Source organism: Pseudomonas sp. IT-P74 (assembly GCF_949768175.1).
GTDB lineage: Bacteria > Pseudomonadota > Gammaproteobacteria > Pseudomonadales > Pseudomonadaceae > Aquipseudomonas.
Map to the genome: position 1 here is coordinate 1 of NZ_CATKQD010000005.1, position 56,914 is coordinate 56,914.

Below are 56,914 nucleotides of genomic sequence, written 5' to 3' on the forward strand. Positions count from 1 at the left end.
GGACGTGAACGATGACGCGGGATGTCTGATTTAACGCGGCGTTCTCAAGTTTTTCGCGAGCAGGCTCGCTCCTACAGAGATCTACGATGGGTGCAGATCCACCGGAACAATCAGCCAGCTAACAAGGTCGAGATAGAGGTAAGCCCATCCATGGGTTTTACCAAGGAGGCACCAATGCAAAAGTGGAAAGTCACTTTCGTGGATGATCATGGCGAAACCATCAACGAAGTCTTTGAGTGCACCGAGCGCCCGGACTACGAGCGTGCCGCCAGGCTCATCAAGGCCCGGCTTCTTCCTGTCGCCGCCGAACTGGATCTGAACGATCTGGAAGGGCGGACCACTGATGCATGCGTCAAAGATCTCAAGTCCCAGAACAGCATACAAATCCTCGGCATTACTCCAATCTGAACGACACCTGTCGCATTCACATCCAGCCCTTGGCAGGGGCTCTATCTTGAGGCTACTCTGCAAGCGAGATCAGCGAATGAATCGCTAAGGTCTGGTCTTGTCAGCTCCATGCTTGTTTCCCGCCGGCACATCGGTTGCCGTCGCTCGCGCTGTTCGGTTGCGGGTGAGGGAGTACGGAAAGTCTATCCATCGGTTTGAGGAGGACGTTTCATGAGCACAGCCTATCAAGAAGACATCAGCAGCAGCGTGCTGCGCCGCATGAAAGAAGGCGGTTTTGACTTTTCACGGTTCCATCCCATCGAGTTCTACGCCATTTTCCCGGACGAGGAGCGGGCACGCAGGGCGGCAGGTCATTTTCACCGTGGTGAATCCCTGGATGCGCAAGTCAGTGTGCGCGACGATGGCGCCTGGGCGCTGGAGTTGTGCAAGGTCATGTATGCCACCTACGACGACATCGGCGACTTCGAACAGGGTTTCGAAGCAGTGGTCGAGCCTCTGGGCGGCGTCATCGAAGGCTGGGGTGTGAAACAGGAGGTACGAGGGCGACTCGCATAACCTTATGAACAGTGACAACCGGCAATGACGGCTGACCTTCGGGTTGGCCGTTTTCGTTTTCGCCGACAGGACATTGACCACGACCCCGTAGGAGCTGCGGTGCGGCGATCCGACTTGCCAGCGAAGGCGTCCCCGAAGAGCGACGCATGACTCATGGGCCCCTTCGCCAGCAAGCTGGCTCCTACAGACTATGCTGGTGATAGGCGATCACAGCGCCTTGCAATGAAGCGGGGGCGATCAGGTTGGGGCATTTGTCGCACAGGATTGGTGCGGTGCGTGCGTCTTGATTATCCAACTGATTGAAATCTAAGCGTTTATGCCGATGGCACGGGCCTTGCGAAGGTCTGGACGTCCGAGTGACAAGGAGTACGGCATGATCCGCACCTATTTTGACGAGATGTACGATGCCGGCGGCCAGGTCCGCCCGCATTATCGGGAGTTTGCCCGTTGGCTGGCCGAGACGCCTGACGAGCTTCTGGCACAACGGCGACGCGAGGCCGATCTGTTGTTTCATCGCGCCGGGATTACTTTCACGCTCTACGGGGACGAGCAGGGCACAGAGCGCCTGATTCCCTTCGACACCATTCCCCGCAGCATCCCCGCCAGCGAATGGCGGATTGTCGAGCGCGGCTGCATCCAGCGGGTCAAGGCGTTGAACATGTTCCTCGCCGACCTCTACCACGAGCAGCGCATCATCAAGGCCGGTATCATTCCGGCCGAGCAGGTGCTGGCCAACGAGCAGTACCAGTTGGCGATGCAAGGGCTGGATCTGCACCGCGATATCTATTCGCACATCTCCGGCGTCGACCTGGTGCGCGACGGCGACGGCACCTACTACGTGCTCGAAGACAATCTGCGAACTCCGAGTGGCGTCAGCTACATGCTCGAAGACCGCAAGATGATGATGCGCTTGTTCCCCGAGCTGTTCGCGGCGCAACGCATCGCCCCCATCGACCACTACCCGAACCTGCTGCTCGACACCCTGAAAAGCTCAAGCCCGATCGATAACCCGAGCGTGGTGGTGCTGACGCCGGGGCGCTTCAACAGTGCGTTCTTCGAGCATGCGTTCCTGGCGCGGGAAATGGGCGTGGAGCTGGTGGAGGGCGCGGACCTGTTCGTGCGTGACGACAAGGTCTACATGCGCACCACCGACGGGCCGAAAGCGGTCGACGTGATTTATCGTCGCCTCGACGACGCGTTCCTCGATCCCCTGGCCTTCAACCCGGAATCGATGCTCGGTGTGCCGGGGCTGCTGTCGTCCTACCGTTCCGGCAACGTGGTGCTGGCCAATGCCATCGGCACGGGGGTGGCGGACGACAAGTCGGTGTACCCGTTCGTTACCGACATGATCCGTTTCTACCTCGATGAAGAACCGATCCTGAAGAACGTTCCTACGTGGCAGTGCCGTAATCCGTCTGAGCTTTCCCACGTGCTGGCCAATCTGCCGGAACTGGTGGTCAAGGAAACCCAAGGCTCCGGCGGGTACGGAATGCTGGTGGGGCCGGCGGCGACGGCGGCGGAAATCGAAGCCTTCCGCGCGCGGATCATCGCCAAGCCCCATGCGTATATCGCGCAACCGACGTTGTCGCTGTCGACCTGTCCGACCTTTGTCGAAAACGGTATTGCACCACGCCACATCGACTTGCGGCCGTTTGTCCTGTCGGGTCGTGAAACCCGGGTCGTGCCCGGCGGCCTGACCCGTGTCGCCCTGCGCGAAGGCTCCCTGGTGGTGAATTCCTCCCAGGGTGGCGGAACCAAGGACACCTGGGTGGTTGAGGATTGAAGGAAGCGTGCCATGTTAAGTAGAACTGCCTCGGATTTGTATTGGATGTCGCGTTACCTGGAGCGGGCGGAAAACCTCGCCCGGATGCTCGACATCAGCTATTCGCTGTCGCTGATGCCGCAAGACGGTCGTGGCGACGGTTTGCACGAACTGGCCATGCCGCTGTTGATCACCGGCACCCTGGACGATTATCTGGAGCGCCATGGCGAGCTGCATGCCGAACGGCTGCTGCATTTCTTCGCCCTGGATGCAGCCAACCCGGCGAGCATCTACAGCTGCCTCGGTGCCGCACGGGCCAGCGCCCATGCGGTGCGTGGGCGCATCACTGCCGATATGTGGGAAAACATCAACGCCACCTGGCTGGAAATTCGCGGCATCGCCGAACAGGGCCTCAGTCGCTACGGCATGAGCCGTTTCTGCGAGTGGATCAAGGAACGTTCCCACCTGTTCCGGGGCGCTTCCTACGGCACCATCATGCGTAACGATGCGTTTCGCTTCATTCGACTGGGGACCTTTATCGAGCGGGCGGACAACACCTTGCGCCTGCTCGATGCCCGCTACGAAATGGCCGGCGACCAGGCCGAAGCGGTCAGCGATGGCACCGCCCATGCGTATTACCAATGGAGCGCGTTGTTGCGGGCGTTGTCGTCGTTCGAGGCCTACACGGAAATCTACCGTGACGCCCCCGGTGCCCGGCATGTCGCTGAATTGCTGTTGCTGCGGGCCGATGTACCGCGATCCCTGCGCGCCTGCACCGAAGAAATCGACCAGATCCTGGCGCAATTGCCGGGGGCCAACGGTCGTCCCGCACAACGCCTGGCGGCGGAAATGGACGCACGTCTGCGCTACACCGGCATCACCGAAATTCTCGACGAAGGTCTGCACGCCTGGCTGACCGAGTTCATCCCGCTGGTGCGCCAGTTGGGTAACGCGATTCACAGTTCTTATCTGGAGGCCGCATGAGACTTTCCATTAGCCACGAGACCACCTATCACTACGAAGACAAGGTGCGGGCGAGCATCCAGTATCTGCGCCTGACGCCCCACGACAGTGAGCGCCAGCACGTGCTCAGTTGGCAGCTCGACCTGCCGCGCCCGGTGCGGGCGCAACTCGATCCGTTCGGCAACATCCTGCATGTGTTGACCATGGACGAGCCCCACGAGGCGATCGTCATCGGCGCCCGTGGCCAGGTCGATATCGACGAATGGCGTGAGGCCGAACACGAGAGCCAGTCGGCACTGCCGTTTCTGCGCTTTACCCGTTTGACCGAAGCCGACGCCGCCCTGCGGGCGTTCGCCGAGAAGGAATGCAAGCAACGCCGCGACCGCACGGCGCTGATCGATCTGATGCACGGCCTCAACCAGCATATGACCTACACACCGGGCTCCACGGAAGTGGACACCAGCGCGGCCCAGGCCTTTGCCGGAGGCGCCGGCGTGTGTCAGGACCACACCCACGCGTTTCTCGCCTGCACCCGCAGCCTGGGCATTCCTGCGCGTTATGTGTCGGGCTATCTGTACAGCGAAAACAGCGAACACCTGGCCAGCCACGCCTGGGCCGAAGCCTGGCTGGACGACGCCTGGTACAGCTTCGACGTGACCAATGAACTGGCCCGGCCGGAACGCCACCTGAAGCTGGCGGTGGGCCTGGATTACCTGGATGCCTGCCCGGTGCGCGGGATGCGGCGGGGCGGCGGGTGTGAGCAGATGCACGCCAAGGTGCTGGTTTCACCGACGCCCGCGCCGGTGATCTCGGTGCAACAGCAATAACGGAAACACCGCCGAACCCTGTAGGAGCGAGCCTGCTCGCGATGGCGTCATGTCAGTCAATACTTCGCTGGCTGACACACCGCTATCGCGAGCAGGCTGGCTCCTACAGGTAAATGCATCACGGCTTCACCTTGCGCCCCACCATGTGCTTCAAATACCCCACCAGCATCCTCAGATCCCCATCCGGCAACACCTCGGCCGAGAACCCGGGCATCTTCGCCTGCGGCCACTGGCGCAAACTCTGTGGGTCGCGAATGTAGCGCTTGAGGAAGTCCGCGCCGAAGTACTCGGTCGGGTTGTACGGAATATTCAGGTCCGGTCCGAATTGCGCGTCCCCGTCGCCATTGAGTCGATGGCAGGCCAGGCAGTTCTTCTGGAACAACGCAAAGCCCTTGTTCACCGGATCATCCGCCTTCAACGCCGGATCGGGCAGCAGGGCAGGGAAGCGCTCGGCAACGGGCGCCAGGCGTTTGATGCTCGCCACCTGGAACGGCCATTGCTCGGGGCTGATGTTGCCGGCCTGCGGATTGCTCCAGACCAGATAGAACGGCCCGGCGCCTGGCTTGCCTTCGGAGAGCGGCGGCCAGGGTTTGGCCGGGTCTTCAATCGCCAGCCATGCCTGCGCACCCTGGGTATTGAGCAACGGCGCCGCTGTCATTTCGGCGGCAAAGCCATCCAGGGCCACGGCTTGCAGGTGGTCGTCAGGCTTGATGCCGGTCAGCAATGCCGACAGCGGCACGGCGCGGTAACTCATGTCACGCTTGTAGGAAACGTCGTTGCTGATGTTGATGGTTTGAACCTGAGGATGCTTGAGCAATTGCTCGGTCTGCCAGGTGCGACTGTTCGCGCCCAGCTCCAGATTCAGCTGTGCGGCATACAGGGGCGAACCGAACAGTGTGGCCCCGAGGAGAATGAGCATTTTCAAGTGATCGTCGTCCATGTCGTGTGCAAGTGCCGCAAAGATTGGCACAGCCACGCTGGCCCGGGTAGCGGGCCAGTCACATTTTGAGAGTGGCAATTCAAAAACTGTGACGCCGTAGCTTTTAGACGCGACTAGCCGATGACCTTGGTCAGGTTCGGCAATATCAATAACAGCGTGGTGGCGAAAAGGATGAGCCCGGCTTGACGTACTTTCGATTGTTTGAACATGGCTTGACCGCCTTTTTTGTTATTTCCTGATGCCTGCCCGCATAGCTCCATGATGGCAGCGCGTTGCACTTCCTGTAGTGACGAGTGCCTCGGCAAAACCCGACGACAACTTCGTACAAGTTCACCTTAGAGCCCGCGTTAAGCTTGGTTTAGATCCATTTCGTATGGTGTTCTTGCAATTCGCTTTAAAAAAGGCATGAGGCCTATTGCCAGCTTCTTTGGCGCCCGTTGGCTAGACAGCTTGGGGTCCTGAATGGTAGCTGACTACCGTTCGTCTGAGCGTGAGCGTCAACGTCTGTGAGCGCTGCGGTCATTGAATCAAACGCGGCTCGGGCCAAGAGTGGGCACTCGGTATTTACCCACCTGCACTGCGGTTCGAGGACGTCATGACCCAAGCATTGATTTTCGACGCGTTACGCACGCCCCGTGGCAAAGGTAAGGCCGATGGCGCCTTGCACAGCGTCAAACCGGTGAACCTGGTTGCCGGTTTGCTCAACGCACTGCAACAACGCACTGCGCTGGACACCAGCCAGGTCGATGACGTGGTGCTCGGCTGCGTGACACCGATCGGCGATCAAGGTTCCGACATCGCCAAGACCGCCGCTCAGGTGGCTGATTGGGATGTCAGCGTGGCGGGAGTCCAGATCAACCGGTTCTGTGCTTCGGGGCTGGAGGCCGTGAACCTCGGCGCGATGAAAGTGCGTTCCGGTTTCGAAGACCTGGTGGTGGTCGGTGGTGTCGAGTCGATGTCCCGGGTGCCGATGGGCAGCGATGGCGGGGCCTGGGCGCTGGACCCGGCGACCAACCTGCACAGTCAATTCACGCCACAGGGCGTGGGCGCCGACCTGATTGCCACACTTGAGGGCTTCAGCCGTCAGGACGTCGATGCCTACGCCCTGCATTCCCAGCAAAAGGCTGCGCGGGCGCGAGCTGATGGCTCGTTCAACAAGTCGCTGGTGCCGGTGCAGGACCAGAACGGCATCATCCTGCTCGATCACGATGAGTTCATCCGCGCCGAATCGACCCTGGAAGGCCTGGGCAAGCTCAAGCCGAGTTTCGAGATGATGGGGCAGATGGGCTTCGATGCCACCGCGCTGCGGGTCTACAGCCATGTCGAGCGGATCAACCATGTTCACACCCCCGGCAACAGTTCCGGGATTGTCGATGGCGCGGCGCTGATGCTCATCGGCTCCGAAGCCAAGGGCCGGGCGCTGGGCTTGCAGCCTCGGGCGCGGATTGTCGCCACGGCAGTCACCAGTACCGATCCGACCATCATGCTCACCGGCCCCGCGCCGGCGACCCGCAAGGCACTGGCCAAGGCCGGGCTGCGGGTCGAAGACATCGACTTGTTCGAGGTCAACGAGGCGTTCGCGTCGGTGGTGTTGAAGTTCATCAAGGACATGGCCGTCGATCCGGACAAGGTCAATGTCAACGGCGGTTCAATCGCCATGGGCCACCCGCTGGGCGCCACCGGTTGCGCCATCCTCGGCACGCTGCTCGATGAGCTGGAAGCCCGACGCCTGCGTTATGGCCTCGCGACCCTGTGTGTCGGCGGCGGCATGGGCATTGCCACCATCATCGAACGCCTCTGAGCCCGGACTTCAAGGAACCCCGTTATGAACGAAGCCATTCGTTACGAAAAAGACCAGGACCAGATCGTCGTCCTGACCATCGACATGCCCGGCCAGAGTGCCAACACCATGAACGCGGTGTACCGCGAGGCCATGGCTGACAGCGTTGCGCGCCTGGTGGCCGACAAGGACAGCATCGCCGGTGTGATCATCACCTCGGCCAAGAAGACTTTCTTCGCTGGCGGCGACCTCAATGAACTGATCAAGGTCGGCAAACCCCAGGCCAAGGCCTTCTACGACATGGTGCTGAGCCTCAAAGGCCAGTTACGCACCCTGGAAACCCTCGGCAAGCCAGTGGTTGCGGCGATCAACGGCGCGGCTCTCGGCGGCGGCTGGGAAATCTGCCTGGCCTGCCATCATCGCGTGGCGCTGGACAACCCGTCGGTGCAACTCGGCCTGCCGGAAGTCACCCTAGGCCTGCTGCCGGGCGGCGGAGGCGTGGTGCGCATGGTGCGTATGCTCGGCCTGGAAAAAGCCCTGCCTTATCTGCTTGAAGGCAAGAAGGTGCGGCCACAACAGGCGTTGCAGGCAGGCTTGATCGACGCGCTGGCGAGCGATCACGAAGACCTGTTGGCCAAGGCGCGAGCGTGGATTCTGGCCAATCCGGCGGCGGTGCAGCGCTGGGACGTGAAGGGCTACCAGATACCGGGTGGCACGCCGTCTAACCCGAAAGTCGCGCAGATGCTGGCGATTGCGCCGTCGATCCTGCGCAGCAAAACCCAGGGCACGATGCCCGCGCCGGAGAAAATCCTCTGCGCGGCGGTCGAGGGCGCCCAGGTGGATTTCGACACGGCGCACCTGATCGAAACCCGCTACTTCACCGAATTGACCACCGGTCAGGTCTCGAAAAACCTGATCGGCACGTTCTGGTTCCAGCTCAATGAAATCAACGCCGGCGGCTCGCGGCCCCAGGGTTTTGCGCCCTATGTCACCCGCAAGGTCGGCGTACTCGGCGCCGGGATGATGGGCGCCGGTATCGCGTTTGTCAGCGCGTTGGCGGGGGTCGAGGTGGTGCTCAAGGACATCAGCCTCGCGGCGGCGCAGAAGGGCAAGGCGCATTCGGCGGCGCTGCTGGACAAGAAAGTCGCTCGCGGACAAATGAGCCTCGAGCAACGCGACACCGTTCTGTCACGGATTCAAACCAGCGAAAGCGATGCCGACCTGGCCGGTTGCGACCTGATCATCGAGGCGGTGTTCGAGGATCGAGACTTGAAGGCCAGGGTCTCGTTGGCGGCGCAGAAGGTCGTCGGCCCGGACGCTGTGATCGCCTCCAACACCTCGACCCTGCCGATCAGCGGCCTGGCGTGCGCCGTGCCCGACCAGAGCAAATTCATCGGCCTGCATTTTTTCAGCCCCGTGGAAAAAATGCCGCTGGTGGAAATCATCAAGGGCGCCAACACCAGCGACGAAACCCTGGCCCGCGGCTTCGATTACGTCCTGCAAATCAAGAAAACCCCGATTGTGGTCAACGACAGCCGCGGCTTCTTCACCTCAAGGGTGTTCGGCACCTTCACCAACGAAGGCATCGCCATGCTGGGCGAGGGCGTGAGCGCGGCGATGATCGAGACTGAAGCGCGCAAGGCCGGCATGCCGATAGGACCGCTGGCGATCTCTGACGAAGTTTCCCTCAGCCTGATGAACCATATCCGTCTGCAAACGGCCAAGGACCTGCAAGCAGAAGGCAAACCGCTGACAGAACACCCGGCATTTTCCGTGATTGACTTACTGCTCAATGAGTTCAAGCGTCCCGGCAAGGCTGGCGGTGGAGGTTTCTACGAGTATCCGGCGGGCGGCCAGAAACACCTTTGGCCTGAGTTGAAAACCCGCTTCGAGAAAGCCGACGGGCAGATTTCTCCCAAGGACGTGCGTGATCGCCTGCTGTTCGTGCAAGCCATCGAAACCGTGCGCTGTGTGGAGGAGGGCGTGTTGACCTCGACGGCGGATGCCAACGTCGGCTCGATCTTCGGCATCGGGTTCGCCGCCTGGACCGGCGGTGCACTGCAGTTCATCAACCAGTACGGCGTGCAGGACTTTGTGGCCCGGGCGCAGTATCTGGCCAAGCAATATGGCGAGCGGTTCGCGCCACCTGCCTTGCTGCTGGAGAAGGCGGCCAAAGGGGAGGTGTTCTAAGGGGGGAGAGATGATGCATTTCGGGGCTTGCCTTGTCACAGCGTTTCAAGGCAGGCTCTGGGGTGTGCATTATTCCCATCACGTGTCAGGTATTTTTTATGTCGTTACGCATCTGCATTCTGGAAACCGACCACCTGCGTCCGGAATTGGTTGACCAATATCAGGGCTACGGGCAGATGTTCAAACACCTGTTTTCGCAGCAGCCGATTGCCGCCGAGTTCACCGTCTACAACGTGGTGCAGGGTGAATACCCAAGCGACGACCTGACGTTCGACGCCTATCTGGTGACGGGCAGCAAGGCCGACTCCTTTGGCACCGACCCGTGGATCGAAACCCTCAAGAAATATCTGCTGACCCGCTACGAGCGCGGCGACAAGTTGCTGGGCGTTTGTTTCGGTCATCAGTTGCTGGCGTTGCTGCTCGGCGGCAAGAGCGAGCGTGCGACCCAGGGCTGGGGCGTCGGCACCCACAACTACAAATTGGCCGCCAAGGCGCCATGGATGAACCCGGTGCGCGAAGAACTGACGCTGCTGATCAGCCACCAGGATCAGGTCACGTCGCTGCCGGAAAACGCCACGGTCATCGCTTCCAGCGATTTCTGCCCGTTTGCCGCCTACCACATCAACGATCAGGTGCTGTGCTTCCAGGGGCATCCGGAGTTCATCCACGACTACTCCCGCGCCTTGTTGGAGATTCGCCAACAGGCACTGGGCGAGCAGGTCTACTCCAAGGGTATTGCGAGCCTGGAACAGGAACACCACGGCACCACGGTGGCCGAGTGGATGATGCGGTTTGTGGCGCACAAGCCAGCAGCTGATTGAAATTAAAAACATCGCGAGCAGGCTCGCTCCTACATTGATCTCTGCAACACCGAAGATCGACTGTGGGAGCGAGCCTGCTCGCGATCGAGTGCGAAGCACTCGCCTTGGATTTAAAGCCACCCCGACTTCTTGAAACTTGCCCACAACCCCAGACAACCCACCGTAATAAACCCCAGCACCCCGAAATACCCGTAGTGCCAGGTCAACTCGGGCATGTTCTGGAAATTCATCCCATAGATCCCCGCCACCGCCGTCGGGAAGGCCAGGATCGCCGCCCAGGCCGCAAACTTGCGTTGTACCACGCTCTGGCGTGAGGCCTCCAACAGCACCCCGACCTCAATCGTCTGGCTGGCAATATCCGCCAGCGTCGTCAGGTCTTCCATCTGCCGCGTTACATGGATCTGCACATCGCGAAAGTACGGGCGCATGTTCTTGTCGATGAACGGGAAGCTCAGCCTCTGCAGTTCCTCTCCTATCTCGATCATCGGCGCCACATAACGACGCAAGCGTAAAACATCACGACGCAGGCCATGTAGCTTCTGGATGTCGTAATCATTCAGCGAGCCACATAACACATTGCCCTCCAGCACATCGATTTCCGCGTGAATGGCTTCGCCCATCGGCTGGTAGTTTTCGATCACGAAATCGAGGATGGCATAGAGTACGAAATCTTCCCCGTGCTCAAGCAATAGCGGACGCGCCTCACAGCGCTGTCGGACATGGGCGTAGGACGCCGAGTGACCGTTGCGCGCAGTAATGATGTAGCCATTGCCGGCAAAGATATGCGTCTCGATGAACTCGAGTTTGCCTTCGTGGCGGATGGGGGAGTAGGTCACGATGAACAGTGCATCGCCGAAGGTTTCCAGCTTCGGCCGGCTGTGCTTTTCCAGGGCGTCTTCGATGGCCAGTTCGTGCAGGTTGAACTGGCGTTGCAGATTATAGAGTTCCTCGGCGTTCGGCTCTTCGAGGCCGATCCAGACAAAGTGCCCGGGCTTTGCCGCCCAGGCTGCGCCTTCGTCAAGGGTAATATTGGTGACTCTCTTACCGGCGCTATAAACCGCAGCAGCAACAACTCTACCCATGATGGTGGTTCACTTCTTTTGGCAGCTTTCAATTGGCAACGAATGCATTGGCAGTGTGGATCAGCTTAGCCTCGCAGTGTTTGAGAGTCAGTTAAATCTGCCGAGTTCTGGGCAAAGACGCACAGGCAAAAGAAAACCCGCACCAGGCGGGTCTTCTTTTTCAGGCGGCTTGCAGTTGCCGGTCCATCGATTCGATGCATTCACGCATCTGCTCGCGGCACTGGGCGATCAGCATGGGCATGTCGTCCAGGCTCAATCCGGCGGTGGGAATCGCCGGCAACGAGCGAATCAGGATTTTCCCGCTGCGCCAGCGGTTCAATCGCATGTGTTTGACGTAACTGCTGACACACACCGGGACGATCGGCACCCCGGCGGCAATAGCCATCTGAAACGCGCCTTTCTTGAAGGGCAGCAAGTCCTCACCCAGATTGCGCGTGCCTTCCGGGAAAACCCAGATCGAAGTGTCTTTGTTTTGCAGGGTGTGGGTGGTGGTCAACATCGACTGGCGTGCCTTTTGCGCATTGCCACGGTCGATCAGCACGTTGCCGGCCAGCCAGAACAACTGCCCGAACAGCGGCACCCACTTCAGGCTCTTTTTGCCGATGCACACGGTGCGGCGGGGCACCACGTTGCCAAACACAAACAGGTCGTAATTGGACTGGTGATTGGCGATGATCACGCAGCTGTCGGGTTTATCCATCAACGGCCCGACTTCGGCTTTCACCCGCAAACGCAAAATACACATGGCCGGCCATGCGTACAGGCGTGCGCACAGGCGGCTGTTGTCCGGATTGAATGGCCGACACAGGCCGAGAATCACTCCCAGCACCCCCGCCACAATAAAGTGCAGGCTCATCAATGACATACGGAACAAAAACAGCATTTACAGGCCCCACCGGGACAAAAGGTGGCGCAGTGTACGGATGTGCACTGTTTTCGGCAATTGCTCCCAGGGAAGTGGGAGATGGCCGATGTTTGAGCTGATGTTGCCGACTATTTGGTCAGACGCGGTCTAGAGCGTTTGCAGACGTTTAACCAAGACACCTATGAAAAAGCCCGACACGACGGTCGGGCTTTTCGTTGCAGCAGTTCCGGGCTTAGCCCAAATGTTCCTGGTCCTGGATGATCGCGTTGTCCAGGGCCTCCAGCAACGCCTTGCGCACTTTCAGTTTGGTGTTCTTGTGCGCGGTCATGTTGATCTTCTTCAACTGACGAGCCGCCGCCAGCGCCGCGCCTTGCAGTTCTTCAGGCGAGACCACCACATCAAGGAAGCCGGCTGCCACGGCGCCTTGTGGATTGAACATCTCGCCGTTGACCACCGAACGCTGCAACGCCACTTTGTTCAGGCGGTCACGGGCGATCTCGATGCCTGCGTGGTGCATGGTCATGCCGATCTGCACTTCGTTCAGGCCGATACTGAATGGACCGTCTACACCGATGCGATAGTCGGCCGACAACAGCAGGAACGCACCCTTGGCCACCGCATGCCCCGAGCACGCCACGATCACCGGGAAGGGGTGCGACAGCAGGCGGCGGGCCAGGGTCGAGCCGGCGGTCACCAATGCCACGGCTTCCCTGGGGCCGGCCGTCATCACCTTCAGGTCATAACCGCCAGAGAGAATGCCCGGCTGGCCGGTAATGATCACCACCGCACGATCCGTCACGGCCCGATCCAGCGCAGCGTTGAACTCGGCAATCACATCCGGAGAGATGGCATTGACCTTGCCATTGTTCAAGGTCAGGGTCGCGATACCGTCTTCGAGATGGTAAGAAATCAACTCACTCATGACGCTATTCCTTTCAATAAAGTTGGGCAGACGTTACCCACCGCCGCAGGCCAGGTAAAGCGCCGTGGCTGACCCACCAGTCACCCTTTTCCCGCTCGCCAAGCGTAGCCCGCCGCGCCTGCCGCGCATTCCCCTCTATATAGAAGAGGGCACGAAGCCGGAGATTGGCCGGTTTGCCATGGCCCGGAACGACCGCAAACGCTGAATCGCGTTAACCGCATGAAAATTCTGAAAAAAATATTTGCCATCGGAAAAGCTTTCGACTACATTAGCGCGCCTCGACAGACAGAACTTGTTTGAAGAGATACGGTGAAGTGTCCGAGTGGCTTAAGGAGCACGCCTGGAAAGTGTGTATACAGGAAACTGTATCGAGAGTTCGAATCTCTCCTTCACCGCCACATTCAGTAAGCACAAACCCCTGACTTTCCTAGAGGAAGTCGGGGGTTTGTGGTTTTTGGTGTCTGAAAAGAAGACGCATCCCGCCCAAGCTAGGCCAGCAAGGTAGTGACCCGCTAAAAGCGCAGCAAGCGTAACGCTTTACGCAACTCTCGGAAATTGCCTACAACCCCGGCGAGAGTCACCCCGATATCCTGCCTGCCGTGAAAAACAAACGCTTCCACACGAAAACGCCGCTTTCCTGTTCTGGATAAGCGGCGTTTTTTTAAGCGCGCGTTAGAGGCCTCTCCCACGCATCAGCGATGTCATTCGCGGTTGCTAAACCCTATTCGGTATCATGATATAATACCATGAATAATAAACAGCTCAGCACTCTCAAAGCCTTATTTTCAAGACCAGCCTCGGCAACCATGGAGTGGTCCCGCATCGAATCCTTGTTCGGCGCTGCAGGGGCCAGAACCGTCGAAGGCCATGGTTCGCGAGTACGTTTTGAACTGAATGGCGTGGTGGCCACTTTTCACCGGCCCCACCCCGACAAAGAAGCCAAACCCTACCAGGTGCGTGACGCCAGGGCTTTCCTTGAACAAGCAGGAGTTATCCCGTGAACGTAATGAACTACAACGGCTACTCAGCCCGGATCGAGTACAGCGACGAAGACGGCCTGTTCGTCGGCCACATTGCGGGCATCAAGGATGTTGTCGGGTTTCACGGCGAGTCAGTCAAAGAACTTCGCACCGCATTCGAAGAGGCCGTCACCGATTATCTGGAGACTTGCGCCAAGCTTGGTCGCAACCCACAGAAACCCTATTCAGGCCATCTCAGTCTGCGCCTGGCCCCAGCCCTTCACGCGACGGTTGCTGTGAAAGCTCAGTTAGCCCACAAAAGTATCAATCAGTGGGTCGCTGATGTTCTTCAACGCGAGGCCCATGTTTAGGCAGTGAATATCCGGCAGTGGACTGCTCAAACTCTTCGAACGGCCAGCAACTCGGCCAACGATCCCGTCACGTTGCCGGCGTTTGATGCGTTGGCTGAATATCTGAACAGGAAGGAACCCCCATGATCATCACCACGACCCACGCCATCGAAGGCCGGCAAATTACCGCCTACCTGGACATCGTCAGCGCCGAGTCGGTGCAAGGGATCAATGTTGTCCGCGACGTGTTTGCCGGGATGCGCGACTTTTTCGGCGGGCGTTCCCAGACACTGGAACGAGCGTTGAAGGAAGCGCGCATTCAGGCCACCGATGAGATCAGGGAGCGGGCGCTGGCGCTTGGGGCGGACGCGGTGGTCGGGCTTGATTATGAGATCAGCATGCCGGCCGGCAAGGGCGGGATGGTCGTGGTGTTTGTGGCCGGGACGGCGGTCAAGTTGAGGTGAAAGGTGAGAAGCCATTCGTCGGTCACGGGAAAATCCGAACAGCGGGTCTGTTGGTGACCGGCTAGTCTGAAAAACCTTGGCGATCGATATTCTTTCAGGCAAAGGGTTTGCCGGTGTCGATCGCGCGTTTTGAAAGGGGTGAAGAGATGGCTGATCCATATATCGAGGACGATGGCGCAGAATTTCCGATCAACAACGCCGTGCGGTGTGGTCAGACCCAGTATGTGGCGAGTTTCGGCGAGGACCAGACTGAGGTCGGCAAGATCAAGACCAGGGCGTGCCGGGTACTGAAGGGCAAATTCTTACCCAGGGTGACAGCACCGGTCAGGAAGTAACCGAACGTTAGACAGACCCCGTCATAGAACGGGGTTTTTTGTGTCTGAAAAATTTCATGACAATTTTTTTGAAGGGAGTGATTTTTCACAAACTTTTCACAGGTCCCTTCGTAATCTCGACTCATCCGTTAGAAAGCAACACCTGGCCCGTTTCCCCAGCGGGCTTTTTTTTGTCCGCGATAAAACCTTTTCGGTAAACGCTGTCCAACCGTCGCCAATCGCGAAGTTGGATCGGTGTGCTGGACTTTATCCGCGCAAAAGCATTCAATCTCGCCCCCTTTTTGTGTACCCCTATTTTTTGAGGTTTTTGTCATGCGTTTAACACTGCCCGCTCTGGTTCTGGGGCTTCTGGTTGCTCAAGGTGCAATGGCTGGTGACGGCACTGCCGCGCTGGGCGGTGGCTTGGGCGGCGCATTGGGTAACGTGGTCGGCCAGAAGATGGGCGGCAGCACTGGCGCAGCGATTGGCGCGGGCGTCGCTGGCGCGGCGGGCAGTGCAGTTGCCGCCAAAAAAGGTCATCGCACCAGCGCTGCTATCGGTGGCGGTGTTGGCGCGGCCGGTGGTTCGGTGATCGGCAATAGCCTTGGCGGCAAGTCCGGCGCCACCATCGGTGCTGGCCTGGGCGGTGCATTGGGCGGTGGCGTAGGCAGCAACCTGGCCAAGGGTCACAAGGGTCACTGATCCTGATTGTGCATCTAAAAAGAGCCCGGCTTGATGCCGGGCTTTTTCATTTATGAACGTTTTACGGTGCCGCGGCTCAAATCTTCCATACCCCTGAAAAATGTGAGGCACGCCATGGACCCGAAAACCAACGGCAAGAAAACCGCAAGCCTGAGTGCTCGACGATTGATGTTGCCTGCGATTGTTTTTGGATGGCTGATCTCTCAGGCGGCACTGGCGGGAGGTAATGGAGATGCCGCGGTGGGCGGTGGTCTTGGTGGGGTGTTGGGCAACGTTGTCGGTGGTCAGGTGGGCGGTAGTACGGGAGCAGCGATTGGTGCAGGTGTCGGCGGAGCGGCCGGCAGTGCCATTGCCGCACCCAAGCGCAGTCGCACCGAGGCGGCGGTAGGTGGTGGTTTGGGCGCGGCGGGTGGATCGGTGGTCGGCAACAGTCTTGGCGGTTCGACCGGATCGGCCATCGGCGCAGGCCTGGGCGGTGCAGCCGGCGGTGCGGTCGGCAATGATCTGGGGAGTGACAGCGGTCATTCCCATTCCGGTAACGGTTATAAACATTCGAACAAACACCACAAAAAGCATCGCTAGTTGAGTGAGGCATCCCATGACAGTGAAAAGCAAAGGCAAGGAAGAAAAAGACCCGAGCGGACTGCCATCTATCAACGATCCCGGCAATGAAGATCCGGGATCGCTGATGGATGATGCGACGGTGCCGCTTAATGATGCTGATGATTTGGGCGATGTGGGGAATATCGAGTTTGACGATGAGGAGGAGGACGAAGATTGATCGAGCCGAGTTGGTGGATTGACTGGTTGTCCAGCTGAGCGAACGCGTCCATCGCCCGGTCCTCGTCAGGTCGTGACCTGCACTTCAGGTCACACGAGAGGTGCGATATGAAGACTGATCGGAAAGTCCCCGACGCTGATGAAACACCGGAGTATCCGCTGCCGTCGCCTACCGATTCCTTGAGCCGCGATCAACGACCGCCGGACGATGATGATGCAGGTGTGGAGCAGGTTCCGAGCGAGGACGATATTGAGGCCGATTCCGATGATCGGGACGATGGCGCGGGTGCGGGTGAGCCAGCTATTACGAAACGACAGTGAGCAAGCCCGGGACTCCCGTGAGTCTGCGTGATACGCGTATTTATTCGAAGGTTGGAGAGGGCACACCAGGCTCCCCCACATCAACCTTTGCCCCTCCTTCCCCAAATGGAGCCGAGCATTCCGGCTTGTTCGCCTGCGGGCAATTCCCGTCCAACCCCAATGGATTCACCCACCCTGTCGGGTTCCGGGTGTACCGATACGGGTTCAACCCACCGGCCAGCTTGACCGGATCCGGTGTCAGATAGCGACCGATGTCGGGATGGTAGTAGCGATGGCGGTTGTAGTGCAGGCCGCTCTCGGCGTCGAAGTATTGCCCCTGGAACCGTAGCGGCTGTTCGAATCGTTCGCCGGCGCCCTGGCTCAGTTCGCGGAGTTTGCCGTAGGCGGAGTATTTCGCCGACCAGACGATGGCACCACTGTAGCTGGTCAGTTCCTGCGGGGTGCCGAGATGGTCGAGTTGGTAGTAGAACGGGCGGACGTCTGCCCGGCCCTTGCCGTCGAGCAGCGCCAGCGGGCGGAAGCTGCCGGGTTCGTAAATGTAACTGCGGTAGTGTCGGGGAGCGCTTTCCGCGATGAGCCGGTCGCCTTGCCAGAAGAATTGCGTGGTCTGGCCGTCGACGGTTTTGCGGATGCGCCGGCCGAAGGCGTCGTAGCGGTAGCTGACACCTTTACCGTCCGGGGTGCTGATACTGATCAGGCGGTGCTGGCTGTCGTAAGTGTATTGGGTGACCTGAGGCGGCATACCGCGGTGTTCTCGGATCAGGTTGCCGAAGACGTCGTAGACGTAGTGGCTGTTGCAATGGCGGCGCAGGCGGTTGCCCTGGTGCACGAACGGGCTCGGACGGCCGTGGATCTGCAGGTTGCCGGCCGGGTCATGGGTGAAGCTCTCCGCGAACGGGTCGCGGGCGTGGTGTGCGCCGGTCAGGCGATCGAGTGCATCGTATTGATAGTGGCGTTGGCCCCGACGGCTGTCGGCAATCTGCAGGAGATTGCCCTTGGCGCTGTAGGCATACTCGCGGCTGTACAGCGGTCGTTGCTTTTGGCTGACGGCATGGGCCTGCAAACGGCCTTGCTCGTCGTAGGCGTAATCGCTGAGCAGCAGGCCCTGTTGGCGTTGCTGTTCGCGCCCGCCGACAAAACGGTGGCTGGTCAGGCGCGTGCCATTGAGATCGATGGCAGTGAGGACGCCGCCCTTGGCATGGTGGTAGACAAGGACACAGTCGTCCGGCAGGCGCAGTCGCTTGAGCCGACCGCAGGCATCGTAGACGTAACGCAGGGTGACCCGGCCCTGATGCTCGGTGATCAGCCGGCCCTGGCAGTCGTATTCGAACGCCAGCGGATGGTCCTGACCGTCATCGACGCGGACCAGTCGCCCGAAGTTGTCGTAGTGGTACTCGACCTTGATCCCGTCGGGCAGGGTCTTGAGCAATAGGCGCCCGGCACTGTCGCGTTGGTACTGCGTGACGAGTTGCGAACCGTCGTCGCCGAACTCGGTTTTCTCCAGCAACTGACCATTACCGTCATACGCATAAGTGGTACGACGGCCATCGAAGCCGGTTTCCTGTCGGATCAATCCGCCTGGCGTGTAGTCCAGCCGATAGGTGTCGCCGACCTCGTTTTCGATCTCGGTGAGCAATAGCTGCGCATGATCGTAGCCGTACTTCAGTGCGCTGCCGTCGGGGTTGATCCGACGGCTGACCAAGTGCAGGTCGTCGGCGTATTCGTAACGGGTTACCCGTCCCAGTTCGTCGGTTTCGGCGGTGACCTGGCCGTAGGCGTTGTAGCGACAGGCACGGCAGGCACCGGTGGGCAGTGTGGTCCGTGTCAGTCGACCCACGGCGTCCCACTCATAGCTGGTGACCGCACCGTGTTCGTCCTGCCCGGTAATCCGCCGGCCCAGCACATCGTAGGAAAAAGTGCGCTGGGTACCGTCCGGCAAAGTCTCCTCCAACAGTTGCCCCAAGGCGTTCGAGACAAACCGGTGACTGCTCTGGTCGGGGAATCGGATTGTCAGCAAGCGCCCCTGCGGGTCGTAGACATAGCGGGTGATCTGTCCGTCCGAATCAGTAACGGCAGTGATATCGCCCTGGAGATTGCGCTGACAGGTCCACGTCTCCTGACCCCGCGTGTGGGTGTGCAGGACGCCGTGACGATACTCGCAGGACGTGGGCGCCTCATTCTGCGCAAGCAGCGTAACCAGCCGACCGACTTTGTCATATTGGTATCCGGTGACGGCGCCGAGGGCGTCCTGCTCAGCGATCAGGCGGCCTTGATCGTCGTAGGCGTAACGCGCCTCCATTTGGGTAAACGAGGCCCAATGATGGATGCAGCGGGCTGCCTTGCCGGAGCGTTCCCACGCCCAGAAAAAACTCGCGCCACCAGCCAGTTGCCGTTGCAGGATGACGTGCTGCTCGTCGTAGTCATAGCGCTCGCTTTCACCCGCGGCGTTGGTTGCCTCGATCAAGCGCTGGCGGGCGTCGTAGCGGTAGCTGACCAGTGTCTGTTCGGTGCGCCAGGTGTTCGTCTCGGGATCGCCGCGCTGAAACACCTGATAGTCGACGGCCACCAGGTGCTTGAGGTCGTAACGCAGCAATAAGGCGCGGTCGGCGCCGTTGTCCAGGCGTTGGATCCGGTCACAGCGGTCCCGCTCTACTGTCAGGCGGTTGCCGTAGGCGTCGCTGATCGCGCTGAGCCGGCCGTCATGAAAGTGGTAGAACCGCGCGCGGTCGCCGGCCGGGGAAAGGATCAGTTCGTCCGGCTTCTCGCCGAGGTAAATCGCCGCCCGCGACAGGCTGTTGTGGAGCACCGGCCGCGTCGCCGTCGGGCGGGGAAAGGGTGTGCGGCGGTTTTCGGGGTCGATCCACAGTACCTTATCGCCGTGGAGTTCCAGGTGCTGGGACAGTGAATGGCTCCAGCCAAAACCGAGGCCGCTGTCGATTTCAACGGCACTGGTGCGATAGAGGCGGGTGAAATCGAAGGGCAGGATCCCGTCGAGGGTGCCGTCGGTGAGGGACAGCAATCCTTCGCCGGTAACCATCGACACCGGGCCGTTGTGGGTGGCGGTTCGCTCGACGGTGTCGGCGCTGTCGTCGTTGGGGTTTTTCGCTTGCCTGGAGGCGTCCTCGCGGCGTTCCTGCCTACCGGAGCGAAGTGTCAGGGGACCGCTGGCGGGGCATGCCAATACCTCTTGGGGATCGAACATCTGCTGTCTTTCGCTTGGCGGAGTATGGAGCGCGAAACTCTGCGGGGGATCAGCGAGGAAAGAAGTCGGGAAAGGTGGCGCTTGCTGTAGGGCGATTCGCTAAATCGCGGAGGGCCATTCGGCGTCGATTGGGATTTGATCATTGCTCTGGACCGGTGGCGCTCGCTATGCTGCTGAATCCTTTAATCCATGGGGCATCGGCCGTACCTGAGCTGCCCGGGATGACTTAGAAAACGGATCAGATGCGATGAATGCACCACTGAAAGCAATCGGCCCGATCAAGGCCGTGATTTTCGATATGGACGGCTTGTTGCTGGATACAGAGGGCATTTACACCGAAGTCACGTCCATCATCGCCGCGCGTTACGGCCGGACGTTCGACTGGAGCATCAAACAGAACATCATTGGCCGGGGCGCAGGCGATCTGGCGCGCTATGTGGTTGAAGCGCTGGACTTGCCGATTACGGCGCAAGAATTTCTGGTGATCCGCGAGCCGCTGATGCGCGAGCGTTTTCCTACAGCACAGGCAATGCCCGGCGCACAGGAACTGGTACGGCATCTGAAGGCCAACAACATTCCCATTGCCGTGGGCACCAGTTCGTCGAGTCAGTCGTTCGGCCAGAAAACCACCTTGCACCGCGACTGGTTCGCCCTGTTCGACTTCATCGTCACCGCCGATGACCCCGAGGTGGGCGCGGCCAAACCGGCACCGGATATTTTCCTGACGGCGGCGCGGCGCCTGGGTGTTGCACCCGAAGATTGCCTGGTGTTCGAGGATTCGCCTTTCGGTGTCACCGCGGCGAAAGCGGCGGGGATGACGGCGATTGCAATTCCGGATGCGGCAATGGCCGACGCCAGGTACGCACATGCCGATGGCATTCTTCGTACGCTGAGGGCGTTTGTGCCGAGTGCTTTTGGTTTGCCGGCGCTTGAGTGGACCTAGCCAAAAGACGGCTCGACTCTGGCCAATGTGGGAGCGAGCCTGCTCGCGAAGGCGGTGTTTCAGACAACATCAAGGTGTCTGATACTCCCTCTTCGCGAGCAGGCTCGCTCCCACAGTTATTGCAGTTGGCAGATACGAATCAGGCGCCGAAACCACCGTCGATGGTCAGGCTGGCTCCAGTGATGTAGCCCGCTTCAGGGCTGACGAGGTAGGCGACGAAACTGGCGATCTCTTCGGCCTTGCCGTAACGGCCCACGGCCATCAACGGGATCAGGCTTTCCGCAAAGTCACCGTGGGCCGGGTTCATGTCGGTGTCGACCGGGCCCGGTTGCACGTTATTGATAGTGATGCCTTGCGGGCCGAGATCACGGGCCAGGCCTTTGGTCAGGCCGACCAGCGCCGACTTGCTCATGGCGTACGGGCCGCCACCGGCGAAGGGCATGCGGTCGGCATTGGTGCTGCCGATGTTGATGATGCGACCGCCTTCGGTCATGTGCCTGGCGGCGGCCTGGGTGGCGATGAACACGCTGCGCACGTTGATGGCCAGGGTCTGGTCGAAGTCTTCGAGTTTGAACTCGGCCAGCGGTGCGACCGCCAGTACGCCGGCATTATTGACCAGGATATCCAGGCGACCGAAGGCTTCTACCGTGGTGGACACGGCACCGCGGATGGCGTCGGCGTCGGCGCTGTCGGCCTTGATGGCCAGGGCCTTGCCGCCCTTGGCGATGATGCTGTCTTGCAGTTCTTCGGCCTTGGCCGTGGAGCTGACGTAAGTGAAGGCAACGGTCGCGCCTTCAGCGGCCAAGCGCTTGACGATGGCGGCGCCGATACCGCGGGAACCACCTTGAATCAATGCCACTTTGCCGCTGAGGTTCTGAGTAGTCATGTCGATCTCCAAGTCCCGAGGCGAGATGTCCCGGTTGATGGAGCCTAGTATCGATTCAGGATTACCTGCTGTGTAGACCATAATTGCGATAGTCTGTGTAAACCAAAAGTTTATAGTGGCGCCTATGGAAACCTTCAGCAGTATCGAATGCTTTGTGCGCAGTGCCGAGGTCGGCAGCTTTGCCGAAGCGGCGCGTCGCTTGAGCCTGACACCGGCGGCGGTGGGCAAGAGCGTTGCCAAACTCGAGGCGCGCCTGGGCGTCAGATTGTTCCAGCGCAGCACTCGCAGCCTGACCCTGACGGAGGCCGGTCAACTTTTCCTTGGTGAAGTCAGTGCCAGTCTGCACACCATCCAGAATGCCGTGGCTAATCTCGCCAGCGCCGAGGGACGCCCGGCAGGCACCTTGAAGGTCAGCATGGGCACGGTGTTCGGACGCTTGTATATCGTGCCGCTGCTCGGGGAGTTCTTGCGGCGTTTTCCGGCGATCAATCCGGACTGGCATTTCGACAACCGTCAGGTCGACCTGATCGGCCAGGGTTTCGATGCCGCGATCGGTGGCGGATTCGAACTGCCTCAAGGGGTGGTGGCACGCAAGCTGACGCCAGCCCATCGCGTGTTGGTAGCCTCCGCGGGTTACCTGGCGGCGCACGAAGCGATCCTCGAGCCCGATGATCTCAAGCAGCACGACGGCATCCTCATTCGCTCGCCGCAGACCGGTCGCGTGCGCTCCTGGCAATTGACCAGTCGCACCCAGCAACACAGTTCGTTGGCCCTCAAGACGCGGATGACCCTGAGCGACTCGGAGGCCGCTTGCGCCACGGCCACCCAGGGCCTGGGCATTGCGCTGGTGAGCATGCCGTTTGCCGTGGGCTATCTGGAGGCGGGGACGTTGCAGAGGGTGTTGCCGGACTGGTATGTCGACGATGGCAATATTTCCATCTATTACGCCGAACACAAACTGCTGCCTGGCAAGACCCGGGCGTTTGTGGAATTCGTCATTGAGCAGTTTGCCGAGCGGGGGTTGGGGCAGAGGTTTAGTGCTGTTTGAGCAAGTCTTGAAACCGGGGTGCGGCCATCGCGAGCAGGCTCGCTCCCACACTGGATCTGCGACGCAAGCAAATCCCCTGTGGGAGCGAGCCTGCTCGCGATGAGCGATAACGCGGTCTACCGGGCAAACCGCCCCGGCCAGCCAATGATGTTTTTCGGCCGCGGCGTCGCATAGGTCCGCACTTTCGATGTCGACAGCCCCAGTCGCACCAATGATTCGGCAATGGTCACTGCCGCCGTCACGCCGTCCACCACCGGTACCCCGGTACGCCGGCGAATCTGCTCGTCCAGCCCAGCCATGCCGCCGCAGCCCAGGCAAATCACTTCGGCCTTGTCCCGGGTCACCGCCAGTTCGGCCTGATGCACGATGGCCTCCAGTGCGCGCTGCGGTTCGTGTTCCAGTTCCAGCACGGCCAAACCACTGGCCCGTACCGAGGCGCAACGGTCCCAGAGGCCGGAGAGCTTGAGGCGATCTTCGATCAGCGGCACGGTGCGGTCGAGGGTGGTGACCACGGAATAGGCGTGACCGAGAAACATTGCCGTGCTGGCGGCGGCATCGGTGATGTCCACCACCGGCACATTGAGCAGTTCCTGCAAGCCTTCACGGCCGTGTTCGCCGTAGCCGGCCTGGATCACGGCGTCGAACGGCTGGTCGTAGGACATCACCCGGTCCATGACCGCGATGGCCGCCAGGTAACTTTCGAAATTGCCTTCGATGGAGTCGGCGCCGAAGTACGGGGTGAGGCCGACGATTTCCGTGCCGGGCGATGCGACGGCCTGCGCCGAGCGGGCGATGGCCTGGGTGATGGATTCGGTGGTGTTGACGTTGACCACGAGAATGCGCATGGGGAGTCCTTATTGCAGTTGGTTCTGCGACCCGGTATCGCCGGGCCGCGACAGGATCAATGGCTGACGTTGTCGACCGCGATGGCTTCGCCGCTGACATCGGTGTAGAGCGGTTGGCGCTTGGCGATGATCAGGTAGAGCATCCCGGCGATGCCGGCACCCATCAGCCAGGAGAACGGCGATACGCTGTGGAAACCCGGCACCAGGGCCAGGACAATGGCGATGAGGGCGGCGGGAATGAACGCCGCCACGGCGCGCAAATTGACCCCGCGGCTGTAGTAATACGCGCCGTTCGGGTCTTCGCTGTACAACTGCGGCACGTTGACCCGGCCTTTTCGCACCAGCCAGTAGTCGACCATGATCACCCCGTACAACGGGCCGAGCAGGGCACCGAGGCCGGACAGGAAATACACGATCACCAGCGGGCTGTTGTAGAGGTTCCACGGCAGGATCAGCACGGCGATGGTCGCGCTGATCAGCCCGGCGCGGCGGAAGGTCAGGTACTTGGGCGCCAGGTTGCTGAGCACGAACGCCGGGGCGACGAAGTTGGCCATGATGTTCACTGCCACGGTGACGATCAGGAACGCCAGGCAGCCGAGCACCAGGAAGAAGGTATTGGGGATCGAGGCGATGATTTCGGTCGGGCTTTCGATGATCCGGCCATTGATCTGAAATTGCGCGCCGCACAGCAGGACGGTGATGCTGGCGAACACCAGGATATTCACCGGCAAGCCCCAGAAATTTCCGACCTTGATGGTCTTGCGGCACGGCGAAGAGCGGGCGAAGTCGCAGAAGTTGAGGATCAAGGTGCCGTAGATCGCCAGCCACAACGCGCCACCGGCAAAGATGTTGCGCCACATCTCACCGCCAGTCAGCGGTTCGCGGATCGACCAGGCGATGGTCGCATCGGCCTGGGTGTACATCCACGCGGCAAGGGCGGCAACGGTCAGCAGAATCACCGGGCCGGCAAATGCCTCGTAGCGCCGCACCATCTCCATGCCATAGGCAAGGATCGCCAGTTGCACGAACCAGATCGCGACGAAACACACCCAGCCCAGGGTCGACAGGCCGAGGATCGAGTCGTGGTCGTAGTCGGCGAAGCCGGGATGGACCGCCGTCAACAGCACGCGAAAGACCACGGACGCAAGGTACGTCTGAATGCCGAACCAGGCGATGGCGATAACGGCGCGGATCAACGCAGGAATTTGCGCACCGTGAATGCCGAAACTGATCCGGCTGATGACCGGAAACGGCACCCCGGTTTTCTGGCCCATGTAGCCAGACAGGTTCATGAAGAAGTAAACCAGCGCCGCGCCGATCCCCAGGGACAGGAGAATCTGCCAGCCACCCAGACCCAAAGCGTACAGACCGATGGCAAACGAGTAGTTGGCAATGTTGTGCACGTCGTTGGTCCACAGGGCAAAGATGCTGTAGCGGCCCCAGCGCCGACCTTCGGCCTTGGTCGGCGCCAGGTCCTTGTTGTGCAATCGGGGGCTGAGCACCACGGGGGCGTGATGCGCCTGATTGTCGGCGGTGTGGGTGGAATGGGAGGAGGGTAGATCCAGCGCGATGTTGTTATTGGAGAGACTAGTACGCATTCCGGCAGGCTCCTGATGCTCGACGCCGCGATGACTGTGCATGAGCGTCGGCTCGACAAATCTTCGTCGCGGGTGGCGAATATCATTGATTACGGGGCATCTGCAGCCTGTACGGGATAGGGCGCTTCAGGCTTGCGGATCTAAAGTGTGTGTATGTTTTGATTTTATTGTATACAAAACATGTATGCACTTAAGCCAGATCCATGCCAGTCGGAAGTTCTATGAAAGGCATTGCTCATTTCTTTTTGTTATGGCTTTTCGCCAAGTTACTGAAAAGCAATCAATATAAATTGACTGTTTGATCAGGTATTTATTTTCCGGAGGGGATTCAGGAGGGAGTGGCGGCGCCAGGCAAGCGGAGGGATGTAACTTTTGGGGGCGCGGAAACAAAAAGTGCACACATAAATGGCACTGATGGTGACATTCCTGTGTACACATTTTTTGAAGCTGCAGATAACACTGTAGGAGCGAGCCTGCTCGCGATGGTCGTCAACGATAACGCGGGGTGCCTGATACCCGGCTGCGTTCTCGGGTTCATCGCGAGCAGGCTCGCTCCTACAGTGGGTTTACGCTTTGGATTTGCTAATGATATTCCCCGCATGCAGCCCGCATTCCTTCTGCGTCGCTTCTTCCCACCACCAGCGGCCTTCGCGCTCGTGCTGGTTCGGCAGTACCGGGCGGGTGCAGGGTTCGCAGCCGATGCTGATGAAACCGCGTTCGTGCAGGCTGTTGTACGGCAGCTCCAGCATGCGGATGTAGCCCCAGATCTCTTCGCTGGTCATTTGTGCCAGCGGGTTGAACTTGTACAGGGTGCGTTCCGGGGTGGAGAACGCGGTGTCGATTTCCATCACCGCGACGGCGCTGCGGGTGCCGGGGCTCTGGTCCCGGCGCTGGCCGGTGGCCCAGGCCTTCACGCCTGACAGCTTGCGGCGCAGCGGTTCGATCTTGCGGATGCCGCAGCATTCGCCATGACCGTCCTTGTAGAAACTGAACAGGCCTTTTTCCTTAACGAACGGTTCAAGTTTCGTGTGGTCCGGCGACACCAGCTCGATGTCGATCTTGTAGTGCTCGCGCACCTGATCGATGAAGCGGTAGGTCTCGGGGTGCAGGCGGCCGGTGTCGAGGCTGAACACCTTGACGTTCTTGTTCAGCTTCCAGGCCATGTCCACCAGCACTACGTCTTCGGCGCCGCTGAAAGATATCCACAGGTCATCGCCGAACTCGGCAAAAGCGAGTTTGAGAATGTCCTGGGCGGACTTGTTGGCATAGGTCGTGGCGAGTTCCACGACGTCGAACGTTGGGCTCATCAGGGCGGCTTCCTACAGGTCGGTGGCGCTGGGCGCTCTATATGGGGTCGATGGTAACAAAAAGCTGCGCGGGCCGGGGCATCCTCTGCGTTGCGCAGGCAGGCCCGAGTCGCTAGAGTTCGGCAGTCTTTTTGCTCGCTCGACTCAATAATCAATACAAATGGGAGTGTCTTGTGGAAATTGCCTGTCTGGATCTTGAAGGTGTGCTGGTTCCGGAAATCTGGATCGCCTTCGCCGAAAAAACCGGGATCGAATCCCTCAGGGCCACCACCCGGGACATTCCCGACTACGACGTGCTGATGAAGCAGCGCCTGCGGATCCTCGACGAGCACGGCCTGAAGCTCTCCGACATTCAGGAGGTGATCGCCACGCTCAAGCCGCTGGACGGCGCCATCGAGTTCGTCGACTGGCTGCGCGAGCGCTTCCAGGTGGTGATCCTGTCGGACACCTTCTATGAGTTTTCCCAGCCGCTGATGCGTCAGCTGGGCTTCCCGACCTTGCTCTGTCATCGCCTGATTACTGACGACACCGGGCGAGTCACTGACTATCAACTGCGTCAGAAAGATCCAAAACGTCAGTCGGTCCTGGCCTTCAAGAGCCTCTACTACCGGGTGATCGCGGCAGGGGATTCCTACAACGACACCACGATGTTGGGCGAAGCCGATGCCGGGATTCTGTTCCATGCGCCGGACAATGTGATTGCGCAGTTCCCGCAGTTCCCGGCGGTGCATACGTTTGAAGCGCTGAAGCAGGAGTTCATCAAGGCTTCGAACCGCACTTTGAGCCTGTAACCTCGACCTTGTAGGAGCGAGCCTGCTCGCGATGAGCCTGAGAGCGCCGCGGGGTGTCAGGTTTCCGGCGTTATCGTTGACGACCATCGCGAGCTGGCTCGCTCCTACAGGTTTTGCAGCGTATCGAGCAAGACCTTCACCTTGGTGATCGATTCCTGAAATTCGGCCTGCCACTCCGAGTCCGCGACAATCCCGCCGCCGCCCCAGCAACACACCTGCCCGTCCTTGACCAGCAAACTGCGAATGGCGATGGAGCTGTCCATCTCGCCGCGTACGTCCAGGTACAGTAACGAACCGCAATACAGGCCGCGCCGGGTCGGCTCCAGCTCGTCGATGATCTGCATGGCGCGAATCTTTGGCGCGCCGGTAATCGAGCCGCCAGGGAAGCTGCCGGCGATCAGGTCCAGGGCATCGCGCTCATCCGCCAGTTCACCGGTGACGCTGCTCACCAGGTGGTGCACGTTCGGATAGCTTTCCAGGCTGAACAGTTCCGGCACCCGTACTGAACCGGTGCGGCAGGTGCGACCGAGGTCATTGCGCAGCAGGTCGACAATCATCAGGTTTTCCGCGCGGTCCTTGGGGCTGGCCAGCAATTCGGCGGCGTTCGCGGCGTCTTGCTCTGGCGTCAGCCCCCGCGGGCGGGTGCCCTTGATCGGGCGGGTTTCCACATGACCCTGGCTGACTTTGACGAAGCGTTCCGGCGACAGGCTGAGTACGGCGTCGCCGTCGGGCAAGCTCTGAAAACCGGAAAAAGGCGTTGGGCATGCTGCGCGCAGCGCACAGTAAGCGGCCCACGAATCACCCTGGCAAGGCGCGCGAAACCGTTGGGCGAAATTGACCTGGTAACAGTCGCCGGCCTGAATGTACTGCTGGATGCGTTCGATGGCCTGTTGATACTCGTCTGCGCTCAAGTCGGCGGTCATCGGAGTGAGCAGTTTGAAGGGCGCGACCTCTTGCGGGGCAGGCTGGCTGAACAGCTCGATCAGGCGCTGACGCTCGCTGTCGGGCAGGGTCGGGTGGAACACCAATTGACTGCTCAGCGACAGGTGGTCGCTGATCAATGCCCAGCCGTACAAGCCGAAACGCGCGTCGGGCAAATGGAGGTCGTCACGGGCCTGGCTCGGCAGGCGCTCCAGATGTCGGCCGAAGTCGTAACTCAGATAGCCGATCAACCCACCGGCAAACGGCAACTCATAAGGTGCCGGCAGAGTGGCTTCGCCCAGTCGTGTCAGGTTGTCGCGCAGGCGTTGCAGGAAAGCGTCGCCACTTTCGTCGGGTGATACCGTCAATTGCTCCAATGGCCAGGCGCTGAGCAGGTCATAGCGACCGCGGTCGGCGCTGGGGCGGCCACTGTCGAGCAGGACGGCGCCGGGCGCATGGCGAATCGCCGCGAAATATTCGGCGGGGTTGGCGCGATAGGGCAGCGGGTGTACGGAGCAGATCAACATGGGCGGGGGAAGTCAGCCATCGAGGCGGGGTGGCGATTGTAGTCCTCTGCAGGATTTGGTCCTAGAGGGATGTCGGAAATTGAAAGATTGGGGCAAGGCTGGGGGGCTTTGGGTGCATACAAGTCAGTCATCGCGAGCAGGCTCGCTCCCACAGGGTTCAGCGCCGTTCTTGTGGGAGCGAGCCTGCTCGCGAAAGAGGCGACTCGGTTCTGGATCAGCCCTCGACCGCAGGAATATGCCCAAACAACTCCTGCACAAACGCCACGCGCTCTTCGACCGTTTCGGTCACGCCACGGGTCTTCAGGTCTTCCAGCCGTGCCTCGACCGCATGAGTGCGCAACGTCAGGCCGCAGTCATTGGCAATCTGGATATTCAGCCCGGGCCGGGCGTTGAGTTCCAGAATCAGCGGGCCTTTTTCCTGGTCCAGGACCATGTCGACACCGATGTAGCCCAAGCCGCACAACTCATGACAGCCAGCGGCGAGCTTCATGAAACCGTCCCAGTAGGGCAGTTGCACGCCATCCACTGCGTTGGTGGTGTCCGGGTGTTTGTTGATGATGTTGTTCAGCCAGGTGCCGCGCAGGGTCAGGCCGGTGGCCAGGTCCACGCCGACACCGATGGCGCCCTGGTGCAGGTTGGCCTTGCCGTTGGACTGGCGCGTCGGCAGGCGCAACATGGCCATCACCGGGTAGCCCATCAACACAATGATGCGAATGTCCGGTACGCCTTCGTAACTGATGCTCTTGAAGATCTGGTCCGGAATCACGCGGTATTCGATCAGCGCCCGGTCGCGGTGACCGCCCAGGGAGTACAGGCCGGTCAGGATGCTGGAAACCTGGTGCTCGATTTCTTCATGGCTGATGATCCGGCCGGACACCGTGCGATAACGCCCTTCAAAGCGGTCGGCAATGACCAGGATGCCATCACCGCCAGCGCCCTGGGCCGGTTTGATCACGAAGTCATTGCGTGCGCCGATGATCTCTTCGAGGTTATCGATTTCCTTCTCGGTGGAAATCACCCCATAGAGTTCCGGTACATGAATGCCGGCGGCGATGGCGCGCTCCTTGGTGATGATCTTGTCATCGACGATCGGGTACAGGCTGCGCTTGTTGTACTTGAGCACGTAGTCTGCGTTGCGCCGATTGATCCCCATGATGCCCCGGGCTTCCAGGGCCTTCCAGGTCTTCCAGAGGCCGAACATCAGGCGTCAACCTTTTTCAGGAAGGCCTTGAAGCGCACCAGTTCGGTCAGGCGATAACCGCGATAACGCCCCATGGCCAGCATGAAACCTACCAGGATCAGCAGGATCGCCGGGAAAGTGAACACGAAGTACACCAGTTCCGGCACGGTCATGATCAGGTGCGCCAGGGACGCGGCGAACAGCGTGCCGATGGCCACTTTCATGGCATGGCCACCGCCGCGCTCTTCCCAGGTGATCGACAGGCGTTCGATGGTCATGGTCAGGATCACCATCGGGAACAGCGCGACGGACAAGCCGCGTTCCAGGCCGAGTTTATGGCTGAACAGGCTGATCGCCGCAATCAACACCACCACGAACGTCAGCACCACCGACAGCCTCGGCAGCATTTGCAGTTTCAGGTGTTCAAGGTAGGAACGCAGCGACAGGCCCAGCGCCGTGATGATGGTAAACAGCATGATGCCGAAGCCGAGCTGGGTTTCGCGGAAGGCCAGGGCGATCAGCACCGGGGTGAAGGTGCCCAGGGTCTGGATGCCGATCAGGTTGCGCAGGATCAGGATCACCAGCACGCCGATCGGGATCATCACCATGATCATGAAAGTCTGCTGGGTCTGCAGCGGCAGGCCATACAGCGAGTATTCGAGGAAGTTGGCGTCGGTGTTTTCGTCGGTCAGCTTGGCCAGGCGAATGGCGTTCATTTCGCTGTTGTTCAGGCTGAAGGTCACGTTGGCTTTCTTGCCGCCATCGACGGTGATCAGGTTTTCGTCGCCGGTCCACCACAGCAGGCGGTCGGTCGGCAGGCCTTGTTCACCGGTTTCCGGGTTGAAGTACAGCCAGTCGCTGCCATTGAAACTGCGCAGCCACAGTTCCGGCATTTGCGGCTGGTCGGCCACCAGGCGGATGGTGTGGACCTTCTCGATCGGTACGTGGGCGATGGACAGCAGCAACTCGACGATTTTCGCCTTGTGCGCAGCGGATGGGTCGCCGGCCAGCAGCAGTTTCACGTTGTCGTCGTTGAGGTTGTTGACCCGCTTGATGGCTTCGCCGACGAAGGTTTCGACGTCGGCCGAGTGTTGGCGAATCGGTGCAAGCAGGGCTTCGGCGGCGATTTTTTCCGGGCCTTCGATGGTCAGGCTGTCGCGAAAGGTCGGGCCTTTGATCTTGGCTTTCTCGCCGGAATAACGCTTGGTCAGCACCAGGCGGTAGTACAGCGTCTGATTGCCTTTGGCCCGGCGCGCCGACCAGGTGACCTTGCGGTTGCCGTCGACCCGGTTCACGGCCACGCCGTAGTTATTGGAGATGAAGCTCTCGTTGAGGCTGACGAAGTCGCGGCTCAGCGGAGGCACGAACATCTGGATCTTGACCGGGTCTTTGGCACTGGCGACGAACTCGACCTTGGCGTCGATGTTCCACAGGTCGTCGGTGGCGTCTTCGGTCACCGGGATGCCCAGTACGAAGATCTGGTAGGCCGTAATTGAAATGCCCAGCACCACCAGGATGGCGATCAGCAGTTTCAGGTGAAGGGTAAGAGAGCGCATTTGAATTACTCGGCGGTATGAGCGTCGGTGGTGCAGGCAGGTTTGCCGGCAGCATATTTAAGGCTGGGGTCAACCAGTGCATCGAAGCGCTTGAGCGCTTCGGAGCCAATCAGTAGCGGGTATTGGAAAGCGCTGCGGTCGGTCAGGTTCACTTCGATGCTGCGCAGGGCCGAGCCCATGCAGATGTCCAGTTCGATCACCGGGCGGGCGGTGTACTTCTTGCCTTCCTCCGGGTCGTAGTCGCCGGCCCGGCGCTTGATCTTGCTGACGCGGGCCAGCGGGCGTTCGATCGGGTGTGAATGGGCGGTGTCGATGGCCAGGTAAAAGCGCACCCACGACTCGCCGTTGCGTTTGAAACGTTTGATATCCCGTGCACTCAGGGACGCGGTTTTTGCCCCGGTGTCGAGTTTGGCCGCCACTTCCAGATCGATGCCATTGAGCGATGCGTACTCATTGAGGCCATACACGGTCTTTTCCCCGGCCATTGCGAAGCCGGGCAGGCAAAAGAAATAAAGGAAGGTGGGGAAGGGCTTGAGTCTCATAAATCCTGGTGCGCAGCGGTCCGACTTGATTCAAGGCCCTGGCATCGCTGCGCAAGCTCCCTCGTATGCCTGTCAGGTTTTTATGACAGGCAGTGCAGATGTGACAAACAAATGCGGGCGGCATTCTAGCACGGTGGTCTGTTGGCGCCAGCGCTGGCCGGTGGCTATAAATAGAGGGGGTTGCTTCGTAATGGTGCAACCGGTTATCAGAAGATTGTCGACAATATCGATTTAACCTTTGACTGTGCCGCCTGTATTCGTTAGTTTTTGCGGCATTGGCTTACAAGGTGTCGACAATATGCTGGATCAACTCGATCCCCCGGTTTCTACGCAAGACGATACGGAGACACTTTCCGAGAACGTCTTCCGACGCATTCAGGCGGCTATCGTCAAAGGCGATATCGCGCCGGGCAGCAAAATCTCCGAGCCGGAACTGGCGCGCACCTACGGCATCAGCCGTGGCCCGTTGCGCGAGGCCATCCACCGTCTGGAAGGTCAGCGCCTGCTGGTTCGCGTACCGCATGTCGGCGCCCGGGTGGTGTCGCTCAACCACGCCGAACTGATTGAGCTATACGAAATTCGCGAATCCCTGGAAGGCATGGCCTGTCGACTGGCCGCCGAGCGCATGAGCCTCGAAGAAATCGACGAGCTGCGTCGGGTCCTGGAAACCCACGAGCGCGATGAAGCGTTTCAGGCCGGGAGAGGCTACTACCAGCAGGAAGGCGATTTCGACTTTCATTACCGAATCATCCAGGGCAGCGGTAACCGCACGCTGACCCAAATGCTCTGCGGCGAGCTGTATCAACTGGTGCGCATGTACCGCATCCAGTTTTCCACCACGCCCAATCGCCCGCACCAGGCGTTTGCCGAGCACCACCGAATTCTCGATGCCATCGCCGACCGTGACGGTGAGCTGGCCGAGTTGTTGATGCGCCGTCACATCGGCGCCTCCAAACGCAACATCGCCCGTCATTACCAGGACGGCGCTAACCCGACAGCCAAACGAGGTGAGTCATGAGTTTGAACAAGAGCACTCCAGGCCAGCGTTTCCGCGATGCGGTCGCCAGCGAACATCCACTGCAAGTGGTCGGTGCGATCAACGCCAACCACGCGCTGCTGGCCAAGCGCGCCGGTTTCAAGGCGATCTACCTGTCGGGTGGCGGGGTGGCTGCAGGCTCCCTCGGCGTACCGGACCTGGGCATCACCGGCCTGGATGACGTGCTGACCGACGTGCGCCGTATCACCGATGTTTGCGACCTGCCGCTGCTGGTGGACGTGGACACCGGTTTCGGTTCCTCGGCGTTCAACGTCGCTCGCACCGTCAAGTCGATGATCAAGTTTGGCGCCGCAGCGATTCACATCGAAGACCAGGTCGGCGCCAAGCGCTGCGGTCACCGTCCCAACAAGGAAATCGTGACCCAGCAGGAAATGATCGATCGCATCAAGGCGGCCGTCGATGCCCGTACCGATGACAGCTTCGTGATCATGGCCCGTACCGACGCCCTGGCGGTGGAAGGCCTGGAGTCTGCCCTGGATCGCGCCGCTGCGTGCATCGAGGCCGGCGCCGACATGGTGTTCCCGGAAGCCATCACCGAGCTTGAAATGTACAAGCTGTTCGCCAGCCGTGTGAAAGCGCCGATCCTGGCCAACATCACCGAGTTCGGCGCGACGCCGCTGTACACCACCGAGCAGCTTGCTGCTGCCGACGTATCGCTGGTGCTGTACCCGCTGTCGGCGTTCCGTGCCATGAACAAGGCCGCGGAAAACGTCTACACCGCGATCCGTCGCGACGGCACTCAACAAAACGTCATCGACACCATGCAGACCCGCATGGAGCTTTACGATCGCATCGACTACCACACCTTCGAGCAGAAGCTCGATGCGTTGTTCGCTGCCAAGAAATAATCGAACTTTTTATATGTAGGAGCGAGCCTGCTCGCGATGGACGTCAACGATTACGTGGTGTCCCTGATGCACCGAGGTGTTACATCCACCTTCGCGAGCAGGCTCGCTCCTACAGGTTTCTCTGACAAAAAGAATATTGGAGACAAAAAATGGCCGAAGCAAAAGTACTCAGTGGCGCCGGGCTCCGTGGCCAGGTCGCCGGGCAAACCGCACTGTCCACCGTGGGCCAGTCGGGTGCCGGTCTGACCTACCGTGGTTATGACGTACGTGAACTGGCGGCTGACGCACAGTTCGAAGAAGTGGCCTACCTGCTGCTGTACGGCGAACTGCCGAGCAAGGCGCAACTGAACGCCTACATCGACAAACTGAGCAAGCTGCGCGACCTGCCGCAAGCACTGAAAGAAGTGCTGGAACGCATCCCCGCCGACGCCCACCCGATGGACGTGATGCGCACGGGCTGCTCGTTCCTGGGCAACCTGGAGCCGGAGAACAATTTCTCCGAGCAGCACGACAAGACCGACCGACTGCTGGCCGCGTTCCCGGCGATCATGACCTACTGGTATCGTTTCAGCCATGAAGGCAAGCGCATCGATTGCGTGAGCGACGAGCAGTCTATCGGTGGACACTTCCTGCACCTGCTGCACGGCAAGAAGCCGAGCGAGCTGCATGTCAAGGTGATGAACGTTTCGCTGATCCTCTACGCAGAGCACGAGTTCAACGCATCGACCTTCACCGCACGTGTTTGCGCGTCGACCCTGTCTGACCTGTATTCGTGCATCACCGCGGCCATCGGCTCGCTGCGCGGCCCGCTGCACGGCGGCGCCAACGAAGCGGCGATGGAAATGATCGAGCGTTTCTCGTCGCCGGAAGACGCGATCAAGGGCACCCTCGGCATGCTCGAGCGCAAAGACAAGATCATGGGCTTCGGTCACGCGATCTATAAGGACAACGATCCGCGCAATGAGGTGATCAAGGGCTGGTCGAAAAAACTCGCTGACGAAGTGGGCGACAAGGTGTTGTTCCCGGTGTCCGAAGCCATCGACAAAACCATGTGGGAGCAGAAAAAACTGTTCCCTAACGCCGACTTCTACCATGCCTCGGCGTACCACTTCATGGGCATCCCGACCAAGTTGTTCACACCGATCTTCGTCTGCTCACGCCTGACCGGCTGGGCCGCCCACGTGTACGAACAACGTGCCAACAACCGCATCATCCGTCCAAGCGCTGAATACACCGGCGTTGAACAGCGCAAGTTCGTACCCATCGAACAACGCTGAATGGTGGAGGTTTGACGCAGGGATCTGAATTCAACGCAGATCCCTGTAGGAGCGAGCCTGCTCGCTCCTACAGTGGATCGTGTTGATTTCGAACCCGGTGCCAGGCCCCGCCTTTTGTAACTACCGTGACCGAGTCCTGACCGATGAACACTGAATTCCGCAAATCGCTGCCTGGCAGCCACCTGGATTACTTCGATGTCCGCGCGGCAGTCGAGGCGATCCAGCCTGGCGCCTACGACACCCTGCCGTACACCTCCCGTGTGCTGGCGGAAAACCTTGTGCGTCGCTGCGACCCGGCCACGCTCACCGAATCCCTGAAGCAATTCATCGAGCGCAAGCGCGACCTCGACTTCCCGTGGTTCCCGGCTCGCGTGGTGTGCCACGACATTCTCGGCCAGACCGCGCTGGTCGACCTCGCCGGCCTGCGTGACGCCATCGCTCTGCAAGGCGGCGATCCTGCGCAAGTCAACCCGGTGGTGCCGACCCAACTGATCGTCGACCACTCCCTGGCCGTGGAGCGCGGTGGTTTCGATCCCGAGGCGTTCGAGAAGAACCGCGCCATTGAAGACCGTCGCAACGAAGACCGTTTCCACTTCATCAACTGGACCAAGAAGGCGTTCAAGAACGTCGACGTGATCCCGCCGGGCAACGGCATCATGCACCAGATCAACCTGGAGAAGATGTCTCCGGTGATCCAGGTGCGTGACGGCGTGGCGTTCCCTGATACCTGCGTCGGCACCGACAGCCACACCCCGCACGTCGATGCGTTGGGCGTGATCGCCATCGGTGTCGGTGGTCTCGAAGCCGAAAGCGTGATGCTTGGCCGCGCATCGTGGATGCGTCTGCCGGAAAGCGTTGGTGTCGAACTGACAGGCAAGCTGCAACCGGGCATCACCGCCACCGACATGGTGCTGGCGCTGACCGAGTTCCTGCGCCAGCAAAAAGTCGTTGGCGCGTGGCTGGAGTTCTTTGGCGAAGGCGCGTCAAAGCTGACCCTCGGCGACCGCGCGACCATCTCCAACATGGCCCCGGAATACGGCGCCACGGCGGCGATGTTCTACATCGACCAGCAGACCATCGACTACCTCAAACTCACCGGCCGTGAAGACGAGCAGGTGCAACTGGTTGAGAACTACGCCAAGCAGACCGGTCTGTGGGCCGACAGCCTCAAAGGTGCACAGTACGAACGTGGCCTGACCTTCGACCTGTCTTCGGTCGTGCGCAACATGGCTGGCCCGAGCAACCCGCACGCTCGTGTCGCGGTTTCGGATCTGGCAGCCAAAGGCATCTCCGGCCAATGGGACGATGTGCCGGGTCAAATGCCGGACGGCGCGGTGATCATCGCCGCCATCACCAGCTGCACCAACACCAGCAACCCGCGCAACGTGATCGCCGCCGGCCTGCTGGCGCGCAACGCCAACAAGCTCGGCCTGACCCGCAAACCATGGGTCAAGTCGTCCCTGGCACCGGGCTCGAAAACCGTCGCGCTGTACCTCGATGAAGCCGGTTTGACCGAAGAGCTGGATCAGCTCGGTTTCGGCGTCGTGGCCTTCGCCTGCACCACCTGCAACGGCATGTCCGGCGCACTGGACCCGGTGATCCAGCAGGAGATCATCGACCGCGACCTGTACGCCACTGCCGTGTTGTCTGGTAACCGCAACTTCGACGGCCGGATTCACCCGTATGCCAAGCAGGCGTTCCTCGCGTCGCCGCCATTGGTCGTTGCTTACGCCATCGCCGGCACCATCCGTTTCGACATCGAAAAAGATGTGCTGGGCGTGGTGGATGGCAAGGAAATCCGCCTTAAAGACATCTGGCCGAGCGACGAAGAAATCGACGCCGTGGTGAAAGCTTCGGTCAAGCCGGAGCAGTTCCGCCAGGTGTACATCCCGATGTTCGCCATCCACGAAGACACCGGCCCGAAAGTCGCGCCGCTGTACGACTGGCGCGAAATGAGCACCTACATCCGTCGTCCGCCGTACTGGGAAGGCGCGCTGGCCGGCGCTCGTCCGCTCAAGGGCATGCGCCCTCTGGCGGTACTGCCGGACAACATCACCACCGATCACCTGTCGCCGTCCAACGCCATCATGCTCGACAGCGCGGCCGGCGAATACCTGGCGAAAATGGGCCTGCCGGAAGAGGACTTCAACTCTTACGCGACTCACCGTGGTGACCACCTGACCGCGCAGCGCGCGACCTTCGCCAACCCGAAACTGTTCAACGAAATGGTTCAGGAAAACGGCAAGGTCAAGCAGGGTTCGCTGGCCCGTGTCGAGCCGGAAGGCAAAGTGATGCGCATGTGGGAAGCCATCGAGACCTACATGGAGCGCAAGCAGCCGCTGATCATCATCGCAGGTCAAGACTACGGTCAGGGTTCGTCCCGCGACTGGGCGGCGAAGGGCGTGCGTCTGGCCGGTGTGGAAGCGATTGCAGCCGAAGGTTTCGAGCGCATTCACCGCACCAACCTGGTGGGCATGGGCGTGTTGCCGCTGGAATTCAAGCCGGGCACCAACCGCCACACCCTGGCCATCGACGGCAGCGAAACCTACGACGTGATTGGCGACCGCACCCCGCGTGCCGAGCTGACGCTGGTGATCCATCGCAAGAACGGCGAACGCGTCGATGTGCCGGTGACCTGCCGCCTGGACACCGCTGAAGAAGTGTCTATCTACGAGGCTGGCGGCGTGTTGCAACGCTTCGCCCAGGACTTCCTCGAAGAATCGGCGGTTGCCGTTTAACACACGCTTTGCAGACACGGGACTTTGAGTCCCGTGTCTGTTTTCAAGGTTAGGAGTAAGAGCACCATGGCTCACGCAGCTCAGATCAAGATTCCAGCAACTTACATGCGCGGCGGCACCAGCAAAGGCGTGTTTTTCAGCCTGAAGGATTTGCCTGAAGCGGCACAGGTCCCGGGCCCGGCCCGCGACGCTTTGTTGCTGCGTGTGATCGGCAGCCCCGACCCGTACGACAAGCAAATCGACGGTATGGGCGGCGCGACTTCCAGCACCAGCAAAACCGTGATCCTGTCGAAAAGCATCAAGGCTGATCACGATGTCGATTACCTGTTCGGTCAGGTGTCCATCGACAAGCCTTTCGTGGACTGGAGCGGCAACTGCGGCAACCTGTCGGCGGCGGTCGGTTCGTTTGCCGTCAGCAATGGCCTGGTCGACGCCAGCCGCATCCCGCACAACGGCGTGGCGGTGGTTCGCGTGTGGCAGGCCAACATTGGCAAGACCATCATCGCCCACGTGCCGATCACCAATGGTGAAGTGCAGGAGACCGGCGATTTCGAACTCGACGGCGTGACCTTCCCGGCGGCCGAAGTGCAGATCGAGTTCCTCGATCCGGCGGCGGACGAAGAGGGCAGCGGCGGTTCGATGTTCCCTACCGGCAACCTCGTGGATGATCTGGAAGTGCCCGGCGTCGGTACCTTCAAGGCGACCATGATCAACGCCGGCATCCCGACGATTTTCGTCAATGCCGAAGACATCGGCTACAAGGGCACTGAGTTGCAGGGCGCGATCAATGGCGACCCGAAAGCCTTGCTGATGTTCGAAACCATCCGCGCTTACGGCGCATTGCGCATGGGCCTGATTGCCAATATCGACGAAGCGGCGAAACGCCAACACACACCAAAAGTGGCCTTCGTGGCCAAGCCGGCGGACTACGTTTCGTCCAGCGGCAAAGCCATTGCGGCAGGCGATGTCGACCTGTTGGTGCGTGCGTTGTCCATGGGCAAGCTGCATCACGCGATGATGGGTACGGCGGCAGTGGCGATCGGTACGGCCGCGGCGATTTCCGGCACTTTGGTGAACCTCGCAGCGGGCGGCATCGAACGCAACGCGGTGCGCTTCGGACATCCGTCCGGCACCTTGCGCGTCGGCGCAGAGGCCAGTCTGGTGAACGGCGAGTGGACTGTGAACAAGGCAATCATGAGCCGCAGTGCGCGGGTGTTGATGGAAGGCTTTGTGCGTGTGCCGGGTGATTCTTTCTAAGATCACCGAAAACCCTGTGGGAGCGAGCTTGCTCGCGATAGCTGAGTGTCAGACGACATCAATGCTGGATGTGCCGACGCCATCGCGAGCAAGCTCACTCCCACAGTGGAATGGATTTCAATAGTAAGAATTGTCATTGACTGAGAATGCCCTGAACCGAGGTCCCATCAACGACCCACTTCATAGAGTGAATCGAACATGAGTGCCAACGTCGACCTGAACAACCGTCCGGACTACGACAAGGTCCTGCAGGACATTGCCGATTACGTTCTCAACTACAAGATCGAGTCCGCAGAGGCGCTGGATACCGCGCGCAACTGCCTGATCGATACCTTGGGTTGCGGCCTGCTGGCCCTGCGTTTTCCGGAGTGCACCAAGCATCTGGGACCCGTGGTGGAAGGCACCGTCGTGCCGTTCGGCGCCCGGGTGCCGGGGACCAGTTACCGACTCGATCCGGTGAAGGCGGCGTGGGACATCGGCTGCATCGTGCGCTGGCTCGACTACAACGACACCTGGCTCGCGGCGGAGTGGGGGCATCCGTCGGACAACCTCGGCGGTATTCTCGCCGTAGCCGACCATTTATCACAAAAGCACCTGGCCAATGGCGTGGCACCGCTGACCATGCGTACAGTGCTTGAAGCGATGATCATGGCCCACGAGATTCAAGGCGTGATCGCCCTGGAAAACTCGTTCAACCGTGTCGGCCTCGATCACGTCATTCTGGTGAAAGTCGCCTCTACCGCGGTCACAGCCAAGCTGATGGGTGCCAATCGCGAGCAGTTGTTGTCGGCGTTGTCTCATGCCTTTGCTGACGGTCAGGCATTGCGCACTTATCGGCATGCACCGAATGCCGGTTCGCGTAAATCCTGGGCGGCGGGTGATGCGTCCAGTCGTGGCGTGCGTTTGGCTGACATGGCGATGCGCGGCGAGATGGGCATTCCCGGTGTATTGAGTGCCAGGCAGTGGGGGTTTTACGACGTATTGTTCAGCCACACCAACAATGATCTGGCGCTCAAGCCTGAAGACAAGCGTGCGTTCAGTTTTTCGCGGACGTATGGCAGTTATGTGATGGAGAACGTGTTGTTCAAGATCAGTTTTCCGGCCGAGTTCCACGCGCAAACGGCCTGTGAGGCGGCGGTGACTCTGCACCCGCAGGTGCGCAATCGACTGCATGAAATCGACAGGATCGTGATTACTACGCACGAGTCGGCGATTCGCATCATTTCCAAGGTCGGCCCACTGGCCAATGCTGCTGATCGCGATCACTGCATCCAGTACATGACGGCTGTACCGCTGGCTTTCGGCAATCTGGTTGCCGAGTACTACGAAGATGATTTTCACAAGGCACATCCGATCATCGATGTGCTGCGCGACAAGATGGTGATTGTTGAGGAGCCGCGTTTCACCCGCGAGTATCTGGAGCCCGACAAACGCTCGATTGCCAACGCGGTGCAGGTGTTTTTCAAGGACGGTTCGAGTACCGAAAATGTAGTGGTGGAGTACCCGATCGGGCATCGTCGGCGTCGGGCTGAAGGGATTCCGTTGCTGGAGGACAAGTTCAGGGCGAACTTGCTGACACGATTCACCGGGCAGCGCAGTGAGGAGATTTTCGCGCTGTGCAAGGATCAGCAGAAACTCGAGGCGACAGCGGTAAACCGGTTTGTGGATTTGTTTGTTATCTAGGAGACCGCGTTATCGTTCAATCGCTGGCAGGCTAGCTCCCACAGGGGATCTGCGGTGAACACAAATCAACTGTGGGAGCTAGCCTGCTAGCGATGAGGCCAGAACAGGCAATAGAGATTTATTTGAACCGCCGCTCGACGCCTTTCTCCACAAGGATTTTCGCGGAGATTTCCTCCACGGAAAAATGCGTGGAGTTGATGTTCGGGATGTTCTCGCGGCGGAACAGGTTTTCCACCTCGCGCACTTCGAACTCGCACTGGGCGTAGCTCGAATAGCGGCTGTTGGGCTTGCGCTCGTTGCGGATCGCGGTGAGGCGGTCGGGGTCGATGGTCAGACCGAACAGCTTGTGCTGGTGGGCGCGCAGGGCGGACGGCAGTTGCAGGCGTTCCATGTCGTCTTCGGTCAGCGGATAGTTGGCTGCACGGATACCGAATTGCATCGCCATGTACAGGCACGTCGGCGTCTTACCACATCGCGACACGCCCACTAGTATCAGGTCGGCCTTGTCGTAATAGTGCGTGCGGGCGCCGTCGTCGTTGTCGAGGGCGAAGTTAACGGCCTCGATACGCTCCATGTAATTGGTGTTGGCGCCGATGGAGTGGGATTTGCCCACGGTGTAGGAAGAATGCTCGGTCAGTTCCTGTTCAAGCGGTGCCAGGAACGTCGAGAAAATGTCGATCATGAAACCATTCGAGGTTGCGAGAATCTCACGAATGTCCTGATTGACGATGGTGTCGAAGATAATCGGACGGAAGCCGTCGGTTTCGGCGGCTTTGTTGATTTGTTGTACCATGGCCCGAGCTTTGTCCACGTTGTCGATGTACGGCCGCGTGACTTTGCTGAAGGTAATGTTTTCGAACTGCGCCAGAAGGCTTTGACCCAGGGTTTCGGCAGTAATACCGGTACCATCGGAGATAAAGAAAGCAGATCGTTTCATTTGCACCTTGGGCCTTAAGCTAGTGACGAATCTTGGATATGATAGGCGCGATTTGCCGGCCGCCATTGGCCCGCATTCTCACTTATTTTCCAGGTCCAGGCCATATAGCCGGCAAATGCACATTCAAGCAGCCGGTTTCTGAGCTTTTCCAACACAGTTAGTGGAGAGATCACCTTGGTAGAGTACGTAGTTTCCCTCGATAAGCTCGGCGTCCATGATGTAGAGCATGTGGGGGGCAAGAACGCATCCCTGGGCGAGATGATCAGCAACCTTGCAGGTGCCGGTGTATCGGTGCCCGGCGGCTTCGCCACGACCGCTCAGGCTTATCGTGACTTCCTGGAACTGAGCGGCCTGAATCAGCAGATTCACGATGCGCTCGATGCCCTGGACGTCGATGACGTGAATGCCCTGGCCAAGACCGGTGCCCAGATCCGCCAATGGATCATGGAAGCCGAGTTCCCTGAAAAACTGAATGCCGAAATCCGTACCGCGTTCGCCACGCTGTCCGCCGGCAACCCTGACATGGCCGTGGCCGTGCGTTCTTCGGCCACCGCCGAAGACTTGCCGGACGCATCCTTTGCCGGCCAGCAGGAAACCTTCCTGAACATCCGTGGTGTCGAAAACGTCATTCGCGCCGCCAAAGAGGTGTTCGCCTCGCTGTTCAACGACCGTGCCATTTCCTATCGCGTGCACCAGGGCTTCGACCACAAGCTGGTCGCCCTGTCCGCTGGTGTGCAGCGCATGGTCCGCTCCGAAACCGGCACCGCCGGCGTGATGTTCACCCTCGATACCGAATCGGGCTTCCGTGACGTGGTGTTCATCACCGGCGCCTACGGCCTGGGCGAAACCGTCGTACAAGGCGCAGTGAACCCGGATGAGTTCTACGTCCACAAAGGCACGCTGGCAGCCGGTCGTCCGGCCATCCTGCGCCGCAACCTGGGCAGCAAGGCCATCAAGATGATCTACGGCGACGAGGCCAAGGCCGGTCGTTCGGTCAAGACCGTCGACGTGGACAAGGCTGAACGCGCACGTTTCTGCCTGACCGACGCTGAAGTCAGCGAGCTGGCCAAGCAGGCGATGATCATCGAGAAGCATTACAAGTGCCCGATGGACATCGAGTGGGCCAAGGACGGTGACGACGGCAAACTGTACATCGTGCAGGCCCGTCCGGAAACCGTGAAGAGCCGCACCCAGGCCAACGTCATGGAACGTTACCTGTTGAAAGAGACCGGTACCGTGCTGGTGGAAGGTCGTGCCATCGGTCAGCGCATCGGCGCTGGCAAGGTCCGCATCATCAAGGACGTGTCCGAGATGGACAAGGTCCAGCCAGGCGACGTACTGGTTTCCGACATGACCGACCCGGACTGGGAACCGGTCATGAAGCGCGCCAGCGCCATCGTCACCAACCGTGGCGGACGTACTTGCCACGCGGCGATCATCGCTCGCGAGCTGGGTATTCCAGCGGTAGTAGGTTGCGGCAACGCCACCCAGCTGTTGAAAGACGGCCAGGGCGTGACCGTTTCCTGCGCTGAAGGCGACACCGGTTTCATCTTCGAAGGCGAACTGGGCTTCGATATCAAGAAGAACTCCGTGGACGCCATGCCGGAACTGCCGTTCAAGATCATGATGAACGTCGGCAACCCGGACCGTGCCTTCGACTTCGCGCAGCTGCCGAACGCCGGTGTGGGCCTGGCCCGCCTCGAGTTCATCATCAACCGCATGATCGGCGTGCACCCCAAGGCACTGCTGAACTACGACGGTCTGCCGCTGGACATCAAGGAAAGCGTCGACAAGCGCATCGCCGGTTACGACGACCCGGTCGGCTTCTATGTCGAGAAACTGGTTGAAGGCATCAGCACCCTGGCGGCTGCGTTCTGGCCGAAAAAGGTCATCGTGCGCCTGTCGGACTTCAAGTCCAACGAATACGCCAACCTGATCGGCGGCAAGCTGTACGAGCCGGAAGAAGAAAACCCGATGCTGGGCTTCCGCGGTGCCTCGCGTTACATCAGCGAATCGTTCCGTGACTGCTTCGAACTCGAATGCCGCGCTCTCAAGCGCGTGCGCAACGAGATGGGCCTGACCAACGTCGAAATCATGGTGCCGTTCGTCCGTACCCTGGGCGAAGCGAGCCAGGTGGTGGATCTGCTGGCGGAAAACGGTCTGGCTCGTGGCCAGAACGACCTGCGCGTGATCATGATGTGCGAACTGCCATCCAACGCCATCCTGGCTGAAGAGTTCCTCGAGTTCTTCGACGGTTTCTCCATCGGCTCCAACGACCTGACCCAACTGACCCTGGGCCTGGACCGTGACTCCGGCATCATCGCCCACCTGTTCGACGAGCGTAATCCGGCGGTGAAGAAGCTGCTGGCCAATGCCATTGCCGCGTGCAACAAGGCCGGCAAATACATCGGCATCTGCGGTCAGGGTCCTTCGGACCACCCGGACCTGGCCAAGTGGCTGATGGAGCAGGGCATTGAAAGCGTTTCGTTGAACCCGGACTCCGTACTGGAAACCTGGTTCTTCCTGGCGGAAGGTCAAGCTTCGGCTTGATAGCGCGTGAACGGCTCGCTCACTGTAGGAGCGAGCTCGCTCGCGATGGACGTCAACGATTACGCGTTTTTCCTGGATAAACGTGGTGTCTTGAAGTTCTTCGCGAGCAAGCTCGCTCCTACAGGGGGTGGCCGTTTTAGAGATTCAAGCAGGGCGGGCTCCATCTGGATGCCGCCCTTTTTTGTGCAAGAGATTATGCAAAGCAGCAGCAACCTATTTCCTGTCGCCCTGATCAGCGCCGAACGGCGCGGTGATCTGAGCGAAGATGTGTATCGTTTGAAACCCGGTAACAGCCCCGACTTCACCGTCGAACTGGCTGTGACACGCCTTGGCATGGCCGATGAGTCGTCCTCCCGTGGCGTGCCAGTGATCCTGCTGCACGGCAGCTTTTCCAATCGCCGGTTCTGGTTTTCTCCCAAAGGCCTGGGGTTGGGCGCTTACCTGGCCCGCCTGGGGTTCGACGTCTGGATTCCGGAAATGCGCGGTCACGGCCTGTCCCAGCGTAACCATGACTACCGCAAGAACCGTGTCGCCGACTACGCACGCTATGACCTGCCGGCCATTGGCGCGTTCGTGCGCGAACAGAGCGGGCAGGTGCCGCACTGGATCGGTCACTCGCTGGGCGGTACTACACTGGCCGCAGCATTGGGTGGCGAGTACATCGGTGAGCCGGTCGTGGCCTCGGCGGCGTTTTTCGGTACGCAAGTCAGTCGTACTTACTGGCCATTGAAGATTCCACCGGTGGAGTGGAGCGGTCGCTTCATTCTCAAGCGTTTTGCCCAGTTGTCCGGCTCAAGGCTCAAGCGCGGCCCGGAGGACGAGCCCATCGGCCTGGCTCTGGAAAGCATGCGCTGGTTTGGCTTGTTCGGGCGCTTCGGTGATGCCGACAAGGACTGGTGGACAGGCCTGGCCGAGGTCAAGTTGCCCGTATTGGCGGTCAGTGCCGCGGGTGATCATCAGGACCCGGCCTGGGCGTGTCGCAAACTGTTCGAGCAGTTCGGTTCCGAGCACAAGCAATTCATCCACCTGGGACGCGAGCAGGGCTTCGGCGACAATTTCGGTCACGTGGAAATGCTCGTCAGCAAGGCAGCCCAGGCTGAAGTCTGGCCTTTGGTGACTCGCTGGCTGGCCGATCAGCAGACACCTTTGCCGGGCGCGCAACAGGATTTGGTCGCGGCAATCTGAGCCCGATGCTCTAACAAGGGCATTTCGCTCTGGTCGGCTTGCGGCTAAGATATGACGCATTGAGCTGTTCTGGTCACTTTGCGTGGCTGAGTCATCACTGATGTTCGTGCTGTCTTCCTCTTCACAGGAGTTTCTCGATGATCCATTACCTCACGCCTGACCTTTGCGATGCCTATCCGGAACTGGTGCAGGTGCTGGAACCGATGTTCAGCAATTTCGGCGGCCGTGATTCCTTCGGCGGCGAAATCGTGACCATCAAGTGCTTCGAAGACAACTCGCTGGTCAAGGAGCAAGTCGAGCTCAAGGGGGATGGCAAGGTCCTGGTAGTCGATGGCGGAGGCTCCCTGCGCCGCGCACTGCTGGGTGACATGCTCGCCGAGAAAGCGGCCAAGAATGGCTGGGAAGGCCTGGTGATCTACGGTTGCATCCGTGACGTCGACGTCATCGCGCAAACCGACCTGGGGGTTCAGGCGCTGGCCAGCCACCCAATGAAAACCGACAAGCGCGGTATCGGCGATCTCAACGTTGCCGTGACCTTCGCCGGCGTGACCTTCCACCCGGGTCATTACATCTATGCGGACAACAACGGCGTGATCATCTCGCCCAGCCCGCTGAAAATGCCTGAATAAAGCGCTGGTCGACCAAAGGAGTGCGGATGTTCGAGGAAGAAAACGCGCAATGGGGGCTGGTGCATGCCCTGGTGCTGGACGGTAAAGGCGGCGCGCGTTCGATTGCCCGGACTGAGCTCGATGACTTGCAGCTGCAGGCCCATGAAAGCCTGTGGCTGCACTGGGATCGCAGTCATCCGCAAACCCGGACCTGGTTACGCAAATCCAGTGGTCTGAGCGAGTTCAGCTGTGACCTGTTACTCGAAGAAAACACCCGTCCGCGACTTTTACAGCTTTCCGACAGCGAACTGCTGCTATTTTTGCGCGGGGTCAATCTGAACCCCGGTGCCGAGCCGGAAGACATGGTGTCGGTGCGGATCTTCGGCTCTGCCCAGCGTGTCATTTCCCTGCGTTTGCGTCCGTTGCGTGCCACTGACGAGTTGCTGGTGCAACTGTCCGAAGGCAAGGGGCCGAAAACCGCCTCCGAACTCATCCTTTGCATGGCGCAGTACCTCACCAACAAAGTGCAGGATCTGGTCAGCTGTCTCTCGGAAGTGGTCGATGAGGAAGAAGAAAAACTGGATGCCGACGAACGGTATACTCCTGAACACGGATCGGTTTTGCAGATTCGACGCCGGGCGGCTGCGTTGAAGCGCTTTCTTGCTCCGCAGCGGGACATTTTCGGTCAATTGACGCGGATCAAGTTGCCCTGGTTCGTCGAGGACGATGGCGATTACTGGAACGAATTGAACAACAGCCTGACCCGCTACCTCGAAGAGCTGGAATTGACCCGGGAACGGGTGGGGCTGGTCCTGGAGGCTGAAGACCGCCGCTTGAGCGTGCGCATGAATCGCACGATGTATCGCTTCGGGATCATCACCGGGATCTTTTTGCCGATGAGTTTTCTGACCGGGCTTTTGGGGATCAACGTCGGTGGAATTCCGTTCTCTGCCAGCCCTTACGGCTTTCTGATCGCCTGCCTGATGATGGTCTCGGTGGCGCTGGGGCAGTGGTGGTTGTTCCGACGATTGCGCTGGGTCTGAGGGAAAGCATGTGACCCGAGCAAAACTGACCGCGTCTCCCACAGACATCACGAGAGGTGCGTATGCACGATCCGTTTGAACAGTCTTTACGCGACATGCTCAACGCCTCACCGTCCACCCGGGACGACGATGCGTGCCTGGGGCGTGTGCTGAAAACCGCCAACCGCCAGGTTGGCGCCGGTGATTTGTTCAGCCTGCTGGGGCGCTGGTTGCCCGCACTGATGATCGCCCTGAATAACGGATCGGCCCATGTCGCGCCGGTATCCCGTCTTCGTAAACCTGCTGCTCGCACTGCTGATAAGGCTGATTGAATATGGAACTTGATCTCTGGACTCAGAGCCTCGTCACTGCAATGACTGCGTTGTGGACCAAGGTTGCGAACTTCATTCCGAACCTGTTCGGCGCACTGGTCGTGCTGCTGTTGGGTTTTGTCGTGGCCAAGCTGCTCGACACCCTGCTGTCCAAATTGCTCGCCAAATTGGGCCTTGACCGCTTGATGGGAGGCACCGGCCTGACCAAATTGCTGGCCCGCGCCGGGTTGCAAGTGCCTATTTCGACCCTGATCGGCAAGATCGTCTATTGGTTCGTTCTGCTGATTTTTCTGGTTTCTGCCGCAGAATCCCTTGGTCTTGAGCGAGTTTCAGCTACGCTGGACATGCTAGCGTTGTATTTGCCGAAGGTTTTCGGCGCGGCGCTGGTGTTGCTGGTAGGTGTCTTGCTGGCGCAACTGGCCAACGGGCTGGTGCGCGGAGCGGCAGAAGGCGTGGGGCTGGACTATGCTTCAGGGCTTGGACGGATTGCCCAGGGCCTGGTGATCATTATCAGTATTTCGGTTGCAATCAGCCAGTTGGAGGTCAAGACTGACCTGCTGAACCATGTGATTGTGATTGTGTTGATAACCGTTGGTCTGGCGGTAGCGCTGGCCATGGGATTGGGAAGCCGGGAAATTGCCGGCCAGATTCTTGCGGGAATCTACGTGCGTGAGCTGTACCAGGTTGGGCAACAAGTGCGTGTTGGCGAGGTCGAAGGCCAGATCGAAGAGATCGGCACGGTTAAAACCACATTGCTGACCGATGAGGGTGAGCTAGTCTCTCTTTCCAATCGGATCCTCCTTGAGCAGCATGTGAGTAGCCGCTAACCCGGCAAACCCTGCTAATGTATGCCGCCGCAAAATGCCTGCTCACGCTGGCTGCGGCGGACATTGACCTGACTGTCGGCCCGACTTGTTTTGAATAAAGCCCAATCGTTATCCATGCGCTACGACCCCCGCGAGCTCTCTGATGAGGAGTTGGTCGCGCGCTCGCATTCCGAGCTGTTTCACGTAACACGCGCCTATGAAGAACTGATGCGGCGTTACCAACGAACATTATTTAATGTGTGTGCACGATATCTCGGGAACGATCGCGACGCAGACGATGTCTGTCAGGAGGTCATGTTGAAGGTGCTGTATGGCCTGAAGAACTTCGAAGGTAAATCGAAGTTCAAGACATGGCTATATAGCATCACGTACAACGAGTGCATTACACAGTATCGAAAGGAACGGCGAAAGCGTCGCTTGATGGACGCATTGAGTCTTGACCCCCTCGAGGAAGCGTCCGAAGAAAAGACGCCGAAACCTGAGGAAAAGGGTGGACTTGATCGCTGGTTGGTGTATGTGAACCCGATTGACCGGGAAATTCTGGTGCTACGATTTGTCGCAGAGCTGGAGTTTCAGGAGATCGCAGACATCATGCATATGGGTTTGAGTGCAACAAAAATGCGGTACAAACGCGCTCTAGATAAATTGCGTGAGAAATTTGCAGGCATTGCTGAAACTTAGTTCAGCGCAAATATCTCTTACGTGTAGGCAAGTTCTGTTAGACTTGCCGCCGAGTTGTCCCCCGGTTTGCGGGACTGCTTCACAATCACCAGATGGGGATTTAACGGATGAAACTGAAAAACACCTTGGGCTTGGCCATTGGTACTCTTATTGCCGCTACTTCGTTCGGCGCATTGGCACAAGGCCAAGGCGCAGTTGAAGGCGAGCTCAACTACGGGAAGAAGTACAACGACAGCGTTAACAACGTTGAAGACGGCTACACTCCTGGCGCCTCCATCGGTTACTTCTTGACCGACGACGTATCGTTGAACTTTACCTACAACAACGACGACTACACCCGTTCGAACAACGGTACTGGCAATCAGAAAATCGAAGGCGACCAGTTTGGTCTGAACGCTCAGTACCACTTCAACAACGCTGGCGACGCTCTGCGTCCTTACGTTCAAGGTGGTGTCAAGCACGGCAGCATGACCAACGTAGCCGCTGACGGCCACACCGGTCGTGACCAGTCGACTTTCCTGACTGCTGGCGCTGGCCTGAAGTACTACTTCCTGGAAAACGTCTACGCTCGTGCTGGCGTAGAAGCTGACTACAAGCTGGACAACGGCCGTTGGGACTACATCCCGTCCGTAGGTCTGGGTGTTAACTTCGGCGGTGGCAACAAGCCTGTCGCTGCAGCTCCAGCTCCAGAAGTCTGCTCCGACAGCGACAACGATGGCGTTTGCGACAACGTTGACAAGTGCCCGGACACCCCGGCCAACGTAACTGTTGACGCTGATGGCTGCCCAGCTGTTGCTGAAGTCGTTCGTGTAGAGCTGGACGTCAAGTTCGACTTCGACAAAGCGGCAGTCAAGCCAAACAGCTACGGCGACATCAAGAACCTGGCTGACTTCATGAAGCAGTACCCATCCACCACCACTACTGTTGAAGGTCACACTGACTCCGTCGGTCCTGACGCTTACAACCAGAAATTGTCCGAGCGTCGTGCAAACGCCGTTAAGCAAGTTCTGACCAACCAGTACGGTGTTGAGTCGTCCCGCGTTCAGTCCGTTGGCTACGGCGAATCCCGCCCAGTTGCCGACAACAAAACTGAAGCTGGTCGCGCTGTTAACCGTCGCGTAGAAGCGCAGGTTGAAGCTCAAGCTAAGTAATTAGCTCGTAGCTCTGAAAAGCCCGGCTCAGGCCGGGCTTTTCTTTGTCTGCAATTTGGTGAAACAGGTGAAACTAAGCTGACTGATCTGCCGCCATCACAGGCAAATCAAGCTCCCCCAGGGATTGAGTTGCACAGGCTGCCACTGCACCGATCACCAGTATGGCGGGGCTTTTCAGCTGGAATCTGCAGGCCGCTTCATCCATGTCTGTGAGAGTGCTCCGACATTCCCGTTGATGGGGCAAGGACGCATTTTCAATCATGGCCACGGGCGTATCCGTCGCCATGCCGCCGGCCAATAGCTGCTCACGGATTTCACCGAGCTTGGCCACTCCCATGTAAATCACCAACGTCGTTCCGCCTTGGGCCAGTGCCTGCCAGTTCAATTGGCTGTCGTCCTGGGTGTGTGCGGTGACCAACGTGACACCACGGGCGACACCGCGCAAAGTCAGCGGAATATCGCATTGCGTCGCCCCCGCCAGCCCGGCAGTGATGCCGTTGACCAACTCGGCTTCGACCCCACGCTCACGCAACCACTGCGCCTCTTCTCCACCTCGGCCGAAAATGCACGGATCGCCGCCCTTGAGCCGTGCCACGCATTTACCCTGCCGGGCATAACGAAGCATCAGGCGATGGATGAACGCTTGCGGGGTGGAGCGGCAGCCGCCGCGCTTGCCCACCGGAATGATCCGCGCGCCAGGGCAATGCTCGAGTACCGCGACATTGACCAGATCATCGATCAACACCACATCTGCTTCCCGCAAGGCGCGTACCGCTTTCAACGTGAGTAACTCCGGATCACCAGGGCCCGCACCTACCAGCCAGACTTTTGCACTCATAGTGTTTTCCTCACGAGATGACGGTGATTGGCCGCGCCGTGGCAGCCAGCAGGCGTTTGATTTCCGGAACGCAGGACCCGCATTGGGTGCCGCAACCCAGTTCTTGCTTGAGTCCCTGCAAGTCCAGGCCTCGGCTGATACCGGCGCGGATCGCGTTCTGGTCGACGTTCTTGCAATTGCACAGGATCTTGTTCGCATTGACCGGCGCATCGAGATTGCCCGGTGGTGCGCTCAGTGGCGCAAGCAACCAGCGCCGCAATTGCTGGTCCGTGCGACCTTCGAGCCAAAGCCCCTGCAACCAGTGTTGGGCAAGGGTTTCACCGGCCAGTCGAATGGCAGTGATCCGGCCATTTTCGATTCGCACGCGCTTGCCAATGGCCCGTCGAGGGTCGTCGTATGCCAGCACCGGGCCGTCATCGAGCGCCAGGTTTTTATCGATTTCGCTTAGCAGCTCTACCGAAGGCGCTGAAGTATTGGCAGCCCGTACAAGCAGGGCAGGGCGCTCACGACCAACCAGACTGAGACTGACGTAGGAAAACGCCTCGCAGAGCGGTCGTAGCGTCTCAAAGTGCCGTTGAACATCGCCCTCGATCAGTGCGAACAGTTTCCAGGGCAAATCCACCGGATCCAGGCGAACGCCGCTGTGTTTGAGTTCGGGCTGTTTCGACAAAGGATCGAATGCGGGCAGGGTGAGGCTGTTCACTCCGCCCTTGAGAAAACGATCGCCCCAATGCATCGGCAAAAAGGCCTGGCCCGGGCGCACGCTGTCATCGCTGGCAACCGCGACGACGACTGCGCCGCGCCGGCTCTTCAGGCTGACCAGATCCCCCGGCTGCAGGCGATGGCGGCGCAGTTCGTCCGGGTGCAGGCTCAACTCCGCTTCGCTGACATGGCCAAATAGCTGCGCGGCGGTGCCGGTGCGGCTCATGCCGTGCCATTGATCGCGCAGGCGGCCGGTGATCAGGGTCAGCGGGAAGCGTGCATCGCGTTGCTCTTTGGCGGCGCGGTATGGATCGGCCACGAACTGTGCGCGCCCATTGGCAGTGGCAAATATCCCGTCGACGTACAGCCGTGCCGTGCCTTCAACGGCACCTGCAGGGAAGGGCCACTGCTGCGGGCCGAGACGATCGATCAGTGCATGGCTGATACCGGACAGATCCAGATCGCGACCTTGAGTCAGTTGTTTGTATTCGTCAAAGACCTGAGCGGGGTTATCAAATTCAAACAGGCTGGTTTGGCCGGGACGCAGGTGCTTTTCCAGGCGTTGTGCGAAATCTACGGTGATTGCCCAGTCCGGCCGCGCCTCACCCGGTGCGACGATTGCCTGGCGTACGTGGGAAATGCGTCGCTCGGAGTTGGTCACACAACCTTCCTTTTCCCCCCAACTGGCGGCGGGCAGCAGAAGGTCGGCGAACTTCGCGGTTTCAGTGGTGCTGAAGGCTTCCTGCAACACCACGAACGGGCAGCCTTGCAAGGCTGCGCGCACGGCCGTCTGGTCCGGCATGGATTGCGCGGGGTTGGTACAGGCGATCCACAGTGCCTTGATCTTGCCGTTGCGCACTTGCTCGAACAGCTCGATCGCGGTGAGCCCGGGATTTTCCGGTAGTTGCTCGACGCCCCAGTAGGATGCCACTTGCTCGCGGTGTTGCGCATTGGCGGCGTCACGATGGCCGGGCAGCAGGTTGGACAGGCTGCCGGTTTCCCGTCCGCCCATGGCATTTGGCTGACCGGTGAGAGAGAAAGGTCCGGCACCGGGACGACCGATCTGCCCGGTGGCCAGGTGCAGATTGATCAATGCACTGTTTTTCGCGCTGCCGGCAGTGGACTGGTTAAGCCCCATGCACCACAGCGACAGAAAGCTCGGTGATGTGCCGATCCACTCGGCACACTGCTGCAATTGTTCGAGGCTGATACCGCAGAGCTGCGAAACCATTTGCGGTGTGTAGTCACGCACCAGGTTTTTCAGTTCAGCCAGGCCTTCGGTGTGGTCGCGGATGAAGTCACGATCGATCCAGTCTTCCCACAGCAGCAGATGCAAAATCCCATGGAACAAGGCGACGTCGGTGCCAGGCAAGATCGCCAGGTGCAGGTCAGCCAGATCGCAGGTATCTGTACGACGAGGGTCAATGACGATGACCTTCATCTGCGGTCGGCGGGATTTGGCGGCTTCCAGCCGGCGAAACAGCACCGGGTGGGCGTAGGCCATGTTGCTGCCGACGATCATCACGCAATCGCTCAGCTCCAGGTCTTCGTAGCTGCAGGGCGGGGCGTCGGCACCCAGGCTGCGCTTGTAGCCGACCACCGCCGAGGACATGCACAGACGCGAATTGCTGTCGATGTTGTTGGTGCCTACCAGGGCACGTGCCAGCTTGTTGAAGGCGTAGTAGTCCTCGGTCAACAGTTGCCCGGAAATGTAGAACGCCACGCTGTCCGGGCCATGCTCGGCAATGGTCGCGCCGAATACACTGGTGGCATGATCGAGGGCGGTATCCCAATCGGTGCGGTGGCGGGCCAGGCCTTTACCGAGGCGCAGTTCGGGGTACAACGCCCGCGCCGTCAAGTCGCCGGTCAGGTGCAGGGTCGAACCCTTGCTGCACAGTTTGCCGAAATTGGCCGGGTGCGCGGGATCGCCGCTGACGCCGAGGATGCGTGAACCGTCGTGCTCGATCAGCACCCCGCAGCCGACCCCGCAGTAACAGCAGGTGGACGCAGTGATCTGGCGGTCCATCAGCCTGCATCCCGCAGGGCCAGCATCACCCGGCCATTTTCCACCCGGGCGAGATGGTGATGGGCACAGCCGATGTCCGGGGCCAGGGCTTCGCCACTTTCCAGGTCGATTTGCCAGTTGTGCAACGGGCAGGCCACCCGCTTGCCGTACACCAGACCTTGGGACAACGGGCCGCCCTTGTGCGGGCAGCGGTCGTCAAGGGCGAACACTTCGTCGTCGCTGGTACGAAAAATCGCGATGTCTCCCTTTGGTCCGGCGATGATCCGCGAGCCCAGGGCATTGATCTCTTCCAGTGCGCAGATATCCAGCCAGTTCATGCCAGCACCTCCAGGTTTTTCACGGGGATGACGTCGAATTCTTTTTTCAGCTGCGGCTGCTCCAGGCGCTCCTTCCACGGGTCCTGTTCGAACGACAGGGAGAATTGCAGGCGATCGTTGAGTGCCTTGCGCCGCTCCGGATCTTCCAGCACGGCTTTCTTGATGTGTTCCATGCCGACCCGTTGCAGGTAGTGCACGGTGCGTTCGAGGTAGAAGGCTTCTTCGCGATAGAGCTGCAGGAATGCACCGTTGTATTCGCGGACTTCTTCGGCGGTTTTCAGTTTGACGAAGAATTCCGCGACTTCGGTCTTGATCCCGCCGTTGCCACCGATGTACATCTCCCAGCCGGAGTCCACACCGATAATTCCTACATCCTTGATACCGGCTTCCGAGCAGTTGCGCGGGCAACCGGAGACAGCCAGCTTCACCTTGTGCGGCGACCACATGTTGAACAGGTCATGTTCCAGTTCAATGCCAAGTTGTGTGGAGTTCTGCGTGCCAAAGCGGCAGAACTCGCTGCCGACGCAGGTTTTCACCGTGCGGATGGATTTGCCGTAGGCGTGGCCGGACGGCATGTCCAGGTCTTTCCACACCCCCGGCAGGTCTTGCTTGCGAATGCCCAGCAGGTCGATGCGCTGGCCACCGGTGACCTTGACCATCGGTACGTTGTACTTGTCGGCGACGTCGGCAATGCGCCGCAGCTCTGAAGGATTGGTCACGCCGCCCCACATCCGCGGGACTACAGAGTAGGTGCCGTCTTTCTGAATGTTGGCGTGGGCGCGTTCGTTGATCAGGCGCGATTGCGGGTCGTCCTTGGCCTCGCCCGGCCAAGTGGAAATCAGGTAGTAGTTGAGCGCCGGCCGGCAGGTGGCGCAGCCGTTGGGGGTGCGCCAGTTCAGGTAGCTCATGGTGCCGGCGATGGTCAGCAGGTGCTGCTCGCGGATGGCCTGGCGGATTTGCCCGTGATTGAGGTCGCTGCAGCCGCAGATGGCCTTTTCGCTTTTCGGTTTGACGTCCGCCGCGCCGCCCACGGTGTTGATCAGGATCTGTTCGACGAGGCCGGCGCAGGAGCCGCAGGAGCTGGCAGCCTTGGTGTGTTTCTTGACGTCGTCGACACTGAACAGACCATGCTCCTGAATGGCCTTGACGATGGTGCCTTTGCACACGCCGTTGCAGCCGCAGACTTCGGCCGTTTCGGCCATGCTCATGGCTTTGTCCTGGCCCTGATGTCCTACGTCGCCCAAAGCGTTTTCGCCAAACATCAGATGATCGCGGATCTCGTCGATGGCGTGATTCTCACGGATCTGCCGGAAATACCAGCCGCCATCTGCCGTATCGCCGTACAGGCAGGCGCCGACCAGCACGTCATCCTTGATCACCAGTTTCTTGTAGACCCCGCCAATCGGGTCCGAGAGGGTGATGGTCTCGGTGCCTTCACCGCCCATGAAGTCGCCCGCGGAGAACAGGTCGATGCCGGTGACCTTCAATTTGGTTGAGGTCACAGACCCCTTGTAGGTGGCAAACCCCAGTTGGGCGAGGTGGTTGGCGCAGACTTTGGCCTGTTCGAACAGCGGCGCCACCAAGCCATAGGCGATGCCGCGGTGGCTGGCGCACTCACCGATGGCATAGATCCGTGGGTCGTAGGTTTGCAGTGTGTCGTTGACCAGAATCCCGCGGCTGCACGGAATGCCGGATTTCTCCGCCAGTTCGGTATTGGGACGAATGCCAGCGGCCATCACGACCAGGTCGGCGGGGATGATGTCGCCGTTCTTGAATTGCACCGAACCGACCCGGCCGTTGCCCGCGTCATGCAAGGCCTGGGTCTGCTCGCACAGGCGAAAGTGCAGGCCGCGAGATTCCAGCGCGCTTTGCAGCAGCTGGCCGCTGGTCTTGTCCAGTTGTCGTTCCAGCAACCACTCGCCGATATGCACCACGGTCACGTGCATGCCCCGCAGCATCAGGCCGTTGGCGGCCTCCAGGCCGAGCAGGCCGCCACCGATGACCACGGCGTGCCGGTGGGTTTTCGCGGTGTCGATCATGGCCTGGGTGTCGGCGATGTCGCGGTAGCCGATCACGCCCTCAAGGGTGTTGCCGGGAATGGGCAGGATGAAGGGCGTCGAGCCGGTGGCGATCAGCAGGCGATCGTATTCGGCTTCGCTGCCGTCTTCGGCAATGACCCGGCGCTTGACCCGGTCGATCTCCACCACCTTGCGGTTGAGCAGCAGCTTGATGTTGTTTTCCAGGTACCAGTCCAGGTCGTTGAGCACGATCTCTTCGAAGGTCTGTTCGCCCGCCAGCACCGGCGACAACAGGATGCGGTTGTAGTTGGTGTGCGGTTCGGCGCCGAAGACCGTGATGTCGTACAGTTCATTACTCAGCTTGAGCAGTTCTTCCAGGGTACGAACCCCGGCCATGCCGTTGCCGATCATCACCAGTTTTAGTTTTTTCATCAGGTTCTCCGGGGGAGCTCAGGCCTGCCTCATCAGGGTTCAGGCCATGCTCGACAAATTTTGCGCAAACAAAAAAA

General features: G+C 59.8%; 51 protein-coding genes and 1 tRNA gene. 34 read left to right on the forward strand and 18 right to left on the reverse strand.

The window, feature by feature from the left end:
• The first annotated feature begins 174 nt into the window (after positions 1-174).
• The 5 genes from ACM6J5_RS04625 to ACM6J5_RS04645 all read left to right on the forward strand — a co-directional run bounded on the left by ACM6J5_RS04625 (position 175) and on the right by ACM6J5_RS04645 (position 4,515).
• Positions 175-408, forward strand: a complete 234-nt coding sequence (locus tag ACM6J5_RS04625; protein WP_414927913.1) for a hypothetical protein — start codon at positions 175-177, stop codon at positions 406-408.
• A gap of 210 nt (positions 409-618) precedes the next feature.
• Positions 619-963 carry a ribonuclease E inhibitor RraB gene (locus ACM6J5_RS04630; protein ID WP_414927914.1) on the forward strand — a complete coding sequence of 115 codons (345 nt, stop codon included), beginning with the start codon at positions 619-621 and terminating at the stop codon, positions 961-963.
• A 373-nt stretch (positions 964-1,336) separates the two neighbouring features.
• The gene (locus tag ACM6J5_RS04635) at positions 1,337-2,746 is read left to right on the forward strand and encodes a circularly permuted type 2 ATP-grasp protein (RefSeq protein ID WP_007988088.1); all 1,410 of its coding nucleotides are present in this window, start codon (positions 1,337-1,339) and stop codon (positions 2,744-2,746) included.
• 12 nt (positions 2,747-2,758) lie between these two features.
• Positions 2,759-3,709 (forward strand): alpha-E domain-containing protein, encoded by a 951-nt coding sequence (locus ACM6J5_RS04640; protein WP_095945245.1) that lies wholly within the window; start codon positions 2,759-2,761, stop codon positions 3,707-3,709.
• A complete protein-coding gene (locus tag ACM6J5_RS04645; RefSeq protein ID WP_095945246.1) occupies positions 3,706-4,515 on the forward strand; it encodes a transglutaminase family protein in 810 nt (269 codons plus the stop codon). Before ACM6J5_RS04640 ends, ACM6J5_RS04645 begins: the two co-directional genes overlap by 4 nt.
• A gap of 118 nt (positions 4,516-4,633) precedes the next feature.
• Here the strand turns inward: ACM6J5_RS04645 and ACM6J5_RS04650 are convergent, their stop codons facing one another.
• Entirely contained in the window at positions 4,634-5,455 is an 822-nt protein-coding gene (locus ACM6J5_RS04650; protein WP_095945195.1) for a c-type cytochrome, read from the reverse strand.
• Positions 5,456-6,050: 595 nt separating this feature from the next.
• Between ACM6J5_RS04650 and ACM6J5_RS04655 the strand changes: the two genes are divergently transcribed.
• From ACM6J5_RS04655 to ACM6J5_RS04665, 3 genes are all read left to right on the forward strand, one after another.
• Positions 6,051-7,256 carry an acetyl-CoA C-acetyltransferase gene (locus tag ACM6J5_RS04655; RefSeq protein WP_095945194.1) on the forward strand — a complete coding sequence of 402 codons (1,206 nt, stop codon included), beginning with the start codon at positions 6,051-6,053 and terminating at the stop codon, positions 7,254-7,256.
• A gap of 24 nt (positions 7,257-7,280) precedes the next feature.
• A complete protein-coding gene (locus ACM6J5_RS04660) occupies positions 7,281-9,425 on the forward strand; it encodes a 3-hydroxyacyl-CoA dehydrogenase NAD-binding domain-containing protein (protein ID WP_414927915.1) in 2,145 nt (714 codons plus the stop codon).
• Positions 9,426-9,523: 98 nt separating this feature from the next.
• Entirely contained in the window at positions 9,524-10,246 is a 723-nt protein-coding gene (locus ACM6J5_RS04665) for an amidotransferase (protein WP_095945192.1), read from the forward strand.
• 110 nt (positions 10,247-10,356) lie between these two features.
• Here ACM6J5_RS04665 and ACM6J5_RS04670 read toward each other — a convergent pair whose 3' ends face one another.
• From ACM6J5_RS04670 to ACM6J5_RS04680, 3 genes are all read right to left on the reverse strand, one after another.
• A complete protein-coding gene (locus ACM6J5_RS04670; protein WP_095945191.1) occupies positions 10,357-11,328 on the reverse strand; it encodes a magnesium and cobalt transport protein CorA in 972 nt (323 codons plus the stop codon).
• A gap of 160 nt (positions 11,329-11,488) precedes the next feature.
• Positions 11,489-12,211, reverse strand: a complete 723-nt coding sequence (locus ACM6J5_RS04675) for a lysophospholipid acyltransferase family protein (protein ID WP_414927916.1) — start codon at positions 12,209-12,211, stop codon at positions 11,489-11,491.
• Between the two features lie 214 nt (positions 12,212-12,425).
• Positions 12,426-13,115 (reverse strand): crotonase/enoyl-CoA hydratase family protein, encoded by a 690-nt coding sequence (locus tag ACM6J5_RS04680; protein WP_095945189.1) that lies wholly within the window; start codon positions 13,113-13,115, stop codon positions 12,426-12,428.
• 308 nt (positions 13,116-13,423) lie between these two features.
• On the opposite strand from ACM6J5_RS04680, the gene ACM6J5_RS04685 reads away from it, so the two are divergent.
• From ACM6J5_RS04685 to ACM6J5_RS04725, 9 genes are all read left to right on the forward strand, one after another.
• Positions 13,424-13,513 (forward strand) — tRNA-Ser (locus ACM6J5_RS04685).
• Positions 13,514-13,861: 348 nt separating this feature from the next.
• Positions 13,862-14,116: a type II toxin-antitoxin system HicA family toxin gene (locus ACM6J5_RS04690; RefSeq protein ID WP_414927917.1), complete on the forward strand. Its 255-nt coding sequence runs from the start codon at positions 13,862-13,864 to the stop codon at positions 14,114-14,116.
• Positions 14,113-14,445, forward strand: coding sequence for a type II toxin-antitoxin system HicB family antitoxin (locus tag ACM6J5_RS04695; RefSeq protein WP_414927918.1), 333 nt, complete (start codon positions 14,113-14,115; stop codon positions 14,443-14,445). Before ACM6J5_RS04690 ends, ACM6J5_RS04695 begins: the two co-directional genes overlap by 4 nt.
• Before the next feature lie 122 nt (positions 14,446-14,567).
• Positions 14,568-14,888 carry a YbjQ family protein gene (locus tag ACM6J5_RS04700; protein ID WP_150674224.1) on the forward strand — a complete coding sequence of 107 codons (321 nt, stop codon included), beginning with the start codon at positions 14,568-14,570 and terminating at the stop codon, positions 14,886-14,888.
• Between the two features lie 146 nt (positions 14,889-15,034).
• Positions 15,035-15,223, forward strand: a complete 189-nt coding sequence (locus tag ACM6J5_RS04705) for a hypothetical protein (RefSeq protein WP_095945198.1) — start codon at positions 15,035-15,037, stop codon at positions 15,221-15,223.
• A gap of 312 nt (positions 15,224-15,535) precedes the next feature.
• Positions 15,536-15,904 (forward strand): bacteriocin, encoded by a 369-nt coding sequence (locus tag ACM6J5_RS04710; protein WP_095945186.1) that lies wholly within the window; start codon positions 15,536-15,538, stop codon positions 15,902-15,904.
• Positions 15,905-16,018: 114 nt separating this feature from the next.
• Positions 16,019-16,486: a YMGG-like glycine zipper-containing protein gene (locus ACM6J5_RS04715; RefSeq protein ID WP_095945197.1), complete on the forward strand. Its 468-nt coding sequence runs from the start codon at positions 16,019-16,021 to the stop codon at positions 16,484-16,486.
• Between the two features lie 16 nt (positions 16,487-16,502).
• Positions 16,503-16,685 carry a hypothetical protein gene (locus ACM6J5_RS04720; protein ID WP_095945185.1) on the forward strand — a complete coding sequence of 61 codons (183 nt, stop codon included), beginning with the start codon at positions 16,503-16,505 and terminating at the stop codon, positions 16,683-16,685.
• A gap of 107 nt (positions 16,686-16,792) precedes the next feature.
• Complete coding sequence (locus tag ACM6J5_RS04725; RefSeq protein WP_414927919.1) at positions 16,793-17,005, forward strand: hypothetical protein; 213 nt, start codon at positions 16,793-16,795, stop codon at positions 17,003-17,005.
• A gap of 40 nt (positions 17,006-17,045) precedes the next feature.
• On the opposite strand, the gene ACM6J5_RS04730 is transcribed toward ACM6J5_RS04725, so the two are convergent.
• Positions 17,046-20,042 carry an RHS repeat-associated core domain-containing protein gene (locus tag ACM6J5_RS04730; protein WP_414927980.1) on the reverse strand — a complete coding sequence of 999 codons (2,997 nt, stop codon included), beginning with the start codon at positions 20,040-20,042 and terminating at the stop codon, positions 17,046-17,048.
• A gap of 412 nt (positions 20,043-20,454) precedes the next feature.
• On the opposite strand from ACM6J5_RS04730, the gene ACM6J5_RS04735 reads away from it, so the two are divergent.
• The gene (locus ACM6J5_RS04735) at positions 20,455-21,150 is read left to right on the forward strand and encodes an HAD-IA family hydrolase (protein WP_414927920.1); all 696 of its coding nucleotides are present in this window, start codon (positions 20,455-20,457) and stop codon (positions 21,148-21,150) included.
• 139 nt (positions 21,151-21,289) lie between these two features.
• Here the strand turns inward: ACM6J5_RS04735 and ACM6J5_RS04740 are convergent, their stop codons facing one another.
• Positions 21,290-22,036 carry a 3-oxoacyl-ACP reductase family protein gene (locus ACM6J5_RS04740; RefSeq protein WP_095945183.1) on the reverse strand — a complete coding sequence of 249 codons (747 nt, stop codon included), beginning with the start codon at positions 22,034-22,036 and terminating at the stop codon, positions 21,290-21,292.
• 124 nt (positions 22,037-22,160) lie between these two features.
• Between ACM6J5_RS04740 and ACM6J5_RS04745 the strand changes: the two genes are divergently transcribed.
• A complete protein-coding gene (locus ACM6J5_RS04745) occupies positions 22,161-23,084 on the forward strand; it encodes a LysR family transcriptional regulator (protein ID WP_095945182.1) in 924 nt (307 codons plus the stop codon).
• A 116-nt stretch (positions 23,085-23,200) separates the two neighbouring features.
• On the opposite strand, the gene ACM6J5_RS04750 is transcribed toward ACM6J5_RS04745, so the two are convergent.
• From ACM6J5_RS04750 to ACM6J5_RS04760, 3 genes are all read right to left on the reverse strand, one after another.
• Complete coding sequence (locus ACM6J5_RS04750; RefSeq protein ID WP_095945181.1) at positions 23,201-23,929, reverse strand: aspartate/glutamate racemase family protein; 729 nt, start codon at positions 23,927-23,929, stop codon at positions 23,201-23,203.
• A gap of 56 nt (positions 23,930-23,985) precedes the next feature.
• A complete protein-coding gene (locus tag ACM6J5_RS04755) occupies positions 23,986-25,527 on the reverse strand; it encodes an NCS1 family nucleobase:cation symporter-1 (protein ID WP_095945180.1) in 1,542 nt (513 codons plus the stop codon).
• A 566-nt stretch (positions 25,528-26,093) separates the two neighbouring features.
• Positions 26,094-26,834, reverse strand: coding sequence for a phosphoadenylyl-sulfate reductase (locus tag ACM6J5_RS04760; protein ID WP_095945179.1), 741 nt, complete (start codon positions 26,832-26,834; stop codon positions 26,094-26,096).
• 173 nt (positions 26,835-27,007) lie between these two features.
• On the opposite strand from ACM6J5_RS04760, the gene thrH reads away from it, so the two are divergent.
• Positions 27,008-27,625 carry a bifunctional phosphoserine phosphatase/homoserine phosphotransferase ThrH gene (thrH, locus tag ACM6J5_RS04765; RefSeq protein WP_057715714.1) on the forward strand — a complete coding sequence of 206 codons (618 nt, stop codon included), beginning with the start codon at positions 27,008-27,010 and terminating at the stop codon, positions 27,623-27,625.
• A gap of 104 nt (positions 27,626-27,729) precedes the next feature.
• Here thrH and pabB read toward each other — a convergent pair whose 3' ends face one another.
• The 4 genes from pabB to ACM6J5_RS04785 form a co-directional block, all read right to left on the reverse strand.
• Complete coding sequence (gene pabB, locus ACM6J5_RS04770; RefSeq protein WP_414927921.1) at positions 27,730-29,073, reverse strand: aminodeoxychorismate synthase component I; 1,344 nt, start codon at positions 29,071-29,073, stop codon at positions 27,730-27,732.
• Positions 29,074-29,287: 214 nt separating this feature from the next.
• On the reverse strand, positions 29,288-30,274 hold the full coding sequence (locus ACM6J5_RS04775) for an alpha-L-glutamate ligase-like protein (RefSeq protein WP_095945177.1): 987 nt from the start codon (positions 30,272-30,274) through the stop codon (positions 29,288-29,290).
• Positions 30,274-31,809, reverse strand: a complete 1,536-nt coding sequence (locus tag ACM6J5_RS04780; RefSeq protein WP_414927922.1) for an inactive transglutaminase family protein — start codon at positions 31,807-31,809, stop codon at positions 30,274-30,276. The genes ACM6J5_RS04775 and ACM6J5_RS04780 overlap by 1 nt, the downstream gene beginning before the upstream one ends.
• A 5-nt stretch (positions 31,810-31,814) precedes the next feature.
• On the reverse strand, positions 31,815-32,351 hold the full coding sequence (locus ACM6J5_RS04785; protein WP_414927923.1) for an ATP-dependent zinc protease: 537 nt from the start codon (positions 32,349-32,351) through the stop codon (positions 31,815-31,817).
• A 298-nt stretch (positions 32,352-32,649) separates the two neighbouring features.
• Between ACM6J5_RS04785 and ACM6J5_RS04790 the strand changes: the two genes are divergently transcribed.
• The 6 genes from ACM6J5_RS04790 to prpD all read left to right on the forward strand — a co-directional run bounded on the left by ACM6J5_RS04790 (position 32,650) and on the right by prpD (position 41,211).
• A complete protein-coding gene (locus ACM6J5_RS04790) occupies positions 32,650-33,369 on the forward strand; it encodes a GntR family transcriptional regulator (RefSeq protein WP_008048579.1) in 720 nt (239 codons plus the stop codon).
• Positions 33,366-34,256, forward strand: a complete 891-nt coding sequence (gene prpB / locus ACM6J5_RS04795; protein WP_095945174.1) for a methylisocitrate lyase — start codon at positions 33,366-33,368, stop codon at positions 34,254-34,256. The genes ACM6J5_RS04790 and prpB overlap by 4 nt, the downstream gene beginning before the upstream one ends.
• Positions 34,257-34,405: 149 nt before the next feature.
• Positions 34,406-35,533 (forward strand): 2-methylcitrate synthase, encoded by a 1,128-nt coding sequence (prpC, locus tag ACM6J5_RS04800; RefSeq protein WP_150671843.1) that lies wholly within the window; start codon positions 34,406-34,408, stop codon positions 35,531-35,533.
• A gap of 143 nt (positions 35,534-35,676) precedes the next feature.
• Positions 35,677-38,271 carry a Fe/S-dependent 2-methylisocitrate dehydratase AcnD gene (gene acnD, locus ACM6J5_RS04805; protein ID WP_095945172.1) on the forward strand — a complete coding sequence of 865 codons (2,595 nt, stop codon included), beginning with the start codon at positions 35,677-35,679 and terminating at the stop codon, positions 38,269-38,271.
• 66 nt (positions 38,272-38,337) lie between these two features.
• Positions 38,338-39,528: a 2-methylaconitate cis-trans isomerase PrpF gene (prpF, locus tag ACM6J5_RS04810; protein WP_414927924.1), complete on the forward strand. Its 1,191-nt coding sequence runs from the start codon at positions 38,338-38,340 to the stop codon at positions 39,526-39,528.
• 198 nt (positions 39,529-39,726) lie between these two features.
• Complete coding sequence (gene prpD, locus ACM6J5_RS04815) at positions 39,727-41,211, forward strand: 2-methylcitrate dehydratase (RefSeq protein WP_095945170.1); 1,485 nt, start codon at positions 39,727-39,729, stop codon at positions 41,209-41,211.
• A gap of 118 nt (positions 41,212-41,329) precedes the next feature.
• Here the strand turns inward: prpD and ACM6J5_RS04820 are convergent, their stop codons facing one another.
• Positions 41,330-42,148 (reverse strand): pyruvate, water dikinase regulatory protein, encoded by an 819-nt coding sequence (locus tag ACM6J5_RS04820; protein ID WP_008048584.1) that lies wholly within the window; start codon positions 42,146-42,148, stop codon positions 41,330-41,332.
• 174 nt (positions 42,149-42,322) lie between these two features.
• Between ACM6J5_RS04820 and ppsA the strand changes: the two genes are divergently transcribed.
• The 8 genes from ppsA (at position 42,323) to ACM6J5_RS04860 (ending at position 50,504) form a co-directional block, all read left to right on the forward strand.
• On the forward strand, positions 42,323-44,698 hold the full coding sequence (ppsA, locus tag ACM6J5_RS04825; protein ID WP_095945169.1) for a phosphoenolpyruvate synthase: 2,376 nt from the start codon (positions 42,323-42,325) through the stop codon (positions 44,696-44,698).
• Between the two features lie 195 nt (positions 44,699-44,893).
• The gene (locus ACM6J5_RS04830; protein WP_414927925.1) at positions 44,894-45,883 is read left to right on the forward strand and encodes an alpha/beta fold hydrolase; all 990 of its coding nucleotides are present in this window, start codon (positions 44,894-44,896) and stop codon (positions 45,881-45,883) included.
• Positions 45,884-46,023: 140 nt separating this feature from the next.
• Positions 46,024-46,512, forward strand: coding sequence for a ribonuclease E activity regulator RraA (gene rraA / locus ACM6J5_RS04835; RefSeq protein ID WP_172435379.1), 489 nt, complete (start codon positions 46,024-46,026; stop codon positions 46,510-46,512).
• Positions 46,513-46,538: 26 nt separating this feature from the next.
• Positions 46,539-47,534 (forward strand): zinc transporter ZntB, encoded by a 996-nt coding sequence (locus tag ACM6J5_RS04840; protein ID WP_095945167.1) that lies wholly within the window; start codon positions 46,539-46,541, stop codon positions 47,532-47,534.
• A gap of 62 nt (positions 47,535-47,596) precedes the next feature.
• The gene (locus ACM6J5_RS04845) at positions 47,597-47,845 is read left to right on the forward strand and encodes a hypothetical protein (RefSeq protein ID WP_008048593.1); all 249 of its coding nucleotides are present in this window, start codon (positions 47,597-47,599) and stop codon (positions 47,843-47,845) included.
• Positions 47,846-47,847: 2 nt separating this feature from the next.
• Entirely contained in the window at positions 47,848-48,672 is an 825-nt protein-coding gene (locus ACM6J5_RS04850; protein WP_053157419.1) for a mechanosensitive ion channel family protein, read from the forward strand.
• A gap of 90 nt (positions 48,673-48,762) precedes the next feature.
• Complete coding sequence (sigX, locus tag ACM6J5_RS04855; protein ID WP_095945166.1) at positions 48,763-49,353, forward strand: RNA polymerase sigma factor SigX; 591 nt, start codon at positions 48,763-48,765, stop codon at positions 49,351-49,353.
• Positions 49,354-49,460: 107 nt separating this feature from the next.
• On the forward strand, positions 49,461-50,504 hold the full coding sequence (locus tag ACM6J5_RS04860) for an OmpA family protein (RefSeq protein WP_150671839.1): 1,044 nt from the start codon (positions 49,461-49,463) through the stop codon (positions 50,502-50,504).
• 73 nt (positions 50,505-50,577) lie between these two features.
• On the opposite strand, the gene cobA is transcribed toward ACM6J5_RS04860, so the two are convergent.
• From cobA to nirB, 4 genes are read right to left on the reverse strand one after another with little or no spacing between them, the layout of a single operon-like run.
• The gene (gene cobA / locus ACM6J5_RS04865) at positions 50,578-51,342 is read right to left on the reverse strand and encodes a uroporphyrinogen-III C-methyltransferase (RefSeq protein ID WP_150671838.1); all 765 of its coding nucleotides are present in this window, start codon (positions 51,340-51,342) and stop codon (positions 50,578-50,580) included.
• Positions 51,343-51,352: 10 nt separating this feature from the next.
• Entirely contained in the window at positions 51,353-54,070 is a 2,718-nt protein-coding gene (locus tag ACM6J5_RS04870; protein ID WP_414927926.1) for a molybdopterin-dependent oxidoreductase, read from the reverse strand.
• Positions 54,070-54,387, reverse strand: a complete 318-nt coding sequence (gene nirD / locus ACM6J5_RS04875; RefSeq protein WP_046042889.1) for a nitrite reductase small subunit NirD — start codon at positions 54,385-54,387, stop codon at positions 54,070-54,072. The genes ACM6J5_RS04870 and nirD overlap by 1 nt, the downstream gene beginning before the upstream one ends.
• Positions 54,384-56,837: a nitrite reductase large subunit NirB gene (nirB, locus tag ACM6J5_RS04880; RefSeq protein WP_095945162.1), complete on the reverse strand. Its 2,454-nt coding sequence runs from the start codon at positions 56,835-56,837 to the stop codon at positions 54,384-54,386. Before nirB ends, nirD begins: the two co-directional genes overlap by 4 nt.
• Between the last annotated feature and the right edge of the window lie 77 nt (positions 56,838-56,914).

Coding starts and splice junctions, on each gene's coding strand:
- ACM6J5_RS04710 (WP_095945186.1), top strand. CDS start 15,536: ATGCGTTTAACACTGCCCGCTCTGGTTCTGGGGCTTCTGGTTGCTCAA.
- ACM6J5_RS04670 (WP_095945191.1), bottom strand. CDS start 11,328: ATGGGTAGAGTTGTTGCTGCTGCGGTTTATAGCGCCGGTAAGAGAGTC.
- ACM6J5_RS04650 (WP_095945195.1), bottom strand. CDS start 5,455: ATGGACGACGATCACTTGAAAATGCTCATTCTCCTCGGGGCCACACTG.
- ACM6J5_RS04750 (WP_095945181.1), bottom strand. CDS start 23,929: ATGCGCATTCTCGTGGTCAACGTCAACACCACCGAATCCATCACCCAG.
- acnD (WP_095945172.1), top strand. CDS start 35,677: ATGAACACTGAATTCCGCAAATCGCTGCCTGGCAGCCACCTGGATTAC.
- prpC (WP_150671843.1), top strand. CDS start 34,406: ATGGCCGAAGCAAAAGTACTCAGTGGCGCCGGGCTCCGTGGCCAGGTC.
- ACM6J5_RS04830 (WP_414927925.1), top strand. CDS start 44,894: ATGCAAAGCAGCAGCAACCTATTTCCTGTCGCCCTGATCAGCGCCGAA.
- ACM6J5_RS04660 (WP_414927915.1), top strand. CDS start 7,281: ATGAACGAAGCCATTCGTTACGAAAAAGACCAGGACCAGATCGTCGTC.
- ACM6J5_RS04785 (WP_414927923.1), bottom strand. CDS start 32,351: ATGAGACTCAAGCCCTTCCCCACCTTCCTTTATTTCTTTTGCCTGCCC.
- ACM6J5_RS04645 (WP_095945246.1), top strand. CDS start 3,706: ATGAGACTTTCCATTAGCCACGAGACCACCTATCACTACGAAGACAAG.
- ACM6J5_RS04780 (WP_414927922.1), bottom strand. CDS start 31,809: ATGCGCTCTCTTACCCTTCACCTGAAACTGCTGATCGCCATCCTGGTG.
- ACM6J5_RS04635 (WP_007988088.1), top strand. CDS start 1,337: ATGATCCGCACCTATTTTGACGAGATGTACGATGCCGGCGGCCAGGTC.
- ACM6J5_RS04705 (WP_095945198.1), top strand. CDS start 15,035: ATGGCTGATCCATATATCGAGGACGATGGCGCAGAATTTCCGATCAAC.
- ACM6J5_RS04850 (WP_053157419.1), top strand. CDS start 47,848: ATGGAACTTGATCTCTGGACTCAGAGCCTCGTCACTGCAATGACTGCG.
- ACM6J5_RS04775 (WP_095945177.1), bottom strand. CDS start 30,274: ATGTTCGGCCTCTGGAAGACCTGGAAGGCCCTGGAAGCCCGGGGCATC.
- prpF (WP_414927924.1), top strand. CDS start 38,338: ATGGCTCACGCAGCTCAGATCAAGATTCCAGCAACTTACATGCGCGGC.
- ACM6J5_RS04860 (WP_150671839.1), top strand. CDS start 49,461: ATGAAACTGAAAAACACCTTGGGCTTGGCCATTGGTACTCTTATTGCC.
- ACM6J5_RS04665 (WP_095945192.1), top strand. CDS start 9,524: ATGTCGTTACGCATCTGCATTCTGGAAACCGACCACCTGCGTCCGGAA.
- ACM6J5_RS04630 (WP_414927914.1), top strand. CDS start 619: ATGAGCACAGCCTATCAAGAAGACATCAGCAGCAGCGTGCTGCGCCGC.
- ACM6J5_RS04700 (WP_150674224.1), top strand. CDS start 14,568: ATGATCATCACCACGACCCACGCCATCGAAGGCCGGCAAATTACCGCC.
- prpB (WP_095945174.1), top strand. CDS start 33,366: ATGAGTTTGAACAAGAGCACTCCAGGCCAGCGTTTCCGCGATGCGGTC.
- ACM6J5_RS04845 (WP_008048593.1), top strand. CDS start 47,597: ATGCACGATCCGTTTGAACAGTCTTTACGCGACATGCTCAACGCCTCA.
- ACM6J5_RS04690 (WP_414927917.1), top strand. CDS start 13,862: ATGAATAATAAACAGCTCAGCACTCTCAAAGCCTTATTTTCAAGACCA.
- ACM6J5_RS04730 (WP_414927980.1), bottom strand. CDS start 20,042: ATGGTTACCGGCGAAGGATTGCTGTCCCTCACCGACGGCACCCTCGAC.
- ACM6J5_RS04625 (WP_414927913.1), top strand. CDS start 175: ATGCAAAAGTGGAAAGTCACTTTCGTGGATGATCATGGCGAAACCATC.
- ACM6J5_RS04760 (WP_095945179.1), bottom strand. CDS start 26,834: ATGAGCCCAACGTTCGACGTCGTGGAACTCGCCACGACCTATGCCAAC.
- ACM6J5_RS04675 (WP_414927916.1), bottom strand. CDS start 12,211: ATGCTGTTTTTGTTCCGTATGTCATTGATGAGCCTGCACTTTATTGTG.
- ACM6J5_RS04735 (WP_414927920.1), top strand. CDS start 20,455: ATGAATGCACCACTGAAAGCAATCGGCCCGATCAAGGCCGTGATTTTC.
- cobA (WP_150671838.1), bottom strand. CDS start 51,342: ATGAGTGCAAAAGTCTGGCTGGTAGGTGCGGGCCCTGGTGATCCGGAG.
- nirD (WP_046042889.1), bottom strand. CDS start 54,387: ATGAACTGGCTGGATATCTGCGCACTGGAAGAGATCAATGCCCTGGGC.
- ACM6J5_RS04715 (WP_095945197.1), top strand. CDS start 16,019: ATGGACCCGAAAACCAACGGCAAGAAAACCGCAAGCCTGAGTGCTCGA.
- ACM6J5_RS04870 (WP_414927926.1), bottom strand. CDS start 54,070: ATGGACCGCCAGATCACTGCGTCCACCTGCTGTTACTGCGGGGTCGGC.
- pabB (WP_414927921.1), bottom strand. CDS start 29,073: ATGTTGATCTGCTCCGTACACCCGCTGCCCTATCGCGCCAACCCCGCC.
- ACM6J5_RS04720 (WP_095945185.1), top strand. CDS start 16,503: ATGACAGTGAAAAGCAAAGGCAAGGAAGAAAAAGACCCGAGCGGACTG.
- ACM6J5_RS04820 (WP_008048584.1), bottom strand. CDS start 42,148: ATGAAACGATCTGCTTTCTTTATCTCCGATGGTACCGGTATTACTGCC.
- ACM6J5_RS04790 (WP_008048579.1), top strand. CDS start 32,650: ATGCTGGATCAACTCGATCCCCCGGTTTCTACGCAAGACGATACGGAG.
- prpD (WP_095945170.1), top strand. CDS start 39,727: ATGAGTGCCAACGTCGACCTGAACAACCGTCCGGACTACGACAAGGTC.
- ACM6J5_RS04640 (WP_095945245.1), top strand. CDS start 2,759: ATGTTAAGTAGAACTGCCTCGGATTTGTATTGGATGTCGCGTTACCTG.
- ACM6J5_RS04840 (WP_095945167.1), top strand. CDS start 46,539: ATGTTCGAGGAAGAAAACGCGCAATGGGGGCTGGTGCATGCCCTGGTG.
- ACM6J5_RS04725 (WP_414927919.1), top strand. CDS start 16,793: ATGAAGACTGATCGGAAAGTCCCCGACGCTGATGAAACACCGGAGTAT.
- ACM6J5_RS04755 (WP_095945180.1), bottom strand. CDS start 25,527: ATGCGTACTAGTCTCTCCAATAACAACATCGCGCTGGATCTACCCTCC.
- ACM6J5_RS04740 (WP_095945183.1), bottom strand. CDS start 22,036: ATGACTACTCAGAACCTCAGCGGCAAAGTGGCATTGATTCAAGGTGGT.
- ACM6J5_RS04680 (WP_095945189.1), bottom strand. CDS start 13,115: ATGAGTGAGTTGATTTCTTACCATCTCGAAGACGGTATCGCGACCCTG.
- ACM6J5_RS04655 (WP_095945194.1), top strand. CDS start 6,051: ATGACCCAAGCATTGATTTTCGACGCGTTACGCACGCCCCGTGGCAAA.
- ACM6J5_RS04745 (WP_095945182.1), top strand. CDS start 22,161: ATGGAAACCTTCAGCAGTATCGAATGCTTTGTGCGCAGTGCCGAGGTC.
- nirB (WP_095945162.1), bottom strand. CDS start 56,837: ATGAAAAAACTAAAACTGGTGATGATCGGCAACGGCATGGCCGGGGTT.